Source organism: Streptomyces sp. NPDC001604 (genome assembly GCF_042893475.1).
Taxonomy (GTDB): domain Bacteria; phylum Actinomycetota; class Actinomycetes; order Streptomycetales; family Streptomycetaceae; genus Streptomyces.
This window is the reverse complement of record NZ_JBIAUY010000001.1, coordinates 501,518-559,188: the sequence shown is the minus strand read 5'-3', so window position 1 is coordinate 559,188 and position 57,671 is coordinate 501,518. Positions and strand designations below refer to the sequence as shown.

Annotated in this window: 51 protein-coding genes and 1 pseudogene (2 of these 52 running past the window's edge); 37 read left to right on the top strand and 15 right to left on the bottom strand. The window is 70.9% G+C overall.

Features of this window, described 5'->3' with window-relative positions; genetic code table 11:
• From ACFY1E_RS02625 to holA, 3 genes are all read left to right on the top strand, one after another.
• On the top strand, positions 1-116 hold the 3' portion of the coding sequence (locus tag ACFY1E_RS02625) for a YceI family protein (RefSeq protein ID WP_389071591.1). The gene continues 766 nt to the left of window position 1, outside the view; only the last 116 of its 882 coding nucleotides appear in the window; its start codon lies off the left edge, out of view; its stop codon occupies positions 114-116.
• 34 nt (positions 117-150) lie between these two features.
• Positions 151-396: a hypothetical protein gene (locus ACFY1E_RS02620; protein WP_389070527.1), complete on the top strand. Its 246-nt coding sequence runs from the start codon at positions 151-153 to the stop codon at positions 394-396.
• A 90-nt stretch (positions 397-486) separates the two neighbouring features.
• Entirely contained in the window at positions 487-1,476 is a 990-nt protein-coding gene (gene holA, locus ACFY1E_RS02615) for a DNA polymerase III subunit delta (RefSeq protein WP_344402448.1), read from the top strand.
• Between the two features lie 228 nt (positions 1,477-1,704).
• On the opposite strand, the gene rpsT is transcribed toward holA, so the two are convergent.
• Entirely contained in the window at positions 1,705-1,971 is a 267-nt protein-coding gene (gene rpsT / locus ACFY1E_RS02610; protein WP_194046147.1) for a 30S ribosomal protein S20, read from the bottom strand.
• Between the two features lie 255 nt (positions 1,972-2,226).
• On the opposite strand from rpsT, the gene lepA reads away from it, so the two are divergent.
• Both lepA and ACFY1E_RS02600 read left to right on the top strand, forming a co-directional pair.
• Positions 2,227-4,095, top strand: a complete 1,869-nt coding sequence (gene lepA / locus ACFY1E_RS02605) for a translation elongation factor 4 (RefSeq protein ID WP_389070524.1) — start codon at positions 2,227-2,229, stop codon at positions 4,093-4,095.
• Between the two features lie 266 nt (positions 4,096-4,361).
• Positions 4,362-6,236: an AMP-dependent synthetase/ligase gene (locus ACFY1E_RS02600; RefSeq protein WP_389070522.1), complete on the top strand. Its 1,875-nt coding sequence runs from the start codon at positions 4,362-4,364 to the stop codon at positions 6,234-6,236.
• A 65-nt stretch (positions 6,237-6,301) separates the two neighbouring features.
• Here the strand turns inward: ACFY1E_RS02600 and ACFY1E_RS02595 are convergent, their stop codons facing one another.
• Complete coding sequence (locus ACFY1E_RS02595; RefSeq protein WP_351470880.1) at positions 6,302-6,874, bottom strand: response regulator; 573 nt, start codon at positions 6,872-6,874, stop codon at positions 6,302-6,304.
• A gap of 12 nt (positions 6,875-6,886) precedes the next feature.
• Positions 6,887-11,035, bottom strand: coding sequence for a HAMP domain-containing protein (locus tag ACFY1E_RS02590; protein WP_389070519.1), 4,149 nt, complete (start codon positions 11,033-11,035; stop codon positions 6,887-6,889).
• 102 nt (positions 11,036-11,137) lie between these two features.
• Between ACFY1E_RS02590 and ACFY1E_RS02585 the strand changes: the two genes are divergently transcribed.
• The 3 genes from ACFY1E_RS02585 to ACFY1E_RS02575 all read left to right on the top strand — a co-directional run bounded on the left by ACFY1E_RS02585 (position 11,138) and on the right by ACFY1E_RS02575 (position 15,001).
• Complete coding sequence (locus tag ACFY1E_RS02585) at positions 11,138-13,117, top strand: SpoIIE family protein phosphatase (RefSeq protein WP_389070517.1); 1,980 nt, start codon at positions 11,138-11,140, stop codon at positions 13,115-13,117.
• Between the two features lie 31 nt (positions 13,118-13,148).
• Positions 13,149-14,381 (top strand): radical SAM family heme chaperone HemW, encoded by a 1,233-nt coding sequence (hemW, locus tag ACFY1E_RS02580; protein WP_389070515.1) that lies wholly within the window; start codon positions 13,149-13,151, stop codon positions 14,379-14,381.
• 68 nt (positions 14,382-14,449) lie between these two features.
• The gene (locus ACFY1E_RS02575) at positions 14,450-15,001 is read left to right on the top strand and encodes a Uma2 family endonuclease (RefSeq protein WP_389070511.1); all 552 of its coding nucleotides are present in this window, start codon (positions 14,450-14,452) and stop codon (positions 14,999-15,001) included.
• Here ACFY1E_RS02575 and ACFY1E_RS02570 read toward each other — a convergent pair.
• The gene (locus tag ACFY1E_RS02570; protein WP_389070508.1) at positions 14,979-15,794 is read right to left on the bottom strand and encodes a DUF3097 domain-containing protein; all 816 of its coding nucleotides are present in this window, start codon (positions 15,792-15,794) and stop codon (positions 14,979-14,981) included. The genes ACFY1E_RS02575 and ACFY1E_RS02570 overlap by 23 nt on opposite strands.
• A gap of 34 nt (positions 15,795-15,828) precedes the next feature.
• Complete coding sequence (locus ACFY1E_RS02565; RefSeq protein ID WP_389070506.1) at positions 15,829-16,557, bottom strand: MBL fold metallo-hydrolase; 729 nt, start codon at positions 16,555-16,557, stop codon at positions 15,829-15,831.
• 152 nt (positions 16,558-16,709) lie between these two features.
• On the opposite strand from ACFY1E_RS02565, the gene hrcA reads away from it, so the two are divergent.
• From hrcA to ACFY1E_RS02515, 10 genes are all read left to right on the top strand, one after another.
• Positions 16,710-17,726, top strand: a complete 1,017-nt coding sequence (hrcA, locus tag ACFY1E_RS02560; protein WP_389070503.1) for a heat-inducible transcriptional repressor HrcA — start codon at positions 16,710-16,712, stop codon at positions 17,724-17,726.
• On the top strand, positions 17,727-18,863 hold the full coding sequence (gene dnaJ / locus ACFY1E_RS02555; protein ID WP_351470861.1) for a molecular chaperone DnaJ: 1,137 nt from the start codon (positions 17,727-17,729) through the stop codon (positions 18,861-18,863).
• A gap of 90 nt (positions 18,864-18,953) precedes the next feature.
• Entirely contained in the window at positions 18,954-20,030 is a 1,077-nt protein-coding gene (locus ACFY1E_RS02550) for a nitronate monooxygenase (protein ID WP_389070502.1), read from the top strand.
• Complete coding sequence (locus tag ACFY1E_RS02545) at positions 20,027-20,779, top strand: 16S rRNA (uracil(1498)-N(3))-methyltransferase (RefSeq protein WP_389070500.1); 753 nt, start codon at positions 20,027-20,029, stop codon at positions 20,777-20,779. Before ACFY1E_RS02550 ends, ACFY1E_RS02545 begins: the two co-directional genes overlap by 4 nt.
• Positions 20,780-20,798: 19 nt before the next feature.
• Positions 20,799-21,191, top strand: coding sequence for a VOC family protein (locus tag ACFY1E_RS02540; protein ID WP_389070497.1), 393 nt, complete (start codon positions 20,799-20,801; stop codon positions 21,189-21,191).
• Between the two features lie 77 nt (positions 21,192-21,268).
• Positions 21,269-21,826 carry a hypothetical protein gene (locus ACFY1E_RS02535; protein WP_389070495.1) on the top strand — a complete coding sequence of 186 codons (558 nt, stop codon included), beginning with the start codon at positions 21,269-21,271 and terminating at the stop codon, positions 21,824-21,826.
• 45 nt (positions 21,827-21,871) lie between these two features.
• Positions 21,872-25,069, top strand: coding sequence for a S41 family peptidase (locus ACFY1E_RS02530; RefSeq protein WP_389070493.1), 3,198 nt, complete (start codon positions 21,872-21,874; stop codon positions 25,067-25,069).
• A 65-nt stretch (positions 25,070-25,134) separates the two neighbouring features.
• A complete protein-coding gene (locus ACFY1E_RS02525) occupies positions 25,135-25,488 on the top strand; it encodes a histidine triad nucleotide-binding protein (RefSeq protein WP_344402428.1) in 354 nt (117 codons plus the stop codon).
• Between the two features lie 6 nt (positions 25,489-25,494).
• Entirely contained in the window at positions 25,495-26,427 is a 933-nt protein-coding gene (locus ACFY1E_RS02520) for a ribonuclease Z (protein ID WP_389070490.1), read from the top strand.
• 20 nt (positions 26,428-26,447) lie between these two features.
• Positions 26,448-27,437: an adenosine deaminase gene (locus tag ACFY1E_RS02515; protein ID WP_389070488.1), complete on the top strand. Its 990-nt coding sequence runs from the start codon at positions 26,448-26,450 to the stop codon at positions 27,435-27,437.
• Here the strand turns inward: ACFY1E_RS02515 and ACFY1E_RS02510 are convergent.
• Positions 27,434-28,624 carry an MFS transporter gene (locus ACFY1E_RS02510; protein ID WP_389070485.1) on the bottom strand — a complete coding sequence of 397 codons (1,191 nt, stop codon included), beginning with the start codon at positions 28,622-28,624 and terminating at the stop codon, positions 27,434-27,436. The genes ACFY1E_RS02515 and ACFY1E_RS02510 overlap by 4 nt on opposite strands.
• A gap of 222 nt (positions 28,625-28,846) precedes the next feature.
• Complete coding sequence (locus ACFY1E_RS02505) at positions 28,847-29,626, bottom strand: IclR family transcriptional regulator (protein WP_389070483.1); 780 nt, start codon at positions 29,624-29,626, stop codon at positions 28,847-28,849.
• 105 nt (positions 29,627-29,731) lie between these two features.
• Here ACFY1E_RS02505 and ACFY1E_RS02500 point away from each other — a divergent pair.
• The 11 genes and pseudogenes from ACFY1E_RS02500 to ACFY1E_RS02450 all read left to right on the top strand — a co-directional run bounded on the left by ACFY1E_RS02500 (position 29,732) and on the right by ACFY1E_RS02450 (position 40,312).
• Positions 29,732-30,730: pseudogene (locus tag ACFY1E_RS02500) on the top strand (5-dehydro-4-deoxyglucarate dehydratase).
• Positions 30,727-32,016 carry a glucarate dehydratase family protein gene (locus tag ACFY1E_RS02495; RefSeq protein WP_389070480.1) on the top strand — a complete coding sequence of 430 codons (1,290 nt, stop codon included), beginning with the start codon at positions 30,727-30,729 and terminating at the stop codon, positions 32,014-32,016. Before ACFY1E_RS02500 ends, ACFY1E_RS02495 begins: the two are co-directional and overlap by 4 nt.
• A 169-nt stretch (positions 32,017-32,185) precedes the next feature.
• Positions 32,186-33,322 (top strand): carbohydrate kinase family protein, encoded by a 1,137-nt coding sequence (locus ACFY1E_RS02490; protein WP_389070478.1) that lies wholly within the window; start codon positions 32,186-32,188, stop codon positions 33,320-33,322.
• Between the two features lie 143 nt (positions 33,323-33,465).
• Positions 33,466-34,539, top strand: a complete 1,074-nt coding sequence (locus ACFY1E_RS02485; RefSeq protein ID WP_389070475.1) for a PhoH family protein — start codon at positions 33,466-33,468, stop codon at positions 34,537-34,539.
• Between the two features lie 13 nt (positions 34,540-34,552).
• Positions 34,553-35,050: an rRNA maturation RNase YbeY gene (gene ybeY, locus ACFY1E_RS02480; protein WP_389070472.1), complete on the top strand. Its 498-nt coding sequence runs from the start codon at positions 34,553-34,555 to the stop codon at positions 35,048-35,050.
• A complete protein-coding gene (locus tag ACFY1E_RS02475) occupies positions 35,047-36,354 on the top strand; it encodes a hemolysin family protein (RefSeq protein ID WP_389070470.1) in 1,308 nt (435 codons plus the stop codon). The genes ybeY and ACFY1E_RS02475 overlap by 4 nt, the downstream gene beginning before the upstream one ends.
• Complete coding sequence (locus ACFY1E_RS02470) at positions 36,351-36,710, top strand: MmcQ/YjbR family DNA-binding protein (RefSeq protein ID WP_389070467.1); 360 nt, start codon at positions 36,351-36,353, stop codon at positions 36,708-36,710. Before ACFY1E_RS02475 ends, ACFY1E_RS02470 begins: the two co-directional genes overlap by 4 nt.
• Positions 36,711-36,742: 32 nt before the next feature.
• The gene (locus ACFY1E_RS02465; protein WP_389070464.1) at positions 36,743-37,096 is read left to right on the top strand and encodes a cytidine deaminase; all 354 of its coding nucleotides are present in this window, start codon (positions 36,743-36,745) and stop codon (positions 37,094-37,096) included.
• A 207-nt stretch (positions 37,097-37,303) separates the two neighbouring features.
• On the top strand, positions 37,304-37,777 hold the full coding sequence (locus tag ACFY1E_RS02460; RefSeq protein ID WP_389070462.1) for a hypothetical protein: 474 nt from the start codon (positions 37,304-37,306) through the stop codon (positions 37,775-37,777).
• A 140-nt stretch (positions 37,778-37,917) separates the two neighbouring features.
• Positions 37,918-39,231, top strand: a complete 1,314-nt coding sequence (locus ACFY1E_RS02455; RefSeq protein ID WP_389070459.1) for a beta-xylosidase — start codon at positions 37,918-37,920, stop codon at positions 39,229-39,231.
• Positions 39,232-39,295: 64 nt separating this feature from the next.
• Positions 39,296-40,312, top strand: a complete 1,017-nt coding sequence (locus ACFY1E_RS02450; protein WP_389070457.1) for a WxL protein peptidoglycan domain-containing protein — start codon at positions 39,296-39,298, stop codon at positions 40,310-40,312.
• 32 nt (positions 40,313-40,344) lie between these two features.
• On the opposite strand, the gene ACFY1E_RS02445 is transcribed toward ACFY1E_RS02450, so the two are convergent.
• Positions 40,345-40,683 (bottom strand): P-II family nitrogen regulator, encoded by a 339-nt coding sequence (locus ACFY1E_RS02445; protein WP_389070454.1) that lies wholly within the window; start codon positions 40,681-40,683, stop codon positions 40,345-40,347.
• The gene (locus tag ACFY1E_RS02440) at positions 40,680-41,993 is read right to left on the bottom strand and encodes an ammonium transporter (RefSeq protein ID WP_389070452.1); all 1,314 of its coding nucleotides are present in this window, start codon (positions 41,991-41,993) and stop codon (positions 40,680-40,682) included. Before ACFY1E_RS02440 ends, ACFY1E_RS02445 begins: the two co-directional genes overlap by 4 nt.
• A 175-nt stretch (positions 41,994-42,168) precedes the next feature.
• Between ACFY1E_RS02440 and era the strand changes: the two genes are divergently transcribed.
• Complete coding sequence (gene era, locus ACFY1E_RS02435) at positions 42,169-43,134, top strand: GTPase Era (protein WP_351470793.1); 966 nt, start codon at positions 42,169-42,171, stop codon at positions 43,132-43,134.
• Positions 43,135-43,226: 92 nt separating this feature from the next.
• Here era and ACFY1E_RS02430 read toward each other — a convergent pair whose 3' ends face one another.
• Complete coding sequence (locus ACFY1E_RS02430; protein WP_389070449.1) at positions 43,227-44,126, bottom strand: helix-turn-helix transcriptional regulator; 900 nt, start codon at positions 44,124-44,126, stop codon at positions 43,227-43,229.
• A gap of 119 nt (positions 44,127-44,245) precedes the next feature.
• Here ACFY1E_RS02430 and ACFY1E_RS02425 point away from each other — a divergent pair, with 119 nt between their 5' ends.
• The gene (locus ACFY1E_RS02425) at positions 44,246-45,100 is read left to right on the top strand and encodes an NAD-dependent epimerase/dehydratase family protein (protein WP_389070446.1); all 855 of its coding nucleotides are present in this window, start codon (positions 44,246-44,248) and stop codon (positions 45,098-45,100) included.
• A gap of 25 nt (positions 45,101-45,125) precedes the next feature.
• Here the strand turns inward: ACFY1E_RS02425 and ACFY1E_RS02420 are convergent, their stop codons facing one another.
• From ACFY1E_RS02420 to ACFY1E_RS02405, 4 genes are read right to left on the bottom strand one after another with little or no spacing between them, the layout of a single operon-like run.
• Complete coding sequence (locus ACFY1E_RS02420; RefSeq protein ID WP_389070444.1) at positions 45,126-46,379, bottom strand: MFS transporter; 1,254 nt, start codon at positions 46,377-46,379, stop codon at positions 45,126-45,128.
• Positions 46,376-47,689, bottom strand: coding sequence for a GH1 family beta-glucosidase (locus tag ACFY1E_RS02415; RefSeq protein WP_389070441.1), 1,314 nt, complete (start codon positions 47,687-47,689; stop codon positions 46,376-46,378). The genes ACFY1E_RS02420 and ACFY1E_RS02415 overlap by 4 nt, the downstream gene beginning before the upstream one ends.
• A gap of 58 nt (positions 47,690-47,747) precedes the next feature.
• Positions 47,748-48,014, bottom strand: a complete 267-nt coding sequence (locus ACFY1E_RS02410) for a protealysin inhibitor emfourin (protein ID WP_389070439.1) — start codon at positions 48,012-48,014, stop codon at positions 47,748-47,750.
• 21 nt (positions 48,015-48,035) lie between these two features.
• Positions 48,036-49,103, bottom strand: a complete 1,068-nt coding sequence (locus tag ACFY1E_RS02405) for a M4 family metallopeptidase (protein WP_389070436.1) — start codon at positions 49,101-49,103, stop codon at positions 48,036-48,038.
• Between the two features lie 320 nt (positions 49,104-49,423).
• Between ACFY1E_RS02405 and leuA the strand changes: the two genes are divergently transcribed.
• The 6 genes from leuA (at position 49,424) to ACFY1E_RS02375 (ending at position 57,371) form a co-directional block, all read left to right on the top strand.
• The gene (gene leuA / locus ACFY1E_RS02400) at positions 49,424-51,145 is read left to right on the top strand and encodes a 2-isopropylmalate synthase (RefSeq protein ID WP_389070434.1); all 1,722 of its coding nucleotides are present in this window, start codon (positions 49,424-49,426) and stop codon (positions 51,143-51,145) included.
• A gap of 185 nt (positions 51,146-51,330) precedes the next feature.
• Positions 51,331-52,026: a TerB family tellurite resistance protein gene (locus ACFY1E_RS02395; protein ID WP_389070432.1), complete on the top strand. Its 696-nt coding sequence runs from the start codon at positions 51,331-51,333 to the stop codon at positions 52,024-52,026.
• Between the two features lie 159 nt (positions 52,027-52,185).
• Positions 52,186-54,267, top strand: a complete 2,082-nt coding sequence (locus ACFY1E_RS02390) for an MMPL family transporter (protein ID WP_389070429.1) — start codon at positions 52,186-52,188, stop codon at positions 54,265-54,267.
• 10 nt (positions 54,268-54,277) lie between these two features.
• Positions 54,278-55,522 (top strand): histidine kinase, encoded by a 1,245-nt coding sequence (locus tag ACFY1E_RS02385; protein WP_389070426.1) that lies wholly within the window; start codon positions 54,278-54,280, stop codon positions 55,520-55,522.
• A complete protein-coding gene (locus tag ACFY1E_RS02380; RefSeq protein ID WP_389070424.1) occupies positions 55,519-56,181 on the top strand; it encodes a response regulator in 663 nt (220 codons plus the stop codon). The genes ACFY1E_RS02385 and ACFY1E_RS02380 overlap by 4 nt, the downstream gene beginning before the upstream one ends.
• Positions 56,182-56,183: 2 nt before the next feature.
• A complete protein-coding gene (locus tag ACFY1E_RS02375; RefSeq protein ID WP_389070421.1) occupies positions 56,184-57,371 on the top strand; it encodes an exo-alpha-sialidase in 1,188 nt (395 codons plus the stop codon).
• Between the two features lie 107 nt (positions 57,372-57,478).
• Here ACFY1E_RS02375 and ACFY1E_RS02370 read toward each other — a convergent pair whose 3' ends face one another.
• A protein-coding gene (locus tag ACFY1E_RS02370) for a dihydrodipicolinate synthase family protein (RefSeq protein ID WP_389070418.1) crosses the window boundary here: on the bottom strand, positions 57,479-57,671 show its 3' portion. 743 nt of this gene lie beyond the right edge of the window; 193 of the gene's 936 nt are visible here — the last part of the coding sequence; its start codon lies off the right edge, out of view — the gene reads right to left on this strand; the stop codon is at positions 57,479-57,481.

The following is a 57,671-nucleotide window of genomic DNA, read 5'->3' as shown; positions in this document are numbered from 1 at the left end:
AACTGCACCGGGACGACTTCACGGTGAGCTGGCAGACCATGCTGGCGCGTGGGATCGCGGTGGTGGGGCCGAGCATCCAGGTCGACCTCGATGTGCAGATCGTGCGCAAGGCCTGACCGGCCCTTGGCCGGGGTGCCTGAAAATGGCTCCGTGAGCGATGTGAGACATGTGCTGGTGCTGCCCGACCGTGATGCCGCGGAGGAGGTGGCGGAGGCGCTCGGGGAGCGGTTCGGGGTGGCCGAGGAGCCGCAGCTGGTACGGGACGCCCTGGCCGGTGAGGACGACGCTGAGGACGCCCAGTGGCTGGTCGTCCTGCGCGACGAGGACGGGCGGCTGGACCCGGGGGAGCTGGATGCGTTCGCGGGGGAGTGGGACGGGTGGCGGGAGGAGCCGTAGCGCTCCGGTGGGGGCGCGATACAGCCCCGCGCCCCCTGGGGCGCCGCCGTCCCGGCCGCGTTGTCAGTGGCCCGTGCCATGCTTGTCGCGATGGCCAGGAAGACTGCTGAAGACGACCCTCTCGCCCCGGTGACGCTTGCCGTGGGCCAGGAGGACCTCCTGCTCGACCGTGCCGTGCAGGAGGTGGTGGCCGCCGCCAGGGCCGCCGACGCCGACACGGACGTACGTGACCTGACACCGGAGCAGCTGCAGCCCGGCACGCTCGCCGAGCTGACCAGCCCCTCGCTCTTCGCCGAGCGCAAGGTCGTGGTCGTACGCAACGCCCAGGACCTTTCCGCCGACACGGTCAAGGACGTGAAGGCCTATCTCGGGGCGCCCGCCGAGGAGATCACCCTCGTGCTGGTGCATGCGGGCGGGGCCAAGGGCAAGGCCCTTCTCGACGCCGCGCGCAAGGTCGGGGCGCGGGAGGTGGCCTGTCCGAAGATGACCAAGCCTGCGGATCGGCTGGCCTTCGTGCGCGGGGAGTTCAGGGCGGCCGGGAGGTCTGCCACGCCCGAGGCCTGCCAGGCGCTCGTCGACGCCATCGGGAGCGATCTGCGGGAGCTGGCGTCCGCCGTCTCCCAGCTGGTCGCCGACGTCGAGGGGACCATCGACGAGGCCGTCGTCGGGCGGTACTACACGGGGCGGGCCGAGGCGTCGAGCTTCACGGTGGCCGACCGGGCCGTGGAGGGGCGGGCGGCCGAGGCACTGGAGGCGCTCAGATGGTCCCTGGCCACCGGGGTGGCGCCCGTGATGATCACCAGTGCGCTGGCGCAGGGCGTGCGGGCGATCGGGAAGCTCTCGTCCGCGCGTGGGGGGCGGCCGGCCGATCTGGCGCGTGAGCTGGGGATGCCGCCGTGGAAGATCGACCGGGTGCGACAGCAGATGCGGGGATGGACGCCGGACGGAGTGGCGGTCGCTCTGCGGGCGGTCGCCGAGGCGGACGCGGGAGTGAAGGGGGGCGGTGACGATCCCGAGTACGCGCTGGAGAAGGCGGTCGTGGTGATCGCCCGCGCCGCGCGGTCCCGGGGGCGGGCGTAAGGCCCGCCGTAGAGAAGTACCGGCCAGGAATGCCGAAGGCCCCGGCATCCCGCCCTGGGGAAGGGCTGGGTGCCGGGGCCTTCGGCTCAAGCTGTCGGATCCGCGCCCGCGTGGCGAACGCAGGCCGCGCGCGGATCCTCGGTGCCGGTCGGGAGCGGATGAGAGAGGGCCCGCTCTGGGTCCTTCCGGCGGTTCGGTCCCGTGGGACCGGTCAGATCAGTAAGAGGTTCAGCCCTTGATGGAGGCGACCTTGGAAGCAAGCGCCGACTTCTTGTTGGCGGCCTGGTTCTTGTGGATGACGCCCTTCGAGACGGCCTTGTCGAGCTGACGCGCGGCAGCGCGCTGGTACTCGGTGGCCTTCTCGACGTCACCCGCGGCAGCGGCCTCACGGGCCTTGCGGATCGCGGTCTTCAGGGAGGACTTGACGGCCTTGTTGCGCAGCCGGGCCTTCTCGTTGGTCTTGATCCGCTTGATCTGGGACTTGATGTTCGCCACTGATTGAGCCTTTTCAGGTTCAGGCACAGGGCCAGGAGCACTCCGCGCAGAGATACGCAGGAGATACCGGGTCCCGTACCAGGTGATTTCTTGGGAGTTGTGCCTCGCGCTGAGAGGGCATGAGACACAGCCACCCAGAGTACCAGTGGCCGTCCCGACGGCCCAAAACGGTCCCCGGTCGCCACCCGTGGGACCATGGAACCTACGTATCGATCCGACCCGAGGCATAAGGCGCCTCAAGAGACAGGACCCTGCGTGCCCGCGACCCCTAACAATGTGCCCGAGCCGAGCCGTACCGACCCGGCTCTGATCCGCAATTTCTGCATCATCGCGCACATCGACCACGGCAAGTCCACGCTCGCCGACCGGATGCTCCAGCTGACCGGTGTGGTCGAGCAGCGGCAGATGCGTGCTCAGTACCTCGACCGGATGGACATCGAGCGCGAGCGTGGCATCACGATCAAGTCCCAGGCGGTGCGGCTGCCCTGGGCTCCGACCCATGAGCCCGGCAACACGCACATCCTCAACATGATCGACACCCCGGGGCACGTCGACTTCACCTACGAGGTCTCGCGGTCGCTTGCCGCCTGCGAGGGGACCGTCCTCCTGGTCGACGCCGCCCAGGGCATCGAGGCCCAGACCCTCGCCAACCTGTACCTGGCGATGGAGAACGACCTCACGATCATCCCCGTACTGAACAAGATCGACCTGCCGGCCGCGCAACCCGAGAAGTTCGCCGAGGAGCTCGCGAACCTCGTCGGCTGCGACCCGGACGACGTGCTGCGGGTCTCCGCCAAGACCGGTCTCGGCGTCGACGCGCTGCTCGACAAGGTGGTCAAGGAGATCCCGGCGCCGGTCGGCGTCGCGGACGCCCCCGCCCGGGCGATGATCTTCGACTCCGTCTACGACTCCTACCGCGGTGTCGTGACGTACGTACGAGTCGTCGACGGCCAGCTCAACAAGCGTGAGCGGATCCGGATGATGTCCACCGGTGCCACGCACGAGCTGCTGGAGATCGGCACGAACTCGCCGGAGATGCTCGGCGCGGACGGGCTCGGCGTCGGTGAGGTGGGGTACCTCATCACGGGTGTGAAGGACGTCCGGCAGTCCAAGGTCGGTGACACCATCACCAGCCTGGCCAAGGGCGCGACCGAGGCCCTCGGGGGATACAAGGACCCCAAGCCGATGGTCTTCTCCGGGCTGTATCCGCTGGACGGCTCCGACTACCCGGAGCTGCGTGACGCCCTCGACAAGCTCCAGCTCAACGACGCGGCGCTCGTCTACGAGCCGGAGACCTCCGCCGCCCTCGGCTTCGGTTTCCGCGTCGGTTTCCTGGGGCTGCTCCACCTCGACGTCATCCGTGAGCGACTGGAGCGCGAGTTCGGCCTCGATCTCATCGCGACCGCGCCGAACGTGGTCTACCGCGTGCTCATGGAGGACGGCAGCGAGCACACGGTCACCAACCCCAGCGAGTTCCCCGAGGGCAAGATCAACGAGGTGTACGAGCCCGTCGTACGCGCCACGATCCTCGCCCCCAGCGAGTTCATCGGCTCGATCATGGAGCTGTGCCAGACCCGGCGCGGCACCCTCCTCGGCATGGACTACCTGTCCGAGGACCGCGTCGAGATCCGCTACACGCTCCCCCTCGCGGAGATCGTCTTCGACTTCTTCGACCAGTTGAAGTCGAAGACGCGCGGCTACGCTTCTCTGGACTACGAGCCCACCGGCGAGCAGACCTCCAGCCTGGTCAAGGTCGACATCCTGCTGCACGGCGACAAGGTCGACGCCTTCTCCGCCATCACCCACAAGGACGCGGCCTACGCCTACGGTGTGCGGCTCGTGGCCAAGCTGCGCGAGCTCATCCCGCGGCAGGCCTTCGAGGTGCCCATCCAGGCCGCCATCGGCTCCCGGGTGATCGCCCGCGAAACCATCCGCGCCATCCGCAAGGACGTCCTCGCCAAGTGCTACGGCGGCGACATCTCCCGTAAGCGCAAGCTGCTGGAGAAGCAGAAGGAGGGCAAGAAGCGGATGAAGATGGTGGGTTCCGTGGAGGTTCCGCAGGAGGCCTTCATCGCCGTGCTCTCCAGCGATGACAGCGCGGGGTCGGGCAAGGGCAAGAAGTAACCGCGAGTAACAACGGGTTGCGGCACCAATCCGGACACAACAGGGGCTCGGCGTACGAAAGTGCGGCGAGCCCCTACGCGTGCGTAGTGTCGCTCTCTGTACGAAGTAACAGGCCGCCGCCCCTTACGAACCGGCCGGTCGGGCTCTACCCTGATCTCTGCTCGATAGTTACTCGCGAGTTAAACAACGGTTCGCGAGTGGATACAGCCGCAGTCAATACCGCCGCACTTGAGCCAGCCGCGCTGCCGCGGGCCCCGGAGGATGTCGTGAGCGACACACAGACACTGATCGAGAACCGTCCGCCGAGCGTGGCGACCCTCTTCCTGGAACGCGTTGCGGCCACACCGGACGCGGAGGCCTACCGCTACCCGGTGGCGCCCGCCTCCGGCGAGGGCCCCGACGACTGGAAGTCGCTCAGCTGGGCGCAGGCCGCCGAGCGTGTCTACGCGATCGCGGCCGGTCTGATCGAACTGGGAGTCCAGCCCGAGCAGCGCGTCGCGCTCGCCGCCTCCACCCGGGTCGAGTGGATCCTCGCCGACCTCGGCATCCTGTGCGCCGGTGCGGCCACCACCACGGTCTACCCGCAGACCAACGCCGACGAGTCGGCGTTCATCCTCTCCGACTCCGACAGCCGGGTGCTGATCGCGGAGGACGCGGCACAGCTCGCCAAGGCGGTCGAGAAGCGTGCCGAGCTGCCCGACCTCACCCATGTCGTCGTGATCGACCCGGTCGGCGTCGAGACCAGTGACTGGGTCCTCACCCTCTCCGAGCTGGAGGCCCGTGGCGCCGCCCGTCTTGAGAAGGACCCCGAGCTGATCAAGGAGCGGGTCGGTGCGATCACGTCCGATCAGCTCGCGACCCTGATCTACACCTCGGGCACGACCGGCCGCCCCAAGGGTGTGCGTCTGCCGCACGACAACTGGTCGTACATGGCGAAGGCGATCGCCGCGACAGGGCTGATCAGCGCCGAGGACGTGCAGTACCTGTGGCTGCCGCTCGCGCACGTCTTCGGCAAGGTCCTCACCTCGGGGCAGATCGAGGTCGGGCACGTCACCGCCGTCGACGGCCGCGTGGACAAGATCATCGAGAATCTGCCGGTCGTGAAGCCGACGTACATGGCGGCCGTCCCGCGCATCTTCGAGAAGGTCTACAACGGGGTCGCGGCCAAGGCGAAGGCCGGCGGCGGCGCCAAGTACAAGATCTTCCAGTGGGCGGCCGGGGTCGCCCGTGAGTACGCCAAGGTCGCGCAGGACAACTTCCGGCGCACCGGCACGGCCTCCGTCCCGTTCTCGCTCGGCGCCAAGCACAAGGTCGCCGACGCTCTGGTCTTCGCCAAGATCCGCGAGGCGTTCGGCGGGAACCTGCGGGCGTGCGTCTCCGGGTCGGCCGCGCTCGCGCCCGAGATCGGCTACTTCTTCTCCGGCGCCGGCATCCACATCCTGGAGGGCTACGGCCTCACCGAATCCTCGGCGGCCTCCTTCGTGAACCCCGGCGAGGCCTACCGCACCGGCACGGTCGGCAAGCCGCTGCCCGGCACGGAGGTGCGGATCGCGGACGACGGGGAGATCCTGCTGCGCAGCCCGGGCATCATGGAGGGCTACCACGGGCTGCCCGAGAAGACCGCCGAGGTGCTGGAGTCGGACGGCTGGTTCCACACCGGTGACATCGGCGAGCTGTCGCCCGACGGGTATCTGCGCATCACCGACCGCAAGAAGGACCTCATCAAGACGTCCGGCGGCAAGTACATCGCGCCCGCGGAGGTCGAGGGGCAGTTCAAGGCGGTGTGCCCGTACGTGTCCAACATCCTGGTGCACGGGGCCGACCGGAACTTCTGCACGGCGCTGATCGCTCTGGACGAGCCGTCCATCTTGCAGTGGGCTGCGGAGAACGGGCTGGAGGGCAAGTCGTACGCCGAGGTGGTGGCTGCGGAGGCCACCGTTGCGCTGATCGACGGGTACGTGAAGGAGCTCAACCAGGGGTTGCAGCGCTGGCAGACCGTCAAGAAGTTCCGCCTGCTGCCGCGTGACCTCGACGTCGAGCACGGGGAGATCACGCCCAGCCTGAAGCTGAAGCGGCCTGTCGTTGAGCGGGAGTACAAGCACCTCATCGATGAGATGTATGCCGGTACGCGCGAGGCGTAGGGGGTGGCGGGGGTTGTTCGGCGGCTGACGGCCCGTTGTGGTTGATCGCTCAGTTCCCCGCGCCCCTAAAGGCCTCGGCCCCTGGCCACCAGTTGCCGTAGCTCTCGGACCTGTTCGCGCAGTGCGGGCAGGTCCGGTGCCTCGTCGGCGAGATCGGCATCCAGCGTCGCCAGTCGGCTGCCCACCTCGCCGTAATCCGCCTGCTCCTGTGCCACCAGACGTTCCAGCTGCTGGTTCTTGCGGTGGAGGTCGAGGAAGACGGTGACCTTGGCGCGGAGGACCCAGGGGTCGAAGGGCTTGGTCAGGTAGTCCGCGGCTCCTGTGGCGTAGCCGCGGAAGGCGTAGCCGGAGTCGTCCTCCGCGCCGGTCAGGAAGATGATCGGGACGTCCTTGGTCTGGTCGAGCCGCTTGATGTTGGCGGCCGTCTCGAATCCGTCCATGCCGGGCATGCGGACGTCGAGCAGGACGAGGGCGAAGTGCTGGCGCAGCAGCGCCTTCATCGCCTCCTCGCCCGACCGTGCGCGTACCAGCGGCTCGTTGAGGGACCCCAGGACGGCCTCCAGCGCGATCAGGTTGTCCTCCATGTCGTCCACGAGGAGGATGCTGGCGCGCTCGTTGGTCGTTGCCTCAGCGCTCATGATGAGTGTGCCTCATTCGGTGTTCGGCCCTGCCGCCGCTTCCTCGGTCGTGCCCGGCTGCGGGGCAGTGGTGTCGGTGGTCTCGTCCGGGCCCTCCGGATCCAGCAGTGCACAGACGACCGTCAGCAGCTGATCGACGTCCACCGGCTTCGGTACGTAGTCGTTCGCACCCCGGCCGATGGACTTCTCGCGGTCTCCGGGCATCGCCTTGGCGGTCAGGGCGACGATGGGCAGACCGGACCAGCGGGGGGTGCGGCGGATGGCGGCGATGGTCTCGTAGCCGTCCATCTCCGGCATCATGATGTCCATCAGGACCAGTTCGACGTCAGGGTTGCGCTCGAGCGTCTCGATTCCCTCGCGGCCGTTCTCCGCATACAGGACCGGCATGCCGACGCGGCCGAGGACATGGGTGAGGGCGAAGACGTTGCGGATGTCGTCGTCGACGATCAACACCCGCCGCCCGGGCAGGACCTGACCCGCCCGGCCCGTCTTCCAGGCCTCCAGTTTGGTGGGGGCCGGCCAGGAGTCGTCCACGTCGTGCGTGGCGGTGAACGGCTCGGCGGACAGCTGTTCCGGCATCGGCAGCGCATGCTCCTCGGGGACCGGCCCGGTCGCCGGGTGTCCGGGGCTGACTACGGGGACGTACAGCGTGAAGGTGGATCCCTTGCCGGGCTCGCTGGTGGCGACGATACGGCCGCCGAGCAGGCCCGCGATCTCACGGCTGATGGACAGGCCCAGGCCGGTGCCGCCGTACTTGCGGTTGGTGGTGCCGTCGGCCTGCTGGAACGCCTCGAAGATCACCGGGAGTTTCTCGGGCGCGATGCCGATGCCGGTGTCGGTGACGGCGAAGGCGATCACGTCGTCGCTGTCCCGGACATGGAGGCGCTCGGGGTCCTTGATCCGAGTCACGCGCAGTTCGACCCGGCCGGTCGCGGTGAACTTGATCGCGTTGGAGAGCAGGTTGCGCAGGATCTGCTGCAGCCGCTGCTCGTCCGAGTACATCTCGCGCGGCACGTCCTCGCCGACCGCCACCTCGAAGGCGAGGCCGCGGTCGAGGGTGAGCGGTCGGAAGGTGGCGTGGACGTAGTCGAGGAGCTTGATGAGCGGGAGCTTCTTCGGGCGTACGTCCATGCGGCCGGCCTCGATCTTCGACAGGTCCAGGATGTCGTTGATCAGCTGGAGGAGGTCCGAGCCGGAGCGGTGGATCGTCGTCGCGAACTGCACTTCCTGGTCGGAGAGATGGCCGTCCGGGTTGTCGGAGAGCAGCCTCGCCAGGATCAGCAGGGAGTTCAGCGGGGTGCGCAGCTCGTGCGACATGTTCGCCAGGAACTCCGACTTGTACTGCGAGGAAGTCGCGAGCAGCGCGGCCTTCTCCTCCAGTTCGGCGTTCGAGCGCTGCAACTCCGCCTGCTGCTTCTGGAGTTCGTCCGAGCGCTCCTGGAGCTGCATGGCCAGGCGCTGGGACTCGCCGAGCAGGGACTCCGTACGGGAGTTGGCGATGATCGTGTTGATCGCGACGGCGATGGTGTTCACGAACTGGTCGAAGAAGGCGAGGTGGACGTCGGAGAAGCGGGAGAAGGAGGCCAGCTCGATCACGCCGAGGAGCTTGTCCTCGAAGAGGATCGGGATGATGACGACGCTCGTGGGGGCCGCCTCGCCGAGCCCGCTGTTGATCTTGATGTAGTCCGGCGGGGCCTCCTCGACGAGGATCCGCTTCTTCTCCCGGGCCGCCTGCCGGACCAGTCCGTGCACCGGGAGGCCGCCGGTCTCGATGGTCGTGCCCTGGGCCGAGCCGTACCCGGCGATGAAGGCGAGTCCCTTCGTGGGTACGGCGGTGCGCAGCCCGGCGCTCTCCTCGTCGGGGTCGGCCAGGAAGAACGCGCCGTACTGGGCGTTCACCAGCGGGGTCAGCTCGCGCAGCAGCAGGTCCGCGACCTCCATCAGATCGCGGTGGCCCTGCATCAGCGCGGCCAGACGGGCCAGGTTGGACTCCAGCCAGTCCTTCGCGCGGGTGGTCTCGCGGAGGTTGGCCACCATCAGGTTGATGTTGTCCTTCAGCTCGGCGACCTCGCCCTGGGTCTCCACGGTGATGGAGCGGGACATGTCGCCCTGGGCCACGGCGGAGGCGACCTCGGCGATCGCGCGGACCTGCGTGGTCAGGTTCGACGCCAGCTCGTTCACGTTCGTCGTCAGGCGCTTCCAGGTGCCGTACACGCCCTCGACCCGTGCCTGACCGCCGAGTTGACCCTCGGAGCCGACCTCGCGGGCCACGCGGGTGACCTCGGAGGAGAAGGAGGAGAGGGTGTCGACCATGGTGTTGATGGCGGTCTTCAGCTCCAGGATCTCGCCGCGGGCGTCCACGTCGATCTTCTTGGAGAGGTCGCCGTTGGCGACGGCGGTCGTCACCTGGGCGATGTTCCGCACCTGTGAAGTCAGGTTGTCGGCCATGTAGTTGACGTTGTCGGTCAGGTCCCGCCACACCCCGGACACCCCGAGCACCTGGGCGCGGCCGCCGAGCCTGCCGTCGGTTCCGACCTCGCGGGCCACCCTCGTCACCTCGTCGGCGAAGGCGCGCAGCTGCTCCACCATCGTGTTGACGGTGTCCTTCAGCTCGAGGATCTCGCCGCGGGCGTCGACGGTGATCTTCTTGGAGAGGTCGCCGTTGGCGACGGCGGTCGTCACCTGGGCGATGTTGCGGACCTGTGAAGTCAGGTTCAGGGCCATGAAGTTGACGTTGTCGGTCAGGTCCTTCCAGACGCCCGACACGCCCCGTACCTGCGCCTGCCCGCCGAGGTTTCCCTCGGTGCCGACCTCGCGGGCCACGCGGGTGACCTCGTCGGCGAAGGCGGAGAGCTGGTCCACCATGGTGTTGATCGTGGACTTCAGTTCCAGGATCTCGCCCTTCGCCTCGACGGTGATCTTCTTGCCGAGGTCGCCCTGGGCCACCGCGGTCGAGACCAGGGCGATGTTGCGGACCTGCGAAGTCAGGTTGTCCGCCATGAAGTTGACGTTGTCCGTGAGGTCCTTCCAGACGCCGGAGACGCCCCGCACCTGGGCGCGCCCGCCGAGGTTTCCCTCGGTGCCGACCTCGCGGGCCACGCGGGTGACCTCGTCGGCGAAGGCGGAGAGCTGGTCCACCATGGTGTTGATGGTCGACTTCAGTTCCAGGATCTCGCCCTGCGCGTCGACCGTGATCTTCTGGCTCAGGTCGCCGTTCGCGACGGCGGTGGTCACCTGGGCGATGTTGCGGACCTGTGAAGTCAGGTTCGACGCCATGAAGTTGACGTTGTCGGTCAGGTCCTTCCAGACCCCGCTGACACCCCGCACCTGGGCCCGCCCGCCCAGCTGGCCCTCGGTGCCGACCTCGCGGGCCACGCGGGTCACCTCGTCGGCGAAGGCGGACAGCTGGTCGACCATCGTGTTCACGGTCAGCTTCAGTTCCAGCAGCTCACCGGTCGCCTCGACGGTGACGGTACGGGTCAGGTCGCCGCGGGCCACCGCCGTCGTCACCAGGGCGATGTCGCGCACCTGCGCGGTCAGCCGGGACGCCATCGTGTTGACGGCTTCGGTCACGTCCCGCCAACTGCCGGAGAGACCCGTCACCTTGGCCCGCCCGCCGAGCCGCCCTTCGGTGCCCACCTCGCGCGCGACCCGCGTCACCTCACCCGTGAACAGGGAGAGCTGGTCGACCATCTTGTTCACGGCCCGGCCCAGCCGCCGCAGATCACCGCGCAGCTGCCGGTTGCCGTCGTGCAGGTCGACCCGCTGCGTCAGATCGCCGCCGGCGACCGCGTCGAGCACCCGTGTCGCGTTCGCCGCCGGGGCCACCAGGGCGTCGAGCAGCTGGTTCACATCGTTGACCCGGGAGGTCCAGGCGCCCTGCCCGGGGCTCGCCGTGACGCGCTCGTCGAGCCGACCGTGCCGTACCAACTCCCGCTTCACACGCTGCACTTCCCCGTTGAAATGCGTGCTGCGGTCCATGATCTGGTTGAACACGGCCGTCAGCTCGGCCACCATCCCGTGGCCCGTCTCCGGGATCTTCGTGAAGTCGCCGTCCCGGGCGGCGGTCATCGCGGCGAGCAACGGACGCAGCTCCGATGCTCGGAGTTGTTCCGGTTTTTGACCGTCTTCGAGCACACGCGTAGCACTGTTCTCACTCATGGCGGCCCACTTCGGTAACTCGGCGCTTATGGGCGAGGCCAGTCTGTCACTCTGTCGGCATCGACTGAGGCGTATTCGTCCGAACCGCTCGGGGAGCTGTCCATGGGGGCCATTCCGACGCAACGGGAGACCGCTTCCTGCGCTTGCGATGCGCCTGCACACCGGCACGCGACCGAGCACGGGAGGGTGGACCCGCGTGCGCAGACGTACACCACCCTGCCCGGCAGCCCCCTCGCGCCGGGCTCCGCCCGCGCCCTCGTACGCGCCGTGCTCACCGACTGGGCGGAGACCGGCCTCCCCGGCGCCGAACACCTCACCGACCGGCTCGCCGACGACGCCGTGCTCGTCGTCAGCGAACTCGTCACCAACGCCGTCGTGCACGCGGGCACCGAGGTCGAGGTGGAGTGCCGCATGGAGGAGGCGCCCGCCGCGCTCGTCGTGGAGGTCTCCGACCACCACCCCTCCCGGGCGCCCCGCGACTCGGAAGCCGTAGGGCCCTACGAGACGGCCGAAGTGCCGTACGGAACACCGGAGCACGGCCGCGGGCTGCGCCTGGTCGCCACGCTCGCCGAGTCCTGGGGCGTCACCTTCCGCCGGGGCACCAAGACGGTGTGGGCGCGGCTGCCCGCCGAGCGCGACCCGACCCCCGGCGAGCCGGAGGCGCACGCCGGCCGGCAGGCACTGGAGAGCGGGCTGCGCGCCGCCGAGATACTGGCGCCCGACCCGCAGCGCGCCGAGCGCGACCGGGACTGGCTGCACCGCGGTGCCCTGTCCTTCCTCGCCGAGGCGTCCGATCTGCTGGCCGGGCAGCTCGACGAGAACCTGGTCGCCGCACTCGCCGGACAGCTGATCGTGCCGCGGCTCGCCGACTGGTGCGCGGTGTGGCTGGAGGACGAGGCCATGGGCCGCGGCGGCTGGGCCGACGGCACCGGGGGCGCCGGGCCCCGCCTGGCCCGCGTCTGGCACTGCAGCGAGAACCGCATCGAGGAACTGCGCCGCGCCCTGGAGAAGGACCCGCCGCATCCGCCCGAGACGATGAGCGTCCCGCCCGCCGAGGGCAGCCGGGACTGGGGCAGGTCCGGGCCGGTCGTGTACCCCTGGCCCGGCGAGGCGCTCGACGTGCGCGACGAGCACGGCGCGGCGCTCGCCTACCGTCTGATCGCGGGCGGCCGGCCGCTCGGCACGCTCGTCATCGGACGCGCCGGGCTGCTGCGCTTCCCCGACGAGGTCACCGGGCTCGTGGAGGACCTCAGCCGCCGGGTGGCGCTCGCCATCGGCGCGGCCCGCCAGTACGCCCGCCAGGCCACCATCAGCCAGGTCCTGCAGCGCGGCCTGCTGCCCGCGGCCGTCGCCGAGATCCCCGGCGTACGCAGCGCCCTCGTCTACGAACCGTGCGACAAGGGCGGCCCCAGCGGCGACTTCTACGACCTCTTCCCGGCCGGCGACGGCCGCTGGTGCTTCGCCGTCGGCGACGTCCAGGGCAAGGGCCCCGAGGCCGCCGTCGTCATCGGCCTGGCCCGCCCCTGGCTGCGTCTCCTCGCCCGCGAGGGCTACCGCGTCACCGACGTCCTGGACCGCCTCAACCGCCTCCTCCTCGACGACGCGACCGAGGCCGCGGACGCCGCCGCCCGGGCCCTGGTACGGCCGCCCGCCCCCGGCGACGGCCCGCAGACCCGCTTCCTCTCCCTCCTCTACGGCGAGCTGACCCCCTTCGACGGCGGCATCCGCTGCACCCTCGCCTCCGCGGGCCACCCGCTCCCGCTGCTCCTCGGCCCCGACGGCAGCGTCCGTACGGTCGCCCGCCCGCAGACCCTGCTCGGCGTCGTCGAGGACGAGACGTACACCAGCGAGACCTTCGAGCTCCGCACCGGCGACAGCCTCCTGTGCGTCACGGACGGCGTGACCGAGCGCCGCTCCGGCTCCGACATGTTCGACGACGCCGACGGCCTCGCGACCGCCCTCTCCGGCTGCGCCGGGCTGAGCGCCGAGCTGATCGCGGAACGCATCCGCAGGCTGGTCCACGAGTTCGGCGGACGCCCGCCGGAGGACGACCTGGCGCTGCTGGTGCTGCAGGCGGAGTGAGCATTTCGTACGGTGCTGGACAATGGAAGGCATGCCTTCCGCACTCCCCGACGGCGAGCCGGTCCCCGCCGACGGCGCCCTCCCCGCCTCCGCGCTCGCCGGGGCCCCCGACCGCCCCCTCGGCTTCTACCTCCACGTCCCGTACTGCGCGACCCGCTGCGGCTACTGCGACTTCAACACCTACACCGCCACCGAGCTGCGCGGCACGGGCGGTGTCCTCGCCTCCCGCGACAACTACGCGGACACCCTGATCGACGAGATCCGCCTGGCGCGGAAGGTCCTGGGCGACGACCCGCGTCCCGTCCGGACGGTTTTCGTCGGCGGCGGCACGCCGACGCTCCTGGCCGCGGAGGATCTCGTACGGATGCTGGGGGCGATCCGGGACGAGTTCGGCCTGGCGGCGGACGCGGAGGTCACGACGGAGGCGAACCCGGAGTCGGTGGACCCGGCGTATCTGGCCGCGCTCCGGGAGGGCGGCTTCAACCGCGTCTCCTTCGGCATGCAGAGCGCGAAGCAGCATGTGCTGCGGGTGCTGGACCGGACGCACACGCCGGGGCGCCCGGAGGCCTGCGTCGCGGAGGCCCGCGCGGCGGGCTTCGAGCACGTGAACCTGGACCTGATCTACGGCACCCCGGGCGAGTCGGACGACGACTGGCGGGTGTCCCTGGAGGCGGCGCTCGGCGCCGGGCCGGACCACGTGTCGGCGTACGCGCTGATCGTCGAGGAGGGCACCCAGCTGGCGCGTCGCATCCGCCGGGGCGAGGTCCCGATGACGGACGACGACGTCCACGCGGACCGCTACCTGATCGCGGACGAGGTGATGTCTGCGGCTGGTTTCGACTGGTACGAGGTCTCCAACTGGGCCACCTCCGAGGCGGCCCGCTGCCTGCACAACGAGCTGTACTGGCGGGGTGCCGACTGGTGGGGCGCGGGCCCGGGCGCGCATTCCCACGTGGGCGGGGTGCGGTGGTGGAACGTGAAGCACCCGGGGGCGTACGCGGCGGCGCTGGCGGCGGGGAAGTCGCCGGGGGCGGGCCGGGAGCTCCTGTCGGAGGAGGACCGGCGGGTGGAGCGGATCCTGCTGGAGCTGCGGTTGCGGGAGGGGGCGCCGCTGTCCTTGCTGAGGGAGGAGGGCCGTGCGGCCTCCCGCCGGGCGCTGTCGGAGGGGCTGCTGCAGGAGAGCTCCTACGACGAGGGGCGGGCGGTGCTGACGCTGCGGGGGCGGCTGTTGGCGGATGCAGTGGTGCGGGACTTGGTGGATTGATCACCCGTGCGGGTGGTCGCCTCTGGTTGGGCCCTCGGGTGTCCGCGTCCCGTTTCTAGGGTGCCGTCATGAACGACTGGCAGGTGATCGAGTTCTTCGGCACGCTTGATGTCCCCGAGGGGATCAGGGCCGAGCTCTTGCGAGGGGACATCGTGATGACGAGATCCCCGGATCTGGTGCACAACTGCACGGTGGCGGAAGTCCAGGACGGCGTTCCGTACAGCCGTTGGCACAGGTTGCAGCGCCAGTACGTCGAGATGCACCGGGAAACAAGCGAGCCGGTCCCGGACATCGTGGTGCTCGAACGGAGTGCCTGCCCGGATTCCGGCCGCCTCGTCCCGGTCGAGGTAGTCACCATGCTGGTCGAGGTCGTGTCCAGGGCCAGCGCACACCGCGACTATGTGACCAAACGATCGATCTATGCCGGGTCTGGCGTACCGGTGTACCTGATCGTCGATCCGGCAGCGGCTGCCTGCCTCGTGCTCACCGAGCCGTACGGCAGCGGCGAGTGTGCCGACTATCGGTGTCAGCGCAGCTGGAGGTACGGGGAGACACTTCACCTGCCGGTGCTGAACATCGGCATCAACACCCGCGAGTTCAGGGCTGTGTTGGACCCGTGACGAAGTCGATCAGCTCCTCCACCCGCCCCAGCAGCTCCGGCTCCAGATCCTTGTAGGACCCCACCCGCTTCAGGATCGCCTGCCACACAGCCCCGGTGTTCTCCGACGGCCAGCCCAACGCCCGGCACACCCCCGTCTTCCAGTCCTGCCCGTGCGGCACCCGCGGCCACCCGGCGATCCCCAGCGACGACGGCTTCACCGCCTCCCAGATGTCGATGTACGGGTGGCCCACCACCAGCGCGTGCTCGCTCGTCACCGACTCCGCGATCCGCCACTCCTTCGTACCCGGCACGAGGTGGTCCACCAGCACCCCCAGCCGCGCATCCGGCCCCGGTGCGAACTCCTCCACGATCGACGGCAGGTCGTCCACGCCCTCCAGGTACTCCACGACCACGCCCTCGATCCGCAGGTCGTCACCCCAGACCTTCTCGACCAGCTCGGCGTCGTGCCGGCCCTCGACGTAGATCCGCCCGGCGCGGGCCACTCGCGCGCGTGCCCCGGGGACGGCCACCGAACCGGATGCCGTACGGGTGGGGCGTACAGGAGCCGCACCGGACGGTCGTACGAGCGTCACCACCCGCCCCTCCAGCAGGAACCCCCGCGGCTCCAGCGGAAACACCCGGTGCTTGCCGAAGCGGTCCTCCAGGGTCACCGTGCCCGCCTCGCAGCGGATCACCGCGCCGCAGAAGCCGGTGCCGGGCTCCTCGACCACCAGACCCGGTTCCGCCGGTACCTCCGGAACCGGCTTGGGCTTCTTCCACGGCGGGGTCAGATCGGCGGAGTACTGGCGCATTCGAGTGACGATAGGAGAAGCGGCCGGTCAGCGGCTACGACACGCCGAAACGTGCCGCCAGCTCGTCCCGCTGTCTCCGCACGAAGCCCGCATCCACCACCGCTCCGTGACCGGGCACGTACAGCGCGTCCTCCCCGCCCAGGTCGAGGAGCCGGTCCAGGGCGGCCGGCCAGTGCGACGGTACGGCGTCGGAACCGGCCTGCGGTTCGCCGGACTCCTCCACCAGGTCGCCGCAGAAGACGACCTCCGGGGAGCCGGGGACCAGGACCACGAGATCGTGGGCTGTGTGGCCGGGACCCACGTTCGCCAGCAGCACCTGCCGGCCGCCGCCCAGGTCGAGGGTCCACTCGCCGGAGACGTGATGCCGGGGCGCGACCAGGGCGTCCACCGCCTCCTCGGCCAGGTGTGCGTCCAGTCCGTTGCCCACCGCGTCCGCCCGCAGCTCCTCGCGCGCGTGCCGCGCCTCGAAGACCGCGTCCATGCCCACCGCGCCGTACACCTCCGCGCCCGCGAACGCCGCCGCGCCGAGGACATGGTCGAAATGGGGATGCGTGAGCGCGAGATGAGTCACACGGTGACCGGCGAGCTCCTGCGCCTCGGCACGCAACCGTGCGCCCTCCGCGAGACTCGACCCCGCGTCGATCAGGAGCGCCGTGCCCGCCCCGACGACCAGTCCCGTCGTGCAGTCCCAGCCCGGAAGACGGCACCGCCCGACTCCCGCCGCGAGCCGCTCCCACCCCAGCTCTTCCCAAGTCATCGTCATACGGCGACGCTAGCGGTACGCCCTGTTCAACAGGGACCGACCTTGCCCCGGGTGTACCCCACCGCCGTACACTGGCCGGTAACGGCTGGCACTCGGACGGACAGAGTGCCAGGCGAAGTGCCTGGGGGACGACTTCTGGAGGTGTGCGCTGGATGCTGAGTGAACGACGGCTGCAGGTACTGCGCGCCATCGTCCAGGACTATGTCGGCACCGAGGAACCGGTCGGGTCGAAGGCCCTGACCGAGCGGCACAACCTCGGCGTGTCCCCGGCGACGGTCCGCAACGACATGGCGGCCCTGGAGGACGAGGGTTTCATCGCCCAGCCGCACACCAGCGCGGGGCGCATCCCCACCGACAAGGGGTACCGCCTGTTCGTCGACAAGCTCGCGGGCGTCAAGCCGATGTCCGGGCCCGAGAAGCGGGCGATCCAGAACTTCCTCGACGGCGCCGTGGACCTCGACGACGTGGTGGCGCGGACGGTTCGGCTGCTCGCGCAGCTCACCCGGCAGGTCGCCGTCGTGCAGTACCCGTCCCTGACCCGTTCGACCGTGCGGCACGTGGAGCTGCTCTCGCTCGCCCCTGCGCGCGTGATGCTCGTGCTGATCACCGACACCGGGCGGGTCGAGCAGCGCATGGTCGACTGCCCGGCGCCGTTCGGGGAGGCCTCGCTCGCGGATCTGCGGGCGCGGCTCAACAGCAAGGTCGCGGGCCGCCGCTTCACCGACGTCCCGCGGCTCGTGGAAGACCTGCCCGAAGGCTTCGACGTCGAGGACCGGGGTACGGTCTCGACAGTGCTCTCCACACTTCTGGAGACACTGGTCGAGGAGAACGAGGAACGGCTGATGATCGGCGGCACCGCCAATCTGACCCGTTTCGGGCATGACTTCCCCCTCACCATCCGCCCCGTCCTGGAGGCGCTGGAGGAGCAGGTCGTGCTCCTCAAGTTGCTTGGCGAGGCGGGGGATTCGGGCATGACGGTGCGCATCGGGCACGAGAACGCCTATGAGGGACTCAACTCCACTTCCGTGGTGTCGGTCGGCTACGGTTCGGGCGGCGAAGCAGTCGCCAAGATGGGCGTGGTCGGACCGACCCGCATGGATTACCCGGGAACGATGGGAGCGGTACGCGCAGTGGCACGTTACGTCGGACAGATCCTGGCGGAGTCGTAAGTGGCCACGGACTACTACGCCGTTCTCGGCGTGCGTCGCGACGCGTCGCAGGAAGAGATCAAGAAGGCCTTCCGGCGGCTCGCGCGCGAGCTGCACCCGGACGTCAACCCGGACCCGAAGACCCAGGAGCGGTTCAAGGAGATCAACGCCGCTTACGAGGTGCTCTCCGACCCGCAGAAGAAGCAGGTCTACGACCTCGGCGGCGACCCCCTGTCCCAGGCGGGCGGCGGTGGCGCGGGCGGCTTCGGCGCGGGTGGCTTCGGGAACTTCTCGGACATCATGGACGCGTTCTTCGGTACGGCGTCGCAGCGCGGACCGCGTTCGCGTACGCGCCGGGGCCAGGACGCGATGATCCGGCTGGAGATCGAGCTCGACGAGGCGGCCTTCGGCACGACGAAGGACATCCAGGTCGACACGGCGATCGTCTGCTCCACCTGTAACGGTGAGGGCGCGGCGCCGGGCACCTCCGCCCAGACGTGTGACATGTGCCGCGGTCGCGGTGAGGTGTCGCAGGTGACGCGGTCCTTCCTGGGCCAGGTCATGACCTCGCGGCCGTGTCCCCAGTGCCAGGGCTTCGGCACCGTGGTGCCGACGCCGTGCCCGGAGTGCGCGGGCGACGGCCGGGTCCGGTCCCGCCGTACCCTCACGGTCAAGATCCCGGCCGGTGTCGACAACGGCACCCGCATCCAGCTCGCGGGCGAGGGCGAGGTCGGCCCCGGCGGCGGTCCCGCCGGTGACCTGTACGTCGAGATCCACGAGCTGCCGCACCCGACCTTCCAGCGGCGCGGCGACGACCTGCACTGCACGGTCACCATCCCGATGACGGCCGCGTCCCTCGGCACCAAGGTGCCGCTGGAGACGCTGGACGGCATGGAGGAGGTCGACATCCGGCCCGGCACCCAGTCCGGCCAGTCGATCCCGCTGCACGGGCGTGGCGTCACGCATCTGCGCGGTGGCGGGCGGGGTGACCTGATCGTCCATGTCGAGGTGCAGACGCCGACGAAGCTGGATCCCGAGCAGGAGCGGTTGCTGCGCGAGCTGGCGAAGCTGCGGGGTGAGGAGCGGCCGACGGGGCAGTTCCAGCCGGGGCAGCAAGGGTTGTTCTCGCGGTTGAAGGATGCGTTCAACGGGCGCTGACGGGTGGCTGCGGGCGGGCTGAAAGTGCAGGCTCGTGCCAAGGGGAAGGGCCGATTCGGACTTGTTCGGAGGACGTGACAACATGCCGTCATGTCCTCCGCACTGACCGATCTCTTCCCGCATCCGATCGTGCAGGCCCCCATGGCGGGCGGTGTCTCCGTGCCGCATCTGGCCGCCGCTGTGTGCGAGGCCGGCGGGCTCGGGTTCCTCGCCGCCGGGTACAAGACGGCCGACGGCATGTACCAGGAGATCAAGCAGCTCCGGGGGATCACGAACCGTCCCTTCGGCGTGAACCTCTTCATGCCGCAGCCCGAGTACGCCGACCCCGGTGCCGTGGAGATCTACGCCCACCAGCTGGCCGGGGAGGCCGGCTGGTACGAGACCGAGCTCGGCGATCCGGACAGCGGCCGTGACGACGCCTACGACTCCAAGGTCGCCGTGCTGCTGGACGACCCCGTGCCGGTGGTCTCCTTCCACTTCGGAGTGCCGAGCCGCGAGGTCCTCGACTCCCTCCGCCGGGTCGGCACTTTCACACTGGTCACCGCGACGACCCCCGAGGAGGCCCTCGCCGTGCAGCTGGCGGGCGCCGACGCGGTGATCGTGCAGGGCGTGGAGGCCGGCGGCCACCAGGGCACCCACCGGGACAACCCGGAGGCGGACGGCACCGGCATTGGACTGCTCCCGCTCGTCGCCCAGGTCCGAGAGACCGTGAGCATCCCGATCGTCGCCGCCGGCGGCATCATGCGCGGCGGGCAGATCGCCGCGGTGCTGGCGGCGGGCGCGAGCGCCGCCCAGCTCGGCACGGCGTTCCTGGCCACCCCGGAGTCCGGTGCGAACGCCGTCCACAAGCAGGCGCTCACCAACCCGCTGTTCGTGCGCACCGAGCTGACCCGGGCCTTCTCCGGGCGCCCGGCCCGCGGCCTGGTCAACCGGTTCCTGCGCGAGCACGGCCCGTACGCCCCGGCCGCCTACCCGGAGGTCCACCACCTCACCTCGCCCCTGCGCAAGAAGGCCGCCGCCTCCGGTGACGCGCAGGGCATGGCGCTGTGGGCGGGGCAGGGGCACCGCATGGCGCGCGAGCTCCCGGCCGGGCAGCTGGTGGAGGTCCTCGCCGCCGAGATCGACGTGGCCAGGACAGCGTTGTCGGGCAAGGGGGACCTGCGATGACCGCGCCGGTGTTCGTCGTCGAGTCGCTGGCGGGCGTCGGGCCCGGCTCGATCGTCGAACTGGACGGCCCCGAGGGGCGGCACGCGGTGTCCGTGCGGCGGCTCCAGCCCGGCGAGGACGTGGTGCTGACCGACGGTCTGGGCCGCGGTGCCGCCGGTGCGGTCGTGCGGACGGAGGGCAAGGACCGGCTGTTCGTCGAGCCCGTCGAGTTCCCCGTCGAGCCCGAGCCCAGCCCCCGTATCACCGTCGTCCAGGCCCTGCCCAAGGGCGACCGCGGTGAACTGGCCGTCGAGACGATGACCGAGACCGGCGTCGACGCGATCGTGCCGTGGTCGGCGGCCCGTTGCATCACCCAGTGGAAGGGCGAGCGGGGGCTGAAGGCCCTCGCCAAGTGGCGGGCCACCGCCCGCGAGGCCGGCAAGCAGTCCCGCCGGCTGCGCTTCCCGGAGGTCGCGGACGCGGCGACGACCAAGCAGGTTGCCGCACTTCTCGCCAAAGCCGACTTCGCCGCCGTACTGCACGAGGACCGCGACTACGCAAGTGAGCCGCTGGCCACCGCCGAGCTGCCCTCCGCGGGTGAGATCGTGCTGGTCGTGGGCCCCGAAGGGGGCGTCTCCGAGCAGGAGTTGGCGCTCTTCGCCGAGACGGGTGCGAAGGCGTACCGGCTCGGGCGTAGCGTGCTGCGTACATCGACCGCGGGCACCGCGGCGACCGCCCTGCTCCTGGGCCGCACCGGCCGCTGGTCCTGAACGATCACGGGGGAACACCATGGAACTCGCCCAAGTCCGGCTCCTGGTCAGCGACTTCGCCGCCTGCTACCGCTTCTACGCCGAGGTCCTCGGCCTCAAGCCGCAGTCGGGCGCGACCGCGGGCCCGTACGAGAAGTTCAGCCCGGCCACCGGCTCGGCGGGCATCGCCCTCCAGGACCGTTCGATGATGGCCGAGGTGCTGGACGAACTGGGCGACACGGCAACGGGCCACCGCTCCCTGGTGGTGCTGCGCGTCGATGACCTCGACACCTACTGCGAACAGATCGCCACCCGGGGCGCGATCCTCCTGCACGGCCCGGCCCCCATGACGGACCGCATGCGGGTCGCCCATCTCAAGGATCCCGAGGGCAACCTGGTCGAGTTGCAGGAGTGGCTGCTGCTGCGCGGCTGACCGATAGGCGCCCGCGGGCGCTTTCGTGACCGTATGCGCTCTACCGCCGGACGGCCCACGGTGGCAGGCTGCCGTCCATGGGGGCATTGAGGCGGATTTGGAGGCGGCCGCGAGGACGGCGGGTGGCGGCCGCGACGGTGCTTGCCGTCCTGGGCGTCGGTGGCGCGGTGGCCTGTGACCCGGGCGGGCTGAACTCGGCGGCCGTGGCGTACACGACCGACCAGACCGCGACCAAGGAGCTGAAGCGGCAGCACGTCGACGTGCAGTGGCTCAGCTGCACCGCCAACTACGGCAACAACAAGGTCTCCACGCGGACGGCGCCCTCGGCGAGCGAGACCACCGTCGCCGACGTCGACTGCCAGGGGCAGACCAAGGACCGGCGGGAGATCACCGTCACCGGCAAGGTCACCCGCGCCGTCGACGGTGCCTGTGTGCGCGGCGACCTCATCGCCAAGGTGGGCGGCAAACAGTGGTTCCATGTGACGGGGCTCGGCAACTGCAACGCGACACCGTCGCCCATCGTCCACAACCCGGGCGGAAACGGCGGTCAGCCCGGCGCCACCGTCACCGTGACCGTCACCCGGACCATCTGGTGCAAGGGCGATCCGAAGTGCTGGCCCGTCGAGGGCAAGTGATCCAAAGCGCTGACCTGGAGTGGTGCCACTGCTTAGGGTGATCGGGTGACACAGTCTGCGACGCCTGCCTACCTCCGGTTCCCGCACCTGTGGGGCGAGTTGGTCGCCTTCACCGCAGAGGACGACGTGTGGCTCGCCCCCGTCGACGGCGGACGTGCCTGGCGGGTCAGCGCGGACAACACACCGGTCACCCTGCCCCGCATCTCGCCCGACGGCACGACCGTCGCCTGGACCTCCACCCGCGACGGAGCCCCCGAGGTGCACATCGCCCCGGTTGCCGGCGGACCCGCCAAGCGGCTGACCCACTGGGGCAGTTGGCGCACCCAGGTGCGCGGCTGGACCCCGGACGGACAGGTCCTCGCGATCACCACTCACGGCCAGGCGAACCTGCGCCGCAGCTGGGCGCACTCCGTCCCGCTCGACGGCGGACCGTCGACGGTCCTGCCGTACGGCCTCGTCGGGCATGTCGCCCACGGGCCGAGCACCGTCCTGCTGTCCGCACCCATGGGGCGCGAGGCCGCCTGGTGGAAGCGGTATCGCGGGGGCACGGCGGGCAAGCTGTGGATCGACCGGGAGGGGCAGGGCGAATTCGTACGGCTGCATGAAGAGCTCCACGGGAACCTGGAGTTCCCGGTGTGGGCGGGGGAGCGCATCGCCTTCCTGTCCGACCACGAGGGGGTCGGGGCGGTGTACTCCTCCCTCGCCGACGGCTCCGACCTGCGCCGGCACACGCCCCTCGACGGCTTCTACGCCCGGCACGCCTCCGGCGACGGCACCCGTGTCGTCTACTCCTCGGCCGGTGAGCTGTGGGTCCTCGACGACCTGGACGGCGCCGAGCCCCGCAGGCTCGACATCCGGCTCGGCGGCCAGCGCGCCGAGCGTCAGCCGTTCGCCGTGAACGCCTCCCGCTGGTTCGGCTCGGCCGCCCCCGACCACACCGCACGCGGCAGCGCGGTCGCCGTGCGCGGAGCCGTCCACTGGGTCACGCACCGCTCCGGACCCACCCGGGCGCTCGCCGCCGAACCCGGCGTACGGGCCCGGCTGCCGCGCACCTTCCGCGCCGAGGGCGAGGAATGGGTGGTGTGGGTGACGGACGCGGAGGGCGAGGACGCCCTGGAGTTCGCACCCGCCACCGGTCTGGCACCCGGCGCCACCCCGCGCCGCCTCGCCGCCGGACGACTCGGCCGCGTCCTCGGGCTCGCCATGGCACCCGACGGCAGCCGGGCCGCGGTCGCCGCGCACGACGGCCGCGTTCTGCTCGTCGAGCGGGAGACCGGCGAGGTCCGCGAGATCGACCGCAGCGAGGACGGGGACGTCACCGGTCTCGTCTTCTCGCCCGACTCGGCCTGGCTCGCCTGGTCGCACCCCGGCCCGCGCCCGCTGCGCCAGCTCCGCATCGCCCACACCACCGACCTGACGGTCACCGAGGCGACCCCGCTGCGTTTCCGGGACTACGCGCCCGCCTTCACCCTCGACGGCAAACACCTCGCGTTCCTCTCCAACCGCTCCTTCGACCCGGTCTACGACGAGCACGTCTTCGACCTCGCCTTCGTGGTCGGCGACCGCCCGCACCTGATCACCCTCGCGGCGACCACCCCCTCCCCCTTCGGCCCGCAGCGGCACGGACGCCCCTTCGACACCCCCGACAAGGACGAGACCCCCGACAGCGAGGGCACCCCGGCCACCCGCATCGACCTCGAAGGTCTCGCCGACCGGATCGTGCCCTTCCCGGTCGAGGCCGCCCGCTACTCGAACCTGCGGGCCGCGAAGGACGGCGTGCTGTGGCTGCGCCACCCGGTGCAGGGCGTCCTCGGGGTGTCCAGGGCCACCCCGGACGATCCGGACCCCAAGACCGAGCTGGAGCGCTACGACCTCGTCCAGCACCGCCTGGAGCACCTCGCCGCCGATGCCGACCACTTCCGGGTCAGCGGCGACGGCAAGCGCGTCCTGCTGTGGACCGACGGACGGCTGAAGGTCGTACCCAGCGACCGGCGCGCGTCCAACGACGACGCCAGCGACACCAACATCACCGTCGACCTGACCCGGGTGCGGCAGACCGTCGATCCCTCGGCCGAGTGGCGGCAGATGTACGAGGAGACCGGCCGCATCATGCGGGACCACTTCTGGCGGCCGGACATGAGCGGCGTCGACTGGACCGGCGTGCTCGACCGCTACCGGCCGGTCCTGGACCGGGTGGCCACCCACGACGACCTCGTCGATCTGCTGTGGGAGGTGCACGGCGAGCTAGGCACCTCGCACGCCTATGTGATGCCGAACCGCGGATACGGCAACGGGCCCCGGCAAGGGCTCCTCGGCGCCGACATCTCCCGTCACCAGGACGGCAGTTGGCGCATCGACCGCATCCTGCCGACCGAGACCTCCGACCCCGACGCCCGCTCCCCGCTGGCCGCGCCGGGCGTCGCGGTGCGGGCCGGGGACGCGATCGCCGCGGTGGGCGGGCAGCCGGTGGACCCGGTGACCGGGCCGGGGCCGCTGCTCGTCGGCACGGCGGGCAAGCCGGTCGAACTGACGATCTCGCCGGCCGGCGGGGGCGAGGTGCGGCACGCGGTGGTCGTGCCGGTCGCGGACGAGGAGCCGCTGCGGTACCACGCGTGGGTCGCGGACCGGCGGGCCTACGTCCACGAGAAGTCCGGTGGGCGGATCGGCTATCTACACGTCCCCGACATGCAGGCGCCGGGCTGGGCCCAGATCCACCGGGACCTGAGGGTGGAGGTGGCCCGGGAGGGGCTCGTCGTGGACGTCCGGGAGAACCGGGGCGGTCACACCTCCCAGCTCGTCGTGGAGAAGCTGGCGCGGCGGATCGTCGGCTGGGCCGTGCCGCGCGGACTGCGGCCGTACAGCTATCCGCAGGACGCGCCCCGCGGGCCCGTGGTCGCCGTCGCCAACGAGTTCTCCGGCTCCGACGGCGACATCGTCAACGCGGCCATCAAGGCGCTCGGCATCGGCCCGGTCGTCGGCACCCGGACCTGGGGCGGTGTCATCGGCATCGACAGCCGCTACCGCCTGGTCGACGGCACGCTCGTCACCCAGCCCAAGTACGCCTTCTGGCTGGAGGGTTACGGCTGGGACGTCGAGAACCGCGGGGTGGACCCTGACGTGGAGGTGGTCCAGCGGCCGCAGGACCACGCGGCGGGACGGGACGTCCAGCTGGACGAGGCGATCCGCCTCGCGCTGGCCGCCCTGGAGGAGACCCCCGCCAAGACACCCCCGAGCCTGGACTGACGTCCCTGGATACGATGCCCCCGTACTCGATCAGCGTGATCGATCAACCGGCTTGAGGAGACCACATGGCAGGGGAGCCGCAGGACGACTGCCTGTTCTGCAAGATCGTCGCGGGGCATGTGCCGGCGACGATCGTCCGCGAGACGGAGACCACCGTCGCCTTCCGGGACATCAACCCCCAGGCGCCCACCCATGTCCTGGTGATCCCCAAGGCGCACTACGAGAACGCCGCCGCGCTCGCCGCCGGCGCGCCGGAACTCGCCGCCGACGTGCTCCGCGAGGCGCAGTCCGTCGCCGACGAGGACAAGCTGGAGAGCTACCGCATCGTCTTCAACACGGGCGCCGGCGCCGGCCAGACCGTCTGGCACGCCCACGCGCACGTCCTCGGCGGCCGCGGCCTGCAGTGGCCCCCCGGATAACCGACCGTGTCCGTACGTGAATTGGTGGTCCTCGGCACCGCCAGCCAGGTCCCCACCCGGCACCGCAACCACAACGGCTATCTGCTGCGCTGGGACGGCGAGGGCATCCTGTTCGACCCCGGCGAGGGCACACAGCGCCAGATGCTGCGTGCCGGGGCCGCGGCGCACGACCTCAACCGGATCTGCGTCACGCACTTCCACGGTGACCACTCCCTGGGCCTCGCGGGCGTCATCCAGCGCATCAACCTCGACAAGGTCCCGCACGAGATCACCGCGCACTACCCACGCTCGGGGCAGCGCTTCTTCAACCGTCTGCGCTACGCCACCGCCTACCGCGAGACGGTCGACCTCACCGAGGCCCCGGTCGACACGGACGGCCCCCTGGCCGTCACGCCCTCGTACACCCTCGAAGCCCGCAAGCTCTCCCACCCGGTCGAGTCCTACGGCTACCGGCTGACCGAACCCGACGGCCGCCGCATGCTCCCCGACCGTCTCGCCGCGCACGGCATCAAGGGCCCGGACGTCGGCCGTATCCAGCGGGAGGGCGCGCTCGGCGGGGTGTCCCTGGAGGACGTCAGCGAGGTGCGCCGCGGCCAGCGGTTCGCGTTCGTCATGGACACCCGGCTGTGCGACGGGGTGTACGCGCTCGCCGAAGGCTGCGACATGCTCGTCATCGAGTCGACGTTCCTCGACGAGGACACCGACCTCGCGGTCGAGCACGGCCATCTGACCGCGGGCCAGGCGGCGGCGGTGGCGCGGGACGCGGGCGTACGGCACCTCGTGCTCACGCACTTCAGCCAGCGGTACACCGAACCTGGGGGCACCTCCCGGACGGAGTCTGGGGGAGAGTTCGAGCGGCAGGCACGGGCGGCGGGCTTCGAGGGCGAGCTGACGGTCGCGCACGATCTTCTGCGGGTGCCGGTTCCGAAACGCCGGTAAGGCGCCCGTACGATGCTTTGATGCCCCTCCCCAAAGCTGAACTGCACCTGCACATCGAAGGCACCCTGGAGCCGGAGCTCGCGTTCGAACTGGCCGCCCGCAACGGCGTCGAGCTGCCGTACGCCGACACGGGCGAGCTCCGCAAGGCGTACCAGTTCGAGGACCTCCAGTCCTTCCTGAACCTGTACTACGAGCTCATGGCCGTCCTGCGCACCGAGCGGGACTTCGAGGACCTCGCGAACGCCTATCTGGCCCGCGCCGCCGCGCAGGGCGTGCGGCACGCGGAGATCTTCTTCGACCCGCAGGCGCACCTTGCGCGGGGGGTCCCCATGGGCACGGTCGTCGAGGGGCTGTGGCGGGCGCTGGGGAGCAGCGAGGCGAACCACGGCATCTCCACCCGGCTGATCCTGTGCTTCCTGCGGGACGAGTCCGCCGAGTCGGCGCTGCAGACCCTGGAGGCCGCGAAGCCGTACCTGGACCGGATCACCGGAGTCGGTCTCGACTCCGCCGAGGTCGGGCACCCGCCGATGAAGTTCCGCGAGGTGTACGAGGCCGCCGCCGCGCTCGGGCTGCGCCGGGTGGCGCACGCCGGGGAGGAGGGCCCGCCGGAGTACATCGCCGAGGCGCTGGACGTGCTCGGCGTGGAGCGCGTGGACCACGGGCTGCGGTGCATGGAATCCCCCGAGCTGGTCGAGCGGCTGGTCCGCGACCGCATCCCGCTGACGCTGTGCCCCCTGTCCAACGTGCGCCTCCGGACGGTCGACACCCTCGCCGAGCACCCGCTGCCGACCATGCTGGACGCGGGGTTGGTGTGCACGGTCAACTCCGACGATCCCGCGTACTTCGGCGGGTACGTCGGCGACAACTTCGAGGCCGTACAGGGCACTCTTCGTCTGACCGAGGACCGCCTGCGCGAACTGGCCCGCAACTCGTTCCTCGCGTCCTTCCTGGAGGACGACGAGGAGCGCCGGGCGCGGTATCTCTCCGAGGTGGAGGCGTACGAGTTCTAGGCGGCCGTCGTGTCGTAGGCGTGCCGAGCAGGTGTCTCCACCGGGATCTCCACGACCGCGAGGGGCCGCCTGCCGGCCCGCAGGGCCACGGCCGTCATCGGGACGGTGATCACCAGCAGTCCCACGGCCAGGACCGCACCCATCACCGGGAACCCCGCCTGCGCCGCCAGCACGCTGCCGGTCAGCGGGCCCACCGCCGTTCCGAGGGAGGACGCCGAGCCGACGAGGACCGCCCAGCGTCCGCGGGGGTCCAGGGAGGCGGCCAGGCCGATCACGTACGACAGGACGACCGGGTAGAGCACGTTCCAGGCGATCTCACCGCTCGCGAAGCTCGTCAGGTCGGTCGCGGACGCGCTGAGCACGATGCAGCCGGAGATCAGCGCCGTTCCCGCTCCGATGGGCAGCGCACGGCCGAACCGCGGCCCGACCGCCCCCGCGCACACGACCCCCAGCAGCCCCGCGCCGAGCGCCACCGCGAAGACGGCACCGACGGTGGCCTCCGCGAGGTGTGCCTGGGCCAGGCCGATACGGCCGCTGACCCCCCACAGCGCGTTCTGCACGAGCGACCAGCAGAACATGGCGAGGGCCAGGACCAGACCGGAGCGCCGGTGGGGGAGAGGGGTGCCGCCGAGGGGGCTGTGCGCGAGTGCCGTACGGACCGGGAGCCGGCCGGTGAGCGGCCAGACGGCGAGCGCGGTGAGCGCGAGCGCGGCGAGCGGCTGCCCGTGGCCCGCACCCAGGTGGGGAACCGCCAGATAGACGGCACCCGCGAGCGCGGAGACGCCGAGCAGGCCGAGCGTGGTGGTCCGGTGCGGGTCCGGCTGGGCGGCGATCCCGGTGGCGGCGACCGTCGTCGCCGTACCGGAGCCGAAACCGCCGACGAGCGCGCCCGCGACGACCGCGGGGATCGAGTGGGTCAGCGCGGCGCCGCCGTAGCCGACGATCGCGAGCACGAGGCCGATGCGGGCCAGCGTGCGGGGGCCGATGCGGTCGACGCGGGAGGCGAGCAGGAAGCCGGCCGTGGCCGAACTCAGCAGCAGCGCACTGCCGAGGGCACCCGCCTCGGTCGCGGAGAGCGGAAGCCCCGAGTCGAGCCGTCCGACGGTCGTCGGCAGCAGATACGGAGCGAGGTACCCGGCCGTGAAAAGGGCGACGAGGGGCCAGGCGGTGGTGCGAGGGGCGGACACGGGCGTTCCCAGGGCATGCGAAAGAAGCGGCTCAAGAGGGGTTGGGCGCCGACCGTCGACGGACAGGAACGCGCGGAGAATTTGTATCAAGCACGCGGTTCGGGAAAGAAGCGCGGGGGGTGTGATGTGGCGCACGTTGCGTTTGGGGCGGGAGGGGCCGGGTAGCAAACGGCATTTCAGCCTGTCCGGCGTTTGAGGACGAGGCCGCTCAGGCCGACAGGGCTAACGCCAGTGAACGGTCCCGCCGACCGCCGTCGCCTCCACCTTCGCCCTGATCTCCCGCATCACCGCCACGATCCGCTCCTCGTGTTCCGGCGTCAGCCGAGCCACCGGCACCGAGCAGCTGATCGCGTCCTGTGCGGGGACGTCGTAGCGCAGCGCGAAGCCGAAACCGACGATTCCGGCCACGCCCTCCTCGCGGTCGACCGAGTAACCGCGGGTGCGGACCCTCGCGAGATCCGCCGCCAGTGATTCCGGGCCGGTGTGCGTGTCGGGTGTGAGCGCCTCGTACGGCCCCTCGGGCAGCTCGTCGTCGTCCCGCTCGGCCAGCAGTGCCTTGCCGAGGGCGCCCGCGTGCGCGGGCAGCCGGCGGCCGACGCGGCTGATGGTCCGCAGATACTCGTGCGATTCCCGCGTCGCCAGATACGCCACGTCCCGCCCGTCGAGCCGCCCCATGTGGATGGTCTCGCCGAGCGCCTCGGACGCCTCGTCGAGATACGGCCGTACGAGGCGCACGCGCGGGTCGGAGTCGAGGTAGCTGGTGCCGGTGAGCAGGGCGTGGATTCCGATGCCGTAGAGCGAACCGGTGACGTCCGTACGCACCCAGCCCCGGCTGATCAGGGTCTGCAGCAGGGCGTACATCGAGCTGCGCGGCACGCCCAGCTCGTCCGCCAGCTCCTGAAGCCGTGCCGGGCGGTCGCCGCGGGCGGCGAGCAGTTCCAGCAGTTCGACCGTCCGCGCGGCGGACTTCACCTCGCGTACGCCGCCACCTGTGTCCGACATGGGGCGATGTTAGTCGGCCCGGGCCGGACCGGACCGTTGACTGCTGCTGTTCGCATATCTAGGCTCTGTTTTCATACATGGATGACATCTACATGGGGAGACGTCATGGGTGAGGCGGAGACAGCTGCGCGGAGGCTGCGCGACGGGATGGAAAGAGGAGTGCTCTCCTTCCCGCTGACGTTCTTCCACGGTGACGGCTCGCTCGACCCGGAGGGCTTCCGAGCCCATGTCGCCGCGCAGATCGCCACCGGCCCCGGCGCCGCCACGCGGCGGAGCCGCATATCGGATGCAGCCCCGCCTGCGGCACCGGCGAGTTCTTCTCGCTGGACGAGGACGAGTACCGCCAGGTCGTGACCATCGCCGTCGAGGAGGCGGGCGGGCGCCTGCCCGTGGTCGCCGGGATCGGGTACGGCTGGGCGCAGGCCGTCCGGTTCGCCCGCATCGCCGAGGAGGCCGGCGCGGACGCGCTGCTCGTCCTGCCGCACTACCTGGTCGCCGCCCCGCAGGAGGGCCTCGTCGCACAGCTGGAGCAGATCGCCGCCCGCACCCGGCTGCCGCTCATCGCCTACCAGCGCGGTCAGGTCGCCTGCACGGCAGCTTCCTTGAGGCGGATCGCGGCCGTCCCGAACGTCATCGGCCTCAAGGACGGCCACAGCGACCTCGACCGCCTCCAGCGCCTGACCCTCGCCGCACCCGAGGGCTTCCTGTTCTTCAACGGCGCGTCCACCGCCGAGATCCAGGCCCGCTCCCCCACGCTCGAACACGCTCGCGCGGGGGGACCCCCATCGCCACCGTCGGCATCCCCGCCTGCTCCTCGGCCGTGCACGCCTTCGCCCCCGAGATCGCGAACGCCTTCTTCGCGGCCCTGCGCGACGGCGACGACAAGGCGGTGGAGCGGCTGCTGCGTGACTTCTACGTCCCGTTCGTGGAGCTGCGCGACCGCGTACCGGGATACGCCGTGTCGCTGGTCAAGGCGGCGGCCCGGCTGCGCGGCCGCCCCGTCGGCCCCGTGCGCGTCCCGCTCACCGACCCCTCGGCCGGCGACCTGGCCGACCTCGAAGCCCTGCTCACCACCGGACTGACCTCGTAGGAGCCGCGCTGTGAACCTCACCATCACCGACGTACGGCTCACGCCGATCCTGGTCGCCGACCCGCCCCTCCTCAACACGCAGGGCGTCCACCAGCCGTACACCCCGCGGCTGATCGTGGAGGTGGTGACGGCCGACGGGATCACCGGTGTCGGCGAGACCTACGGAGACACCAAGTACCTGGAGCTCGCCCGGCCCTTCGCCGACGAACTGAAGGGCCGTCAGGTCAGCGATCTGAACGGTCTGTTCGTGATCGCCGACGAGGTCTCCGTGGACTCCGCGCGGGTCCGGAACCAGATCGACGTCGGCGGCCTGCGCGGTGTCCAGACCGCCGACAAGCTGCGGCTGTCCGTCGTCTCCGGCTTCGAGGTCGCCTGTCTCGACGCCCTCGGCAAGGCGCTCGGCCTGCCCGTGCACGCGCTGCTCGGCGGCAAGGTGCGCGACGCGGTCGAGTACAGCGCCTACCTGTTCTACAAGTGGGCCGACCACCCCGAGGGCGTGGCCTGCGAGAAGGACGACTGGGGTGCCGCCCTGGACCCGGCCGGGGTGGTGGAGCAGGCCCGGCTTTTCAAGGAGCGGTACGGGTTCACGTCGTTCAAGCTGAAGGGCGGTGTCTTCCCGCCGGACGAGGAGATCGCCGCCGTACGGGCCCTCGCGGAGGCGTTTCCCGGCCATCCGCTGCGGCTCGACCCCAACGGCGCCTGGTCCGTGGAGACCTCGCTGAAGGTGGCCGAGGAGCTCGGGGACGTCCTCGAATACCTGGAGGACCCGGCGCTCGGCACCCCCGCCATGGCCGAGGTCTCCGCCGCGACCGGGGTGCCGCTCGCCACCAACATGTGCGTGACGACCTTCGCCGAGATCAAGGAGGCCTTCACGCGGGACGCCGTGCAGGTGGTGCTGTCGGACCACCACTACTGGGGCGGGCTGCGCAACACGCAGCAACTGGCCGCGATCTGCCGCACTTTCGGGGTCGGGGTGTCCATGCACTCCAACACCCACCTCGGGATCAGTCTGGCCGCGATGACGCATGTGGCGGCCACCGTGCCGAACCTGCACCATGCGTGTGACTCGCACTATCCGTGGCAGTCGGAGGATGTGCTCGGCGCGCGGCTGACGTTCGAGGGTGGGAAGGTCGCTGTCTCCGATGCGCCGGGGCTCGGTGTCGAGCTCGACCGCGCCAAGCTGGGGTTTCTGCATCAGCGGTGGCTGGACGACGACGGTTCGCTGCGCGAGCGGGACGACGCGGCGGCCATGCGGGTCGCCGAGCCGGGGTGGGTGACGCCCGCGGTGCCCCGGTGGTAGCGCCCCCGCCGCCCTCCCCATTCCCGTCCCCTGGGGGCTGCGCCCCCAGACCCCCCTTTCGGCCTGACGGCCTCGTCCTCAAACGCCGGACGGGCTGAAAGATCAGACGCCGGACGGGCTGAAAGATGGTGCACACTGGCCTGATCCGCACCATGTCAGGGAGTGCACCGTGAGCGCGTCCAACGGGAAGGGACCAGCACCCGTCACAGCGGGACCGGAGTGCCAGGCACAGGTCGACCCGCTGGCCCTGCTGCGCACCCCGGACGATCCCCCCTGGGACGTGTATCTCACCGGTCCCGTCTTCCTCGACATCATCTTCACCGGGCTCGACTCCGCCCCGGTGCGCGGCACCGAGTCCTGGGCACGCGGGATGGGGTCGAGCCCCGGTGGCGTCGCCAACATGGCCACCGCACTGGCCCGCCTGGGGCTGAGGACCTCCCTCGCGGCGGCCTTCGGCGACGACCACTACGGGGAGTACTGCTGGGACGCCCTGGAGCAGGGCGAGGGCATCGACCTGTCCACCTCGCGCAGGGTCCCCGGCTGGCACTCCTCGGTCACCGTGTCGATGGCGTACGAGGGCGAGCGCACGATGGTCTCCCACGGTCACGAGCCACCCCCCGAGACCGTGTTCAGCCTGGGGGGCGCGCCCCGCGCGCGTGCCGCCGTCGCCTCCCTCACCCCCGGCAGGCGCGCCCCCTGGATCGCCCAGGCCGCGCACCACGGCACCCGTGTCTTCGCCGACGTCGGCTGGGACGAGACCGGCGCCTGGGACCTGGCGGGCCTGACCGACCTCGAACACTGCGAGGCCTTCCTGCCGAACGCGGAGGAGGCCATGCGGTACACGGGCGCCACCTCCCCGCGCGCCGCCGCCCACGCCCTCACCGAGCACGTTCCGCTCGCGGTGGTCACCCTCGGCGCGGAGGGCGCGTACGCCGTCGACCGGCGCACCGGGGAGACCGCCGAGGTGCCCGCGATCGCCGTGGAGGCCCTGGACCCGACCGGCGCGGGCGATGTGTTCGTCGCGGGCTTCGTCACCGGCACCCTCGCGGACTGGCCACTGGCGGACCGGCTGGCCTTCGCGGGGCTGACCGCCGCGCTGTCCGTCCAGGAGTTCGGGGGCTCGCTGTCGGCACCGGGGTGGTCGGAGATCGCGGCCTGGTGGCGGAAGGTGCAGTCGGTGGAGGGTCAGGACCCGGCGGCACTGCGACGGTATGCGTTCCTGGAGCGCCTGATCCCTCAGGGGGAGGCCGCGAGACCGTGGCCGCGGCGCAGGGCCGTGCCGACGATCGGGTTCAGGTCGGCCTGAGCACTGCCACCGGTGCGAAACACGTGTGCCGAAAAGGCCTACGGCGTTGTCAGTCCCCCGGCGTACCCTTGGAACCGCCAGGGCAGCCCACGTGGCTGGCGTGCCGTTTCGAGGAGGACGAGCAAGGCCTACAGAGCCGGCCCATGACTCAGACACCCACAGCTCACACCCCCGCGCAGGGGCAGGCGAGAGCAGAGTTCACCGTCCCCGCCCAGCACCCCATGGTGACCGTTCTGGGGTCCGGCGACTCCCTTCTGCGCGTGATCGAGAAGGCCTTCCCGGCGGCCGACATACATGTCCGGGGCAATGAGATCAGCGCGGTCGGCGCCCCCGCGGAAGTCGCCATGATCCAGCGCCTGTTCGACGAGATGATGCTGGTGCTCCGCACCGGGCAACCGATGACGGAGGACGCAGTGGAACGCTCGATCGCGATGCTCAGAGCGAGTGAGAACGGCGAGGGCGAAGGCCAGGAGACCCCGGCCGAGGTCCTCACCCAGAACATCCTCTCCTCGCGCGGCCGCACGATCCGCCCCAAGACCCTCAACCAGAAGCGGTACGTCGACGCGATCGACAAGCACACGATCGTCTTCGGCATCGGCCCCGCCGGCACCGGCAAGACGTACCTGGCCATGGCCAAGGCGGTGCAGGCCCTGCAGTCCAAGCAGGTCAACCGCATCATCCTGACCCGGCCCGCGGTCGAGGCGGGCGAGCGGCTGGGCTTCCTGCCCGGCACGCTCTACGAGAAGATCGACCCGTATCTGCGCCCGCTGTACGACGCGCTGCACGACATGCTCGACCCGGACTCGATCCCCCGGCTGATGGCCGCGGGCACGATCGAGGTCGCGCCGCTCGCCTACATGCGGGGCCGCACGCTGAACGACGCCTTCATCATCCTGGACGAGGCCCAGAACACCTCGCCCGAGCAGATGAAGATGTTTCTCACCCGGCTCGGCTTCGACTCGAAGATCGTGATCACCGGTGACGTGACGCAGGTCGACCTGCCGACCGGCACCAAGTCGGGCCTGCGCCAGGTGCAGGACATCCTCGAGGGCCTCGACGACGTCCACTTCTCGCGCCTCACGTCCCACGATGTCGTACGGCACAAGCTGGTCGGCCGTATCGTCGACGCGTACGAGAAGTACGACAGCAAGCACGGCACCGAGAACGGCACCCACAAGGGCGGCCGGGGCAGGCAGTCCGGGCACAAGGGGAAGTAGACCGAGCAGCACCATGTCGATCGACGTCAACAACGAGTCCGGAACCGAGGTCGACGAGCAGGCGATCCTCGACATCGCCCGCTACGCACTGGCGCGAATGCGCATCCACCCGCTCTCCGAGCTCTCGGTGATCGTCGTGGACGCCGACGCCATGGAGCAGCTGCACATCCAGTGGATGGACCTGCCGGGGCCGACGGACGTCATGTCCTTCCCGATGGACGAGCTTCGTCCGCCGTCGAAGGACGACGACGAGCCCCCGCAGGGCCTCCTCGGCGACATCGTGCTCTGCCCGGAGGTCGCCAAGAAGCAGGGCGAGGAAGCGCACACCCGGCACTCCATGGACGAGGAGCTCCAACTGCTCACCGTCCACGGGGTGCTGCATCTCCTCGGGTACGACCACGAGGAGCCCGACGAGAAGGCCGAGATGTTCGGTCTGCAGGCGGCGATCGTGGACGGCTGGCGCGCGGAGAAGGGCCTGACCGGTCCGTCCCCGGCCCCGACCGTCTCATGAGTCCCCAGATCGTCGCGGGCGCGATCGCCCTGGTCGTGGTCGCCTGGCTCGCCGCCTGCGCGGAGGCGGGCATCGCGCGCGTCTCCAGCTTCCGCGCCGAGGAGGCCGTACGCTCCGGCCGGCGCGGCAGCGCGAAGCTCGCCCAGGTGGCCGCCGACCCGACCCGCTATCTCAATGTGGCGCTGCTGGTCCGCGTCGCCTGCGAGATGGCGGCCGCGGCCCTGGTGACGTACGCCTGTCTGCAGGAGTTCTCCGGCACCACCCGTGCCCTGCTGGCCGCGATCGGCGTGATGGTCCTGGTGTCGTACGTCGCCGTCGGCGTCTCCCCGCGCACCATCGGCCGCCAGCATCCGCTGAACACGGCGACGGCCGCGGCGTACGTGCTGCTGCCGCTGGCCAGGATCATGGGGCCGATCCCGTCCCTGCTCATCCTCATCGGCAATGCGCTGACCCCCGGCAAGGGTTTCCGACGCGGCCCGTTCGCCTCCGAGGCGGAGCTGCGGGCGCTGGTCGACCTCGCCGAGGCGGAGTCGCTGATCGAGGACGAGGAGCGCCGCATGGTGCACTCGGTCTTCGAGCTCGGCGACACCCTCGTGCGGGAGGTCATGGTCCCGCGCACCGACCTGATCGTCATCGAGCGCTACAAGACGATCCGCCAGGCCCTGACCCTCGCGCTGCGCTCGGGTTTCTCGCGCATCCCGGTCACCGGGGAGAGCGAGGACGACATCGTCGGCATCGTGTATCTGAAGGACCTGGCCCGCAAGACGCACATCAGCCGGGACGCCGAGAGCGAGCTGGTGTCCACGGCCATGCGGCCCGCCGCGTTCGTGCCCGACACCAAGAACGCCGGCGATCTGCTGCGCGAGATGCAGCAGGACCGCAACCACGTCGCCGTCGTCATCGACGAGTACGGTGGCACGGCCGGCATCGTCACCATCGAGGACATCCTCGAGGAGATCGTCGGCGAGATCACCGACGAGTACGACCGTGAGCTGCCGCCGGTGGAGGACCTCGGCGAGGACCGCTACCGGGTCACCGCCCGCCTCGACATCACCGACCTCGGCGAGCTGTACGGGCTCGACGAGTACGACGACGAGGACGTGGAGACCGTCGGCGGACTGCTCGCCAAGGCGCTCGGCCGGGTGCCCATCGCCGGGGCGTCGGCGGTCGTGGAGGTGCCCGACGGGCGACAGCTCCGACTGACCGCGGAGGCCGCCGCCGGCCGCCGGAACAAGATCGTGACCGTGCTCGTGGAGCCCGTGGATCCGGCGGACCTGCCCAAGGAGGAGGCGAAAGAGGAGTGAAGCCCGAGGAACTGCGCGGCTTCTGCCTGTCCTTCAACGCGGCGGTGGAGGACTTCCCCTTCGCCCCGGACGTCTCGGTCTTCAAGGTACTGGGCAAGATGTTCGCCCTGAGCTGGCTGGATGCCCGCCCCCTCACGGTCAACCTCAAGTGCGACCCGGAGGACGCGATCCGGCTCCGCAGCGAGTACGAGGGCCTGATCATCCCCGGCTACCACATGAACAAGCGCCACTGGAACACCGTCACGGTCGACGGCGACCTGCCGGACCGGCTGGTCCGGGAGCTCATCGAGGACTCCTACGACCTGGTGGTGGCCGGACTGCCGCGCGCCGAGCGGCTCCGCCTCGACCGCTCCTGAGTGCACCCGCACACGGTACGTATGCTCGGCTCATGACCGACAGCAGCGCGCTTGACCCCGAGGACCGCAAGATCGTCACCCTGGCCCGTTCCGCTCGGGCCCGCAACGGAGTGCCCGAGGGGGCCGCCGTACGGGACGAGACGGGCCGTACGTATGTCGCCGGGACCGTCGACCTGGCCTCGCTGCAGCTGAGTGCGCTGCAGACGGCGGTGGCCATGGCGGTGGCGTCCGGGGCGAAGTCCCTGGAGGCGGCGGCCGTGGTGACGGAAGCCGAATCGGCCTCGGCCCAGGACCTGGCTGCCGTACGGGATCTGGGCGGGGCCGGGACGCCGGTGCTCGTCGCCGGGCCCGACGGAACGGTACGGACCACCGCCACCGCAGGCTGAAAACCGGCCGCTTCAGATCCGTCCGGAATTCACCCTTGCCGTTTCTTCACCTCACGGGCATCAATGGAACCGGTAGTTCCGACGGACCGTCAGATTCACTCCACCCCGCACCGGCGCCCCGCACCGCGCCTGCCGGCTGTCCGTACGGACCTCTCCCATCCATCCCCACATGGCAGTTCCCAGCTTCGGGAAGGGAGCCGGATCCCCATGAGAGCCAAACGGATCAGTACAGGTGCGGCAGTCGCGGTGGGGGCCCTCGCGGCCGTCTCGCTCGCGTTCGCGCCCAGTGCCCTCGCCGTCACTCCGCAGTCGGCGACGATCACCGCCGACTGCGGAAGCTTCGGCGGCGGGCAGGCCACACTCACGGCCACCCAGGACGGCACGGCGGCCACCATCACCGTCACGTCCGCCATCACCGCGCCGATCGCCCTGTCCCAGGACTCGATCTCCTCCACGCTCACCCTGGTCGACGCGAGCGGCGGCAGCACCGCCTTCACCGGCACCAGGAACCCGGCGATGGCCGCCGGCGACCCAGTCACCGTCGGCCCGCTCTCCGGCACCGTCGCCTCCGGCGACAGCCTGGAGGCCTACGGCGGCTCGCTGCAGATGACCGTCTTCGGCATCACCATCACCTGCACCGCGACCGGCCCGCAGTCGCCGGGACCGTTCGTGTTCGACTGAGCCGCTGCCGACGGGCCGTCAGTTTCCGCGAGACAGACGGAAACTGACGGCCCATCAGTTCATTTCGACTTCTCCATTGACTTCTCACGCAATCCCCACATCAATGCCCCCAGTGAGCGCTGAAAGAAGGGGGCACACCCATGGGTTCAACCCGAAGACGCCGTTGGGCGTCGCTGCTCGGCGGGACCGTGCTCGTGGTCACCGCGGGTGGTGCGCTGGCCTGTCCGGCCGGTGCAGCCACCAACGTGGACTTCGCCACGCACTGCATCCCGCCCGCGGTCGCGGGCATCCCGCCGATCGACGGTACGACGACCGCGAGCATCGCGGTGGACAACGCCAGTCCGAAGGTCGGCGACACCGTCACCGTCACCTACACCGTCGTCAAGCCCGCCGCCAGCAACCCCACCGCCATCGCCCTGCCGGCCGACATCATGACGCCCACGGGCAAGGTGACTCTCGGCGGTGCGCAGACGGGCGACGTGACGGTCGCCGGACCCAAGAAGAACGACCCGGTGCCGGGCAACGGCCCCTTCCCGTCGTTCTCCATGACCGGCACCTTCAAGGTCACCGCGGCCGGTGCGATCACGCTCTCGCCCGGCGACTACAACATCCACACCAGCTACATCCTCGAACTGGACACCCCGTGCACGGTGACCAACCCGCCCGCCCCGGTCTCCCAGACCGTCACGGCGACGGACGCCACCCCGGTCAACAACCGTGCCATCACGCTGGGTTCGGCCTCCGGGAACGTCGGTGCCGCCGTCACCGTCACCGGCAGCAAGTTCACGCCGGGCGCGACCGTCACCCTCGCCGGGCGCTCCGGGGACACCCAGACCGCGGACAAGGCGACGGTCACCGCCTCTGCCGACGGCTCCTTCAGCGGCTCCCTCGTCGTCAACGACAAGACGACGACGGGGATCGTGGCGTACGAGGGAAGTGCGTGGAGCGCCGGAAAAGGGGCGGGGCCCGCGGCCTACGTCGTGAACGACACCACCCCTGTTCCGGCCGGCAGTCAGAAGGTCACCACCACGGTGAAGGGGGGCACGCTGTCCATGTCCCAGGCCGGGGACTCCGTCGCGCTCTCGGCGGTCGACTTCGGCAAGGGCGGGGCCTCCACCGGTGCCCTGAACGCCGTCACCGTGAAGGACTTCCGTGGCGGACCCGCGGGCTGGTCCCTCACCGGCAAGGTCACCGACTTCACCGGTCCCGGCGCCAAGATCGATGCCGGGAAGCTGAGCTGGACCCCTGCCTGCACCACCAAGGCGGGCAGCCCGAGCACTTGCCAGGCAGGTTCGGCGGGCACGGTGGGCAGTTCGGGAGCGACCCTGGCGTCCACCCCCAACGGCACGCTGACCGGCGGCGAGTTCACGGCGAACGCGGGGCTCTCCCTGGACGTACCGGCGTTCACGCCCCCCGGGTCGTACGCGGGCGTGCTCACCCTGACGCTCAGCTGACCGTACGGGCGTCCGCACCCGCCCGTTCCCCTCGTCCCGCCGAAGTCCGTGGGGGTCCGCACCCATGCGCAAGCCGTACGTCATCCTCCTGGGCCTCTTCCTGGCCCTCTTCGTCGCGCCCGCACCCGCGCGCGCCGCCGACAACGGCAGCTGGTCCGTCTACCCGGCCGCCTCCAAGGTGGCCGCCCGCCCGTACTTCTACCTCTCCGCCGACCCCGGGACGACCATCGAGGACAAGGTGGTCGTGGCGAACAGGACCGGGCAGCCGCTGAGCTTCCGGCTGTATGCCGCCGACGCCTACAACACCCCCCGCGACGGCGGTTTCGCCGTCAGGACGGTGCAGGAGAAGCAGCGGGGCGTCGGTGCCTGGGCGAAGCCCGCGAAGTCACGCGTGACCGTCCCGCCGCACGGCAGGGTCACCGTCCCCTTCACGCTGCATGTGCCCGAGGGCGCCGAACCGGGCGACCACCCGGGTGCGCTCGTGGCCCTCGACGAAAAGATCGACAAGGGCGACGGCTCCCTCGCGCTCGGTGTGCAGCGGGCGGTAGCCGCACGCGTCTATCTGCGCGTCGGCGGCCCGACCCTCCCCGCGATCTCCGTGGAGAACGTCCACGTCGTCCACCACCAGCCGCTCGTCCCCGGCCTCGGCGACAGCACGGCGACCGTCTCCTACACCCTGCACAACACCGGAAACGTCACCCTCGACCCGAAGGTGGAACTGCGTGCGGAGGGCCTGTTCGGCCGTACGCTCCTGGCCCGCAACCTGTCCCGCATCCCCTCCGAACTGCTGCCGGGCCAGCGCGTCCACCTCACCGAACCATGGCAGGGCGCGCCCCAACTCGACTGGGGAGACGTCACGTTGACGGCCAGCGCCCAGGACACCCGGGAGTCGGCGAGCGCGTCCTTCCTCGCGCTGCCGTGGGCGGCAGCACTGCTGCTGTCGGCGGCGCTGGTGGTGGGGGTCGCCCTGGTGATCAGGGCGCGCAGGGCAGGGGGCGTCCGTGGTCGCGGCACGGCGCTCGAAGCTGTCGTCGCCGCGGCGCGGGGCGTCCGACGGGAGCGGGCCGCGGCGAGGAGGTGAGCTCCGTCACGCGGCCCGGGTGGCAAAGGGTTTCAGAGCGCGTCCGGGCCGCGCTCTCCCGTCCGTACCCGTACGACCGTCTCGACCGGCACCGCCCACACCTTGCCGTCCCCGATCTTCCCCGTGTGCGCGGCCTTGACGATCGCGTCGATCACGGCGTCCGACTCGGCGTCCTCGACGACGACCTCGATACGGACCTTGGGGACGAGGTCGACCTGGTACTCCGCGCCGCGGTACACCTCGGTGTGGCCGCGCTGCCGGCCGTACCCGCTGGCCTCGGTCACGGTCAGACCGTGCACGCCCAGCTCCTGGAGGGCCGTCTTCACCTCGTCGAGGCGGTAGGGCTTGACGATCGCGGTGATGAGCTTCATGCCTGGGACTTGACCTTCTGCGCGGGGGAGAGGACGGAGGACGAGACCGGGGCGCCGTGGCCCAGGACGCCGTGATCGTATGCGGTCTCGGCGTGCACCGTAAGGTCCAGGCCCTTGTACTCCTGCTCCTCGCTCGCCCGGAAGCCCATCGCCTTGTCGATCAGCTTGCCGATGCCGTACGTCACGAGGAAGGCGTACGCGGCCACGACGACCACGGCCACCAGCTGCTTGCCGAGCTGGCCGAGCCCGCCGCCGTAGAGGAGACCCTCGGTGGAGCCGGTCATGGCCTTCTCGGCGAAGACGCCGATGAGGAGGGTGCCGATGATGCCGCCGACCAGGTGGACGCCGACGACGTCGAGCGAGTCGTCGTAGTTGAGCCTGAACTTCCAGCTCACGGCGTACGAGCAGACGACACCGGCGGCGAGTCCCACGACCAGGGCGCCGAGCAGCGAGACCGAGCCGCAGGAGGGGGTGATGGCGACCAGACCGGCGACGGCGCCGGACGCGGCGCCCAGCGTGGTGGGATGCCCGTCGCGCTTCTGCTCCACGAAGAGCCAGCCGAGCAGGCCGGTGCAGCCGGCGGCGAGGGTGTTGAGGAAGGCGGCCGCGGCGAGACCGTTGGCGCCGAGTGCCGAACCCGCGTTGAAGCCGAACCAGCCGAACCAGAGCAGGCCCGCGCCCAGCATCACCATGGGCAGGTTGTGCGGACGCATCGCGTCCTTCTTGAAGCCGAGCCGCGGGCCGAGGACCAGGCACAGCGCCAGACCGGAGGCACCCGAGGTGATTTCCACCGGGAGTCCGCCCGCGAAGTCGAGGGCGCCGAGGCGGTGCGCGATCCAGCCGCCGGGGCCCCACACCCAGTGGGTGACGGGAACGTATACGAGCAGCGCCCACACCGGCACGAAGACCAGCCAGGCCGCGAATTTCACGCGGTCCGCGATCGCGCCGCTGATGAGCGCGGCGGTGATGATCGCGAAGGTGAGCTGGAAGGTGGCGAAGAGCAGGGTGGGCACGGTGCCCTGCACGCTGTCCGGGCCGAGGCCCGCCATGCCGACGTGCCTCAGTCCGCCGATGAGCCCGCCGCCGATGTCGTCGCCGAAGGCCAGTGAGTACCCGGCGGCCAGCCACACCACCGTGACCAGGGCGATCGACACGAAGCTCATCATCAGCATGTTGAGGACGCTCTTCGTGCGGACCATGCCGCCGTAGAAGAGGGCGAGGCCCGGGGTCATCAGCAGGACGAGAGCGGTGGCGGCGAGCAGCCAGGCGGTGTCGCCGGTGTCCGCGTGCGCTGCGGCGAGGGTCGTCACGTCGTCTCCATCGAGGTGGGGGCTCGTCAGAGGGTCACCGGCGTGCGTTTCCGGTTCTGCACGGGCGTGTTTCCGTGATGTTTCGTTGCGTGGAGGTTTCCTGAATCTCACAGGGCGGACAGCGATCGCCCGGTGATCGCTCGGCTGTACGGCGGGGCTCTGTGGATCAGGGAGAATGGGCGCCATGAGCGTTCGTAGTCAGTCATCCGAGCCGTCGGCGTCGTCGGCACCCCACCGCGCCGGCTTCGCCTGCTTCGTGGGCCGCCCCAACGCGGGCAAGTCCACTCTCACGAACGCTCTGGTCGGCCAGAAGGTGGCCATCACCGCGAACCAGCCGCAGACGACGCGTCACACGGTCCGGGGGATCGTGCACCGGGAGGACGCCCAGCTGATCCTGGTCGACACCCCTGGCCTGCACAAGCCGCGGACCCTGCTGGGTGAGCGGCTCAACGACGTCGTACGCACGACCTGGGCCGAGGTCGACGTGATCGGCTTCTGTCTGCCGGCGAACGAGAAGCTCGGGCCCGGTGACCGTTTCATCGCGAAGGAGCTGGCGTCGATCAAGAAGACGCCGAAGATCGCGATCGTCACCAAGACCGACCTGGTGGACAGCAAGACGCTCGCCGAGCAGCTCATCGCGATCGACCAGCTCGGCAAGGAGCTGGGCTTCGAGTGGGCGGAGATCGTGCCGGTGTCGGCGGTCGGTGACAAGCAGGTGGACCTGCTGGCCGATCTGATCGTTCCGCTCCTTCCGGAGGGGCCCGCCCTGTATCCCGAGGGCGATCTCACCGACGAGCCAGAGCAGGTCATGATCGCGGAGCTGATCCGGGAGGCGGCGCTGGAGGGTGTGCGGGACGAGCTGCCGCACTCCATCGCGGTGGTGGTGGAGGAGATGCTTCCGCGTGAGGGCCGGCCCGCGGACAAGCCGCTGCTCGACATCCATGCGTTCGTGTACATCGAGCGGCCGAGCCAGAAGGGGATCATCATCGGGCCGAAGGGTGCGCGTCTGAAGCAGGTCGGCATCAAGAGCCGTAAGCAGATCGAGGCGCTGCTCGGTACGCCGGTGTTCCTGGACCTCCATGTGAAGGTCGCCAAGGACTGGCAGCGGGATCCGCGACAGCTGCGCAAGCTGGGCTTCTGAGTCTTTTCCGGGGGCCAGCCCCCGGACCCCCGCTCCTCAAACGCCGGACGGGCTGATTTTTCAGCCCGTCCGGCGTTTGAGGACGAGGCCGTTCAGGCCGATCGGGGGTCTGGGGGCGGAGCCCCCAGGTACGGGACGGGAAGGGGCGGCGGGGGCGGATCCAAGGTCTGTAGGCCCACCACCCGTAGCAACTGCAGGCGTTCGTACGACTCCGTGCCCGGGCGGGCCGTGTGGACGATGAGCATGTGGTGGGCGTCCTCGTTGAGGAGAACCTCGCAGTCCAGCTCCAGCAGCCCGACCACGGGATGCCGGAAGCGCTTCGTCGACTGCCGGCGCACCGCCACCTCGTGGGCCTCCCACAGCCGCCCGAACTCCTCACTCGACGAACGCAGTTCGGCCACCAACGCAGCCGGCTCCGGATCGTCGGGACGCGCCGCCGCCACCGCCCGCAGATTCGCCACATGGGCACGCGCGTGCTCCGCCACGTCCTCGGGAGGGAACAACTCCCGGGCCGCCGGGTCCAGGAAGAAGCGCCGCAGCATGTTGCGGTCCCGGAGCGGACGGGCGGACGCGTCCCCGCTCAACGCCTTCGACATCGCGTTCTGCGCGAGAACCTCACCGCAGTCGGTCCCCACCATCGCCGGGGTGTCGTGCAGCCGGTCCAGCACCAGCAGCAGGCCCGGCCGTACGTGGGCGGACGCGCCCCCGCGCCGCGGCGGCTCCTCGCCCGTCAGATGGAACAGGTGGTCCCGTTCGTCGTCCGTCAGGCGCAGGGCACGCGCCAGCGCCGTCAGCATCTGGCGGGACGGGCGCGGCCCCCGGGACTGTTCCAGGCGGGTGTAGTAGTCGACCGACATGCCGGCCAGCTGCGCCACCTCCTCGCGGCGCAGGCCCTGTGTGCGGCGGCGGGCGCCGGGCGTGAGCCCCACGTCGGACGGGTCGAGGCGGGCGCGGCCGCGGCGCAGGAAGTCGGCGAGTTCGGCTCGGTTCACCTCTCCAGCGTGCGGGAGTCCGCCCGGCTTATCCAGGGACTGCCGATCCCCCGATCGGGAGGTCTCTCCCGGCGGCGACAACCCCGTTGAAGGCTGGGTCGCGAAGAGAGGAGCAGAACATGCTGACATTGGTGACCGGTACGACGGGACAGGTCGGACGGCGGTTCGTGCCCAGGCTGATCGCCCAGAGCCGGGGCGACGAGCGGGTGCGGGTCCTCGTGCGGGACGCGGCGCGCGGCGAGCGGTTCGCCGAGCTGGGCGCCGAGGTCGTGGTCGGGGATCTGCGGGACACCGAGGCGCTCGCCAAGGCCGTGGCCGGGGTCGACGCCGTCGTGAACGTCGCGGCTGCCTTCCGCGGGGTGCCCGACGAGGAGGCCCGGGCCGTCAACCGGGACGCGGCCGTGGAGCTGGGCCGCGCCGCGCTCGCCGCCGGGGTGCAGCGGTTCGTGCAGGTCAGCACGGGGCTGGTGTACGGCACCGGGCGGGGGCGTCCGCTGACCGAGGAGGACGAGAGCCGGCCCGGCGGGGCGATGTGGGGCGCCTACCCGGAGTCCAAGGCCGAGGCGGAGCGGGCACTGCTTGCGCTGGACGGCATGGACGTACGCATCGGCAGGCTCCCCTTCGTCTACGGCGAGGGCGATCCGCACCTCGCCCAGTCCCTGATGTGGGCCCGGCACTGGGCGGCGACCCAGCGGCTGCAGATGGGCCACCACGCGGACGTCGCCCAGGGACTGCTGCGCATCCTGCACGCTCCGGGCATCGCCGGCCGGATCTACAACATCGCCGACGACACCCCCGTCACGGCGGTCGAACTGCACCAGCTCAACGGCGTCGAGGTCCCCGCCGAGCTCTGCACCCGCACCGACCCCGACCCCTGGCTCGCGATCACCTCGACCGAGCGGATCCGCCGGGAACTCGGCTACCGCCCGCTGTACCCCAGCGTCTACGCGGCCAGGGAAGCCGGAGCCCTGTGAAGCGCCCCGGATCGCCGTAGGCGCCTCAGTCCACGCCTCTGATCCGCCCCACCAGCACCGCCCCCGCCAGCCCGATCACCGCCGACACCAGGTACAGCACCCGGTAGCCGCCGAGATACGTCACGATCGGCGCGGCGAGGGCGGGCGCCGCGACCTGCGGCAGGGCATTGGCCACGTTGATCACGCCGAGGTCCTTGCCGCGGTCCAGCGCCTTCGGGAGCACGTCCGTCATCAGCGCGAAGTCGACCGAGGTGAAGACGCCGAAGCCGACCCCGAGCACCGCCGCCGCGACGAGCGCGCCCGGCCAGGTCTGCCAGCCCGCCAGCGCCGCCGTCGCCACCGCCATCAGCACACCCGACCAGATCACGAACGGCTTGCGCCGCCCCACCCGGTCCGACCAGACCCCGCCCACCACGACCGTGGCGAGCAGCGTCACCCCGTTCACGGCCGTCAGGATCAGCACGCCCTGGTCGGGGTCGCCGTAGTGGAGGCCGTCCCGCAGGTAGTAGAGCAGGTACAGCAGCACGAGAGCGTTGCTGAGGTTGATCAGGAAGCGGGTCAGCCAGGCCCAGCCCAGGTCCGGATACCGGCCCGGACTCAGCCAGAACCCGGCGGCGAAGGACCGCCACGACCACTCCGGCCGGTCCGCCGCCGCCAGCCGCAGGTCCTCGTAGCCGAGGACGTACGGCACCACCCCCACCACCGTGAACACCGCGCAGGCCGCATACCCGGCCCCGACGCCCCCGGCCACCGTCGCGAGCCCCGTCCCGCCGACCACGCCGAGGATCTGCGCGGCCCCCAGCCAGCCGCCCACCGAGCCCCGCTGGAGCCGCGGCACCCGGTCCGGCACCGCGGCCGTCACCGCCGCGAACGCCGCGTTCAGCGTCAGCTGCACCAGACACCAGCCGGCCGCCATGGTCCACACCCCGCCCGCGCCCGCGAGCAGCAGCAACGACAGCCCGCCGCCCGCCGCCCCGGCCACGATCCACGGCGTACGGCGGCCCCGGCGGGACGTCGTGCGGTCCGAGAGGGCGCCGAAGAGCGGGTTGGCGACCAGGGACACCACCGCCCCGGCCCCCGTCACCCACGCCAGCATCGTCTCCTTGGACATGCCGGAGCCCGGCGCAAAGTCCTTCGCCTGGGAGGCCAGCAGGATCTGCAGGGGGCCGTACCAGCCCACCCAGATCGCCCCGTTGGCCAGCGAGAGGGCGGACGTCCAGCCGCGGCCGACCCGTTCGACGGGCTCGGCGAGTGCCTCCGCGGGCCGGGTGGCGGTCATCTCTGCGCCCGCAGCACATCCCGGAACCAGCCGTACGAGGACTTCGGCGTCCGCTGCTGCGTCTCGAAGTCGACGTGCACCAGGCCGAACCGGCGTTCGTACCCCTCCGCCCACTCGAAGTTGTCCAGCAGCGACCACACGAAGTACCCGCGCACGTCCACGCCCGCCTCGACGGCCTTGTGCAGGGCCCGGAGGTGACCGTCGAGGTAGGCGATCCGGTCCTGGTCGTCGAGGCCCGGGTAGGAGCAGCCGTTCTCGGTGATGACTACGGGCGGGAGGCGGTCGCCGTAGCGTTCCCGGAAGCCGGTGAGCAGTTCCGTCAGGCCCTCGGGGACCACGGGCCAGCCGAAGTCCGTCACCGGCACGCCCTCGATCTGCCGTACCGAGAAGGGGAGTTCGGCCGGGATGGTCAGACCGCCGAACTCGATGTCCTCGCCCTGTGGGGCGCCCACCCGGGTCGGCGCGTAGTAGTTGACGCCGTACCAGTCGAGGGGTTCCGAGATGACCTTCAGGTCGGACTCGACGTCGCCCGGCATCAACTCGCCGATGCCCTCCGGGTACTGGCCGAGCAGCAGCGGGTCGGCGAACAGGCGGTTCAGCAGCAGGTCGTAGAAGCCCGCCGCCTCCACGTCCGCGCTCTCCTCGGAGGCCGGCCAGGTCGGCCCGTGCGAGTTGGCGATCCCGATGTCCGTGGCGCCGGACGCGCGCAGGGCCCGTACGGCCAGACCGTGGGCCAGCAGCTGGTGGTGGGCAACCGGAAGCGCGTCGAAGAGCAGCTGCCTGCCGGGTGCGTGCGCGCCCAGCGCATGGCCCAGCAGCGTGTGTTCGGCGGGCTCGTTGAGGGTGATCCACTTCTTCACCCGGTCGCCCAGCCGCTCGGCGACGACGGCCACGTACTCCGCGAAACGGGAGGCCGTGTCCCGTTCGAGCCAGTCCAGCGCGACCGGCAGGTCCCAGTGGAAGAGCGTGGGGACCGGCCGTACGCCCGCGGCCAGCAGCTCGTCGACGAGACGGTCGTAGAAGTCGAGGCCGCCCGCGGAGCGCACCCGCGGCCAGGAGACCGAGAAGCGGTACGCGTCCACGCCGAGGTCGGCGAGGAGGGCCACGTCCTCGCGGTAGCGGTGGTAGTGGTCGCAGGCCACCGCCGCGGTCGAGCCGTCCTTGACCCGTCCCGGCTCGGCCGTGAAGGCGTCCCACACGGACGGCTCGCGCTCGTCCGCAGCGCCCTCGATCTGGTGGGCCGAGGTCGACACGCCCCACACGAAGCCGGCCGGGAAGCGGGGTATCGGGTTGCCTGCATCAGAAGCCATGGGCGGGATCATCCTTACCGGCGGTAACGGAAGTCAACGCCCAGGCATGAACTGCCGGTTACGCCCCTTCCTTCAGTACCCGGCGGATCAGTTCGCGCTGCTCGTCCGTGAGCCGGGGATCGGCCGCGTACACCGTCTTCCCGTCCACCGTGATCTCGTAGCTGAAGCCGTCCGGCACCCCGAGCGGAGGCGTGCCCCGGCCGGACGCGAGCGCGCGTTCGGCCAGGGCCTGCCACTCCTGGGCGTCGGGCCGGCCCGAGGTGTCCACCTCGGCATGGCGTTCGATGCCCGCGAACCCACCCGTACGCCTCACCTGAATACGCATGGGTCCCTGTCTAGTACGCGGTCAGAGGATCCGCACCCCTACCTGTTCCCACGCCTTCTGTACGGCCTGGAGCTCCTCGCCCTCGTTGAAGCGTGCCTTCGCCGCCGCGACCGTGAGCTTCGCGAAGTCGTTGAACAGCGCCTGCGAGGACAGCTCGCCGCCGGTCAGGACGTCGTACCAGATCTGTCCGGCCTTCTCCCAGGCATGGCCGCCGAGTGCGGAGGCGACCAGGTAGAACGCGTGGTTGGGGATGCCGGAGTTGATGTGGACGCCGCCGTTGTCGCGGCCGGTGCGGACGTAGTCGTCCATGGTCGCGGGCTGCGGGTCCTTGCCGAGCACGTCGTCGTCGTACGCCGTGCCCGGTTCCTTCATGGAGCGCAGGGCCTTGCCGGTGACGCTCGGGGCGAGCAGCCCGGCGCCGATCAGCCAGTCGGCCTCGGCGGCGGTCTGGCCGAGCGTGTACTGCTTGATGAGCGAGCCGAAGACGTCGGACATCGACTCGTTCAGGGCGCCCGGCTGGCCGTAGTAGGTGAGGTTCGCGGTGTGCTGGGTGACGCCGTGGGTCAGCTCGTGGCCGATGACGTCGATCGGGATGGTGAAGTCGAGGAAGATCTCGCCGTCGCCGTCGCCGAACACCATCTGCTCGCCGTTCCAGAAGGCGTTGTTGTACTTCTCGTCGTAGTGGACGCTGGCGTCCAGCGGCAGGCCGTCGCCGTCGATCGAGTGGCGCTGGTAGGCCTTGAGGTAGAGGTCGAAGGTGGCACCGAGGCCCGCGTAGGCGCGGTTGACCGTGGCGTCCTTGACCGGCGCGGCACCTTCGGCGCGCACCTTCTTGCCGGGCAGGTGGGTCTTGTGCCCGGCGTCGTAGATGGTGCGCAGCGGCTGGTCCGCCGGTGCCTTCGCCGCCGGCGCGGCAGCGAGGCCGAACTCGGCCGTCACGCGGCGGCGGCCGCGCAGCTCGCTGTCGCGCATCAGGGTGCGGCGGGCGGGACCGGAGAGTGCGGGGTCGTCGTGCCGGGCCAGCTTGTCGAGGACATGCGGCGGTACGACGGTGCAGAAGACGGGCTCGAAGCCCCCGTTGGTCGTCATGCCCGGCACCCTTGCACTGAGTTATGCCCGTGTCACTACCCGCAACCATGATTGGTGAAATATGCGGACAGGGAAGCGCACGCTCCGTGACGAAGTGGTATGGCGCACTTTTTGTCCCTTTTATCTTGCGGGTCCCGCATACTGATACGGCGCCCCGCATCCGAAGGGGCTCGGCTAGCATGCTGTGCATCATGCGTTTCGGGCTGCTTCTTCTTAGCTGCCGCGGCGAGGGCCTGTAGTCCAGGTCGACTCCCTCCCCGCGGAGCTTGGCGTTGCGTCGTCGGCCGTCCTTCCGGACACCCTGAGGAGCCCGAGTCATCATGGCGAACCGCCAGCAGCCCAGCACCATGCCGATCCACAAGTACGGACAGTACGAGCAGGTCGACATCCCCGACCGCACCTGGCCCGAGAAGCGGATCACCCAGGCCCCCCGTTGGCTGTCGACCGACCTGCGTGACGGCAACCAGGCCCTGATCGACCCGATGTCGCCCGAGCGTAAGCGCCGGATGTTCGACCAGCTGGTCAAGATGGGCTACAAGGAGATCGAGGTCGGCTTCCCCGCCTCCGGCCAGACGGACTTCGATTTCGTACGGTCGATCATCGAAGAGCCCGGCGCCATCCCCGACGACGTCACCATCTCCGTACTGACCCAGGCCCGCGAGGACCTGATCGAGCGGACCGTCGAGTCGCTGAAGGGCGCGAGGCGCGCCACCGTCCACCTGTACAACGCCACGGCGCCCGTCTTCCGCCGGGTCGTCTTCCGCGGCTCCAAGGACGACATCAAGCAGATCGCCGTCGACGGCACGCGCCTGGTGATGGAGTACGCCGAGAAGCTGCTGGGCCCGGAGACCGAGTTCGGCTACCAGTACAGCCCCGAGATCTTCACCGACACCGAGCTGGACTTCGCGCTGGAGGTCTGCGAGGCGGTGATGGACGTCTACCAGCCGGGTCCGGGCCGCGAGATCATCCTCAACCTGCCCGCCACCGTGGAGCGTTCGACCCCGTCGACCCACGCCGACCGCTTCGAGTGGATGGGCCGCAACCTGTCCCGCCGCGAGCACGTCTGCCTGTCGATCCACCCGCACAACGACCGCGGCACCGCCGTCGCCGCCGCCGAACTGGCACTGATGGCCGGCGCCGACCGCGTCGAGGGCTGTCTGTTCGGACAGGGCGAGCGCACCGGCAACGTCGACCTGGTCACCCTGGGCATGAACCTGTTCTCGCAGGGCGTCGACCCGCAGATCGACTTCTCCGACATCGACGAGATCCGTCGCGTGTGGGAGTACTGCAACCAGATGGAGGTCCACCCGCGCCACCCGTACGTGGGCGACCTGGTCTACACGTCCTTCTCCGGCTCCCACCAGGACGCCATCAAGAAGGGCTTCGACGCGATGGAGGCCGACGCGGCCGCCAAGGGCGTCACCGTCGACGACATCGAGTGGGCCGTCCCGTACCTGCCGATCGACCCGAAGGACGTCGGCCGCTCCTACGAGGCCGTCATCCGCGTCAACTCGCAGTCCGGCAAGGGCGGTATCGCCTATGTCCTGAAGAACGACCACAAGCTGGACCTGCCGCGCCGGATGCAGATCGAGTTCTCGAAGATCATCCAGGCGAAGACGGACGCCGAGGGCGGCGAGGTCACCGGCTCCGACATCTGGTCGGTGTTCCAGGACGAGTACCTGCCGAACCCCGAGAACCCGTGGGGCCGTATTCAGGTCAGGAACGGCCAGTCGACGACCGACACCGACGGCGTGGACACGCTGCGGGTCGAGGCGACCGTCGACGGCCAGGACACCGTCCTGACCGGTACCGGCAACGGCCCGATCTCCGCCTTCTTCGACGCGCTGCAGAAGGTGGGCGTGGACGCCCGGCTGCTGGACTACCAGGAGCACACGATGAGCGAGGGCGCCTCCGCGCAGGCGGCTTCCTACATCGAATGCGCGATCGACGACAAGGTCCTGTGGGGAATCGGCATCGATGCGAACACGACTCGTGCGTCGCTGAAGGCGGTTGTCTCGGCGGTCAACCGCGCCGCCCGCTGACCCGTCTGACCGGGCATTTCGGGGCCCCGATCGTCGTATACGGCGATCGGGGCCCCGTCACTTATCGGCCATCTGTTCGTGGAGGTCACGGAAAGGTCTCTTCCAGGGTGCTGACTACGCCTCACCGATGTGGCTAACATCACGGGCACCGCGACGATGTTGCCGCGGTGTTAAGGAGGTGCGACGTGCTGCCAGTACGGGGACGAAACGGCCGAGCCGCCAGGCCTGCGCGCCTCCTGGGTACCCGCACCGCGTGGACACCCGTCGGGGACGGCGAGTTCTTCTGCCCGGGCTGCGGGGGTGACCGCAACTACCAGCGGCTGACCGGCCACCGCCGTTTCATGCTGCTCGGGGTGCCCGTGCTGCCACGCGGCGAGACCGCGCCGGTCGTCGAATGCGCCGCCTGCCGCCGTCACTTCGGCACGGACGTCCTCGACCACCCCACCACCACCCGCTTCTCGGCGATGCTCCGCGACGCCGTCCACACCGTCGCGCTCGCGGTGCTGGCCGCGGGCGGCACCTGTTCCCGTACGGCCCTGGAGGCCGCCGCGAGCACGGTCCGCGCGGCGGGCTTCGACGACTGCACCGAGGACCAGCTGAACGCGCTCGTCGAGGCGCTGGCCGCGGACACCGGCCGCGCCTACGGTCAGTCCTGCGGCGCCGGGCTCGCCATAGAGCTGCACGAGGCCCTGGATCCGCTGGCCCCGCACCTCGCCCCGGTCGGCCGCGAATCGATCCTGCTGCAGGGCGCCCGCATCGCCCTCGCCGACGGCCCGTACACCCCCGCCGAACGCGACGTCCTGGCCACGGTGGGCGCGGCCCTGACCATCTGCTCGGACGACGTGACGAGGCTGCTGGCGGCGGCGCGTACGCCGTCCTGAGCCGTACGCCGCTCCCGCCGTTACTCCCGCGGGAGTAACGGCGCCGCGGTACCACCCCCGGCAGTACCCCTGAACTCGCCCTCACGCCCGACGAACCGTCCCCCGCCCGCCGGGAGTCTGGAACCGACCCAGACATCCCGACCGGAGGGAGGCCCGTCGATGGGGGCCGCAAGGACAGGAACACGGGGACGGCGTGCCGTGCCCTGGGTGGTGCTCGGGCTGTGGGTGGCGGCGCTCGTGCTCGCCGGGCCGTTCGCCGGGAAGTTCTCCGGCATCCAGCAGAACCGGTCCGTGGACTACCTGCCCGACAGCGCCGACTCCACCCAAGTGGCCCGCATCCAGGACCGGTTGCCGGGCGGACAGGCCACCGACCTGGTGCTCGTCTACCACCGCGACGGCGGCCTCACCGCGGCCGACCGGGAGAAGGCGGGCGTACAGGTCGCCGAGATCGGGAGCAAGTACGAGCTCAGTGGCACCCCCAAGGCGGTCCCGTCCCGTGACGGCACCACCCTCATGTACCCGGTCTCCAGCACCCGGCCCGGCCAGGACGACAAGGCGCGGGACGCCTTCGTCGACGGCGTGCGCGCGCTCGCGAACGGCGGCGCGGGGCTCAGCGTGGAGGTCGGCGGACCGGGCGGCCTGCAGACCGACATGAGCAAGGTGTTCGGCTCCATCGACGGCACCCTGCTCTACGCCACCCTCGGCGTCGTCACGGCCCTGCTCGTCCTCATCTACCGCAGCCCCTTCCTGTGGCTGGTGCCGCTCGCCGTCGCCGGGGTCGCCGCCGGCATGGCGATGGCCGCCGCGTACGGCCTGCACGAGGCGTTCGGCGTCACCGTCACCGGACAGAGCGGCGGCGTGATGACGGTCCTCGTGCTCGGCGCGGGCACCGACTACGCGTTGCTGCTCATCTCCCGCTACCGGGAGGAGCTACGACGCCACGAGCGCCCGTACGACGCCATGCGCGCCGCCCTGCGCGGCTGCGGCCCTGCGGTCCTCGCCTCCTCCGGCACCGTCGCGGCCGGACTGCTGTGCCTGCTCGCCGCCGACCTCAACAGCAGCCGTGGCATGGGCCCGGTCGGCATGGTGGGCGTGCTCGCCGCACTCGTCGCGATGATCAGCCTGCTGCCCGCCCTGCTGGTCCTCCTCGGCCGCCGCGTCTTCTGGCCGCTGATCCCGGCCTTCGGCAGCGAGCCCAAGGCGCGGCGGTCGCTGTTCGCGGCGATGGGCAGCTCGGCCACGCGCCGCCCGGTCGTCGTACTCGCCACAGGTGCCGTGCTCCTCGGCGCGCTCGCGCTGGGCGCCCTCGACCTCCCCGGCACCCTCAAGCAGGAGGACTCCTTCACCCGGCGGCCCGAGTCGATCTCCGCCGCCCGGACCCTGGCCCGCGCCTACCCCGGGCACAGCAGCCAGCCCATCACCGTCATCGCCCCCACCCCCAAGGCCGATGCCGTCCTGGCCAAGGCCCGCACGACGGACGGGGTCGCCCAGGCGACGACCGGCCGCACCGGCTCCGGCTGGACGGAGATCTCCGTCTACGCCACCGCGGCCCCCGAGTCGAAGGGGGAGACCCGCACCATCGAGGCGCTGCGCGCCGGGCTCGACGACACCTACGGCACCTATGTCGGCGGACCCAGCGCCCAGCAGCTCGACCTGGCCGACAGTCAGGCCCGGGACCGCGAGGTCGTCGTGCCGCTGGTTCTCGCCGCCGTGTTCGTGATCCTCGTAGGCCTGCTGCGGAGCCTGGTCGCGCCGCTGATGCTGCTCGTCGCGGTGGTCGCGGTGTGGGGCGCGGCGCTCGGGATCGGCGGGCTGGTGTTCGGGCCGGTGCTGGGCTTCGCCGGCACCGACTCGGGGCTTGGGCTGTTGTCCTTCGTCTTCCTGGTGGCCCTCGGCGTCGACTACGGCATCTTCCTCATGCACCGCATGCGCGAGGAGTCCGTCGCCGGTGCCGAGCCCGAGGCGGCGGCGCTCACCGCGCTGCGCACCACGGGCGGGGTCATCGCCTCCGCGGGTGTCGTACTCGCCGCGACCTTCGCCGTGCTCGGCACGCTGCCACTGGTACCGCTGGTCGAGCTCGGGTTCGTGATCGCGGTGGGTGTGCTGCTGGACACCTTCCTCGTCCGGACGTACCTGGTGACGACGGCGAGCATGCTGCTGGGGCGCCGGGTGTGGTGGCCGGGGCGGCTGTCGCGGACGCCGGAGCCGGTGCGGGCCGAGCGGCAGCCGGAGCCGGTCTGAAGCACGGAAGATGAACCACGTGACAGAGACGACGACAGTGCCACGCCCGCGCGGGGGCGAACGGATCGAGCGGATCATGGCGGTCGTCAACCGCGACCCCCGCACCGCCCCGCACGGCACCCGCAACGACGCGGTCCTCGCCGCCACGCTCGCCGTCGTGGCCGTGTGCCTGGCGCTGTCCACCGACCAGAGCCGCCGCCCGGACGCGCTCGGCTGGACACTGCTGCTGGCCGCCCATGTGCCGCTGGTGTGGCGGCGGCGCCGTCCGCTGCTGGTGCTGACCGTGGGGCTGGCGCTGCTCGTGCCGTACCACGCCCTGCAGAACAACCACTTCGCGGCCACGCCCGCCACGATCGTCGCGCTGTACACGGTCGCCGTCACCGGCCGGCCCCTGCGCACCGTCCTCGCGGGCGTCGTCGTCCTCGCCGTCTCCACGGCCGCGATGCTCACGGTCAGCACCCACCAGGCCGTCGAGATGCTGCGCATCTCCGGCTGGGTGATCGCCACGCTGTTCTGCGGCGTCGACGTCCGCTACTACCGGCAGTACGTGGCGGCGATCGTCGAACGCGCCGAGCGCGCCGAACGCACCCGCGAGGAGGAGGCCCGCCGCCGGGTCGCCGAGGAACGCCTGCGCATCGCCCGTGACCTGCACGACCTGCTCGCCCACACCATCACCCTGATCGGCGTGCAGACCTCGGTGGCCGCGCACGTCCTGGCCGCCGACCCCGAACGCCTGGACCGGGAGACGGTGGCGAAGGCTCTCGACGACATCGCCGAGACCTGCCGGACGGCGCGGGGAGAGGTGCGGACGACGCTGGAGGTGCTCCGCGAGAACGACTCGGCGGACGGCCGCGGCCCCCTCCCCGGCCTCGACGGCCTGCCCGACCTGGTGGAGACGGCACGGCTCGCGGGCGCGCGCGTCGAGCAGACGGTGCGGGTACGCCAGGCCCCGCCCGCCGTCGGCGCCGCCGCGTACCGCATCGTGCAGGAGGCGCTGACCAACGCGGTACGGCACGCGGGCGTCGAACCGGCCGTCCACGTCGACCTGTACGACGACGGGGGCGCCCTGCACCTGTCCGTCACCGACGACGGCACCGGGCCCACGCCCGGCACGGCGCCCGGCTTCGGGCTCGTCGGCATGCGGGAGCGGGCCCGCAGCGTGGGTGGCACACTCGACGCCGGGCCGCGGGCGGAGGGCGGTTTCGCGGTGACGGCCGTACTGCCGCTGACGGCCCCGGGGGAGGGCGAGGAATGACGATCCGCGTACTGCTGGCCGACGACCAGACCCTGGTACGGGCCGCGTTCGCCATGCTCGTCGAGTCGGCGCGGGACATGGAGGTCGTCGGGCAGGCGGGCACCGGCCGGGAGGCGGTGGCGCTGGCCCGTGGCGAGCGCCCCGACCTGGTGGTGATGGACATCCGCATGCCGGACCTGGACGGCATCGAGGCGACCCGGCTGATCGCCGCCGACGAGGACCTGGCGGGCGTACGGGTGCTGGTCCTCACCACCTACGACACCGACGAGAACATCGTGGAGGCCCTGCGGGCGGGGGCCTCCGGCTTCCTGGTGAAGGACACCCGTCCGGCTGAACTCCTGGATGCGATCCGTACGGTGGCCGCGGGCGAGGCGCTGCTGTCACCGGGCCCGACGGCACGGCTGATCGAGCGGTTCCTGCGCAGCCCGTCGGCGCCCGCGACCGGCGGCCCGGAATGCCTCTCCGGCCGGGAACGGGAGGTGCTGACCCTGCTGGCGCGCGGGCTCAACAACACCGAGATCGGTGAGGCGTTGGGGCTGAGCCCGCTGACGGCGAAGACCCATGTCAGCCGGATCATGGGGAAGCTGGGGGCGCGGGACCGCGCGCAGCTGGTCGTCGTGGCCTACGAGTCGGGGCTGGTCACCCCGGGCACCATCTGACGGTGACCACCCTGCGCCGCACCCTCCTCGCAGCCACCGTGCTCCTCACCCCGCTCGCGGCCCTCACCCCGGCCCACGCGGCCGACGGCTGCACGTCCTCCGTCCCGTACCTCTCGGGCGAGGGCGGCTACGACACCTACCGCATCCCGGCGACGGTCGTGACCGGCCGCGGCACGGTGCTGGCCTTCGCCGAGGGCCGCCACAACGGTGCCGGGGACACCGGGAACATCGACGTCGTCCTCAGACGCTCCGTCGACGGGGGCTGCACCTGGGGCCCGCTGCAGGTCGTGGCCGCCGGGAACGGGGACACCCGGGGCAACCCCGCCCCCGTCGTCGACCCGCGCACCGGTGCGGTCGTCCTGCTGACCTCCTACAACAGCGGTGCCGTCACCGAGGCGCAGATAATGCGGGGCGAGGTCACGGCGGGGCAGAGCCGGCGGGTGTTCGTCCAGCGCAGCGGGGACGACGGGCGGCACTTCACGCCGCCGCGGGACATCACGGACGAGGTGAAGCCGGCGGGCTGGCGCTGGTACGCGACCGGGCCCGGCCACGCGGTCGCCCTGACCCGCGGCCCGCACACCGGCCGACTGGTCGTCCCCGCCAACCACTCCGCGGCCCCGCCCGCCGGTTCACCCGACACCGGCCAGGAGGCCAGGTACTACGGCGCGCACGCCGTCTACAGCGACGACGGTGGGCGGAGCTGGCAGCTGGGCTTCGTGGACTCCTCGTACGACGGTGTGGCCAACGCGAACGAGTCCTCGGCTGCACAACTCCCTGACGGGAGGCTGTACTTCAGTGCCCGGGACCAGAAGAGGAGGGGTCTCGGCAACCGGCTCGATGCGTACTCCGGTGACGGTGGGGAGTCGCTGGAGCGGCCGTACGCGGTGCAGCCGACATTGAACGACGTTCCGGTCGTCCAGGGGAGCGTGCTCCAACTCGTCGGTCGCAAGGCGCCGTTGCTGTTTTCCGGGCCGTCCGTGCCGAACGCTCGGCGGGCGATGGCGGTCTGGCGGAGTGAGGACGGCGGGGAGACGTTCACGAAGGCGCTGACGGTGTCGGCGTATCGGGCCGCGTACTCCGACCTGGTGCAGGTCGATGGGGGCACGGTGGGGTTGCTGTACGAGACGGGGTCCTCGGGACCCTACGAGAGGATCGAGTTCCGCCGGGTGCAGGTGTCCGACCTGGGATAGCCGTTTCTCGCCCCCGCTTTCGGCCAAATCAGCCCCTCCGGCGTTTGAGGAGCGGGGGTCCGGGGCCGGCCCCCGGGACGGGAAGGGGCGGCGGGGGCGAAAACCTCCTACAGGAGGCCCGCCGTGGCCAGGAACTTGCCGACCCGCTCCACCTCGTCGGGAGACAGCGCCACCTGCGGCTCCGCCGTCGCCGGACAGCCGATCACACCCCGAAGGTGCAGCGCCGCCTTGAACGCCCCGAGGGCCGAGGAACTGCCGCCCATCCGCGCCGGGTCACCCACCCGCACCATCCCGAACAGG

Bases quoted from the DNA above. Each gene is read 5' to 3' on its own strand.
- ACFY1E_RS02565 (WP_389070506.1), bottom strand. From the start codon at position 16,557: ATGACGATGACTTGGGAAGAGCTGGGGTGGGAGCGGCTCGCGGCGGGA.
- ACFY1E_RS02445 (WP_389070454.1), bottom strand. From the start codon at position 40,683: ATGAAGCTCATCACCGCGATCGTCAAGCCCTACCGCCTCGACGAGGTG.
- ACFY1E_RS02545 (WP_389070500.1), top strand. From the start codon at position 20,027: ATGACCGCGCCGGTGTTCGTCGTCGAGTCGCTGGCGGGCGTCGGGCCC.
- ACFY1E_RS02425 (WP_389070446.1), top strand. From the start codon at position 44,246: ATGCTGACATTGGTGACCGGTACGACGGGACAGGTCGGACGGCGGTTC.
- ACFY1E_RS02380 (WP_389070424.1), top strand. From the start codon at position 55,519: ATGACGATCCGCGTACTGCTGGCCGACGACCAGACCCTGGTACGGGCC.
- ACFY1E_RS02595 (WP_351470880.1), bottom strand. From the start codon at position 6,874: ATGAGCGCTGAGGCAACGACCAACGAGCGCGCCAGCATCCTCCTCGTG.
- ACFY1E_RS02475 (WP_389070470.1), top strand. From the start codon at position 35,047: ATGAGTCCCCAGATCGTCGCGGGCGCGATCGCCCTGGTCGTGGTCGCC.
- ACFY1E_RS02460 (WP_389070462.1), top strand. From the start codon at position 37,304: ATGAGAGCCAAACGGATCAGTACAGGTGCGGCAGTCGCGGTGGGGGCC.
- ACFY1E_RS02455 (WP_389070459.1), top strand. From the start codon at position 37,918: ATGGGTTCAACCCGAAGACGCCGTTGGGCGTCGCTGCTCGGCGGGACC.
- ACFY1E_RS02535 (WP_389070495.1), top strand. From the start codon at position 21,269: ATGGGGGCATTGAGGCGGATTTGGAGGCGGCCGCGAGGACGGCGGGTG.
- ACFY1E_RS02465 (WP_389070464.1), top strand. From the start codon at position 36,743: ATGACCGACAGCAGCGCGCTTGACCCCGAGGACCGCAAGATCGTCACC.
- ACFY1E_RS02525 (WP_344402428.1), top strand. From the start codon at position 25,135: ATGGCAGGGGAGCCGCAGGACGACTGCCTGTTCTGCAAGATCGTCGCG.
- hrcA (WP_389070503.1), top strand. From the start codon at position 16,710: ATGCTGAGTGAACGACGGCTGCAGGTACTGCGCGCCATCGTCCAGGAC.
- ACFY1E_RS02385 (WP_389070426.1), top strand. From the start codon at position 54,278: ATGAACCACGTGACAGAGACGACGACAGTGCCACGCCCGCGCGGGGGC.
- ybeY (WP_389070472.1), top strand. From the start codon at position 34,553: ATGTCGATCGACGTCAACAACGAGTCCGGAACCGAGGTCGACGAGCAG.
- ACFY1E_RS02575 (WP_389070511.1), top strand. From the start codon at position 14,450: ATGAACGACTGGCAGGTGATCGAGTTCTTCGGCACGCTTGATGTCCCC.
- ACFY1E_RS02485 (WP_389070475.1), top strand. From the start codon at position 33,466: ATGACTCAGACACCCACAGCTCACACCCCCGCGCAGGGGCAGGCGAGA.
- ACFY1E_RS02415 (WP_389070441.1), bottom strand. From the start codon at position 47,689: ATGGCTTCTGATGCAGGCAACCCGATACCCCGCTTCCCGGCCGGCTTC.
- ACFY1E_RS02390 (WP_389070429.1), top strand. From the start codon at position 52,186: ATGGGGGCCGCAAGGACAGGAACACGGGGACGGCGTGCCGTGCCCTGG.
- ACFY1E_RS02410 (WP_389070439.1), bottom strand. From the start codon at position 48,014: ATGCGTATTCAGGTGAGGCGTACGGGTGGGTTCGCGGGCATCGAACGC.
- hemW (WP_389070515.1), top strand. From the start codon at position 13,149: ATGCCTTCCGCACTCCCCGACGGCGAGCCGGTCCCCGCCGACGGCGCC.
- ACFY1E_RS02450 (WP_389070457.1), top strand. From the start codon at position 39,296: ATGCGCAAGCCGTACGTCATCCTCCTGGGCCTCTTCCTGGCCCTCTTC.
- ACFY1E_RS02570 (WP_389070508.1), bottom strand. From the start codon at position 15,794: ATGCGCCAGTACTCCGCCGATCTGACCCCGCCGTGGAAGAAGCCCAAG.
- ACFY1E_RS02515 (WP_389070488.1), top strand. From the start codon at position 26,448: ATGCCCCTCCCCAAAGCTGAACTGCACCTGCACATCGAAGGCACCCTG.
- leuA (WP_389070434.1), top strand. From the start codon at position 49,424: ATGGCGAACCGCCAGCAGCCCAGCACCATGCCGATCCACAAGTACGGA.
- ACFY1E_RS02590 (WP_389070519.1), bottom strand. From the start codon at position 11,035: ATGAGTGAGAACAGTGCTACGCGTGTGCTCGAAGACGGTCAAAAACCG.
- era (WP_351470793.1), top strand. From the start codon at position 42,169: ATGGGCGCCATGAGCGTTCGTAGTCAGTCATCCGAGCCGTCGGCGTCG.
- ACFY1E_RS02585 (WP_389070517.1), top strand. From the start codon at position 11,138: ATGGGGGCCATTCCGACGCAACGGGAGACCGCTTCCTGCGCTTGCGAT.
- holA (WP_344402448.1), top strand. From the start codon at position 487: ATGGCCAGGAAGACTGCTGAAGACGACCCTCTCGCCCCGGTGACGCTT.
- ACFY1E_RS02540 (WP_389070497.1), top strand. From the start codon at position 20,799: ATGGAACTCGCCCAAGTCCGGCTCCTGGTCAGCGACTTCGCCGCCTGC.
- ACFY1E_RS02550 (WP_389070502.1), top strand. From the start codon at position 18,954: ATGTCCTCCGCACTGACCGATCTCTTCCCGCATCCGATCGTGCAGGCC.
- ACFY1E_RS02420 (WP_389070444.1), bottom strand. From the start codon at position 46,379: ATGACCGCCACCCGGCCCGCGGAGGCACTCGCCGAGCCCGTCGAACGG.
- ACFY1E_RS02405 (WP_389070436.1), bottom strand. From the start codon at position 49,103: ATGACGACCAACGGGGGCTTCGAGCCCGTCTTCTGCACCGTCGTACCG.
- ACFY1E_RS02505 (WP_389070483.1), bottom strand. From the start codon at position 29,626: ATGTCGGACACAGGTGGCGGCGTACGCGAGGTGAAGTCCGCCGCGCGG.